50 protein-coding genes, 1 tRNA gene and 3 pseudogenes (2 of these 54 cut by a window edge) are annotated in these 56,338 nt (G+C 68.3%); 33 read left to right on the forward strand and 21 right to left on the reverse strand.

Features of this window, described 5'->3' with window-relative positions; genetic code table 11:
• A protein-coding gene (locus tag INQ48_12275; protein QRF59942.1) for an MHS family MFS transporter crosses the window boundary here: on the forward strand, nt 1–305 show its end. It extends 1,000 nt beyond the left edge of the window; 305 of the gene's 1,305 nt are visible here — the last part of the coding sequence; the start codon falls outside the window, past its left edge; it ends in the stop codon at nt 303–305.
• Between the two features lie 129 nt (nt 306–434).
• Here INQ48_12275 and INQ48_12280 read toward each other — a convergent pair.
• The 4 genes and pseudogenes from INQ48_12280 to INQ48_12295 all read right to left on the reverse strand — a co-directional run bounded on the left by INQ48_12280 (nt 435) and on the right by INQ48_12295 (nt 3,696).
• Nucleotides 435–2,093 (reverse strand): annotated as a pseudogene (locus INQ48_12280) (hypothetical protein).
• A gap of 229 nt (nt 2,094–2,322) precedes the next feature.
• A complete protein-coding gene (locus INQ48_12285; GenBank protein ID QRF59943.1) occupies nt 2,323–2,703 on the reverse strand; it encodes a hypothetical protein in 381 nt (126 codons plus the stop codon).
• Nucleotides 2,704–2,751: 48 nt separating this feature from the next.
• On the reverse strand, nt 2,752–3,216 hold the full coding sequence (gene soxR, locus INQ48_12290; protein QRF59944.1) for a redox-sensitive transcriptional activator SoxR: 465 nt from the start codon (nt 3,214–3,216) through the stop codon (nt 2,752–2,754).
• Between the two features lie 66 nt (nt 3,217–3,282).
• Entirely contained in the window at nt 3,283–3,696 is a 414-nt protein-coding gene (locus INQ48_12295) for a DoxX family protein (GenBank protein QRF59945.1), read from the reverse strand.
• A 212-nt stretch (nt 3,697–3,908) separates the two neighbouring features.
• Here INQ48_12295 and dusA point away from each other — a divergent pair, with 212 nt between their 5' ends.
• The gene (dusA, locus tag INQ48_12300) at nt 3,909–4,958 is read left to right on the forward strand and encodes a tRNA dihydrouridine(20/20a) synthase DusA (protein QRF59946.1); all 1,050 of its coding nucleotides are present in this window, start codon (nt 3,909–3,911) and stop codon (nt 4,956–4,958) included.
• A 19-nt stretch (nt 4,959–4,977) separates the two neighbouring features.
• Here the strand turns inward: dusA and INQ48_12305 are convergent, their stop codons facing one another.
• Together INQ48_12305 and INQ48_12310 are read right to left on the reverse strand one after the other, a co-directional pair.
• Nucleotides 4,978–5,856 (reverse strand): TauD/TfdA family dioxygenase, encoded by an 879-nt coding sequence (locus INQ48_12305; GenBank protein QRF59947.1) that lies wholly within the window; start codon nt 5,854–5,856, stop codon nt 4,978–4,980.
• Nucleotides 5,857–5,885: 29 nt separating this feature from the next.
• A complete protein-coding gene (locus INQ48_12310) occupies nt 5,886–6,908 on the reverse strand; it encodes a tripartite tricarboxylate transporter substrate binding protein (protein QRF59948.1) in 1,023 nt (340 codons plus the stop codon).
• Between the two features lie 114 nt (nt 6,909–7,022).
• Between INQ48_12310 and INQ48_12315 the strand changes: the two genes are divergently transcribed.
• A complete protein-coding gene (locus INQ48_12315; protein QRF59949.1) occupies nt 7,023–7,808 on the forward strand; it encodes an IclR family transcriptional regulator in 786 nt (261 codons plus the stop codon).
• Between the two features lie 40 nt (nt 7,809–7,848).
• Here INQ48_12315 and INQ48_12320 read toward each other — a convergent pair whose 3' ends face one another.
• Nucleotides 7,849–8,490, reverse strand: coding sequence for a GntR family transcriptional regulator (locus tag INQ48_12320; protein ID QRF59950.1), 642 nt, complete (start codon nt 8,488–8,490; stop codon nt 7,849–7,851).
• Nucleotides 8,491–8,649: 159 nt separating this feature from the next.
• Between INQ48_12320 and scpA the strand changes: the two genes are divergently transcribed.
• From scpA to INQ48_12360, 8 genes are all read left to right on the forward strand, one after another.
• Nucleotides 8,650–10,812: a methylmalonyl-CoA mutase gene (scpA, locus tag INQ48_12325; protein QRF59951.1), complete on the forward strand. Its 2,163-nt coding sequence runs from the start codon at nt 8,650–8,652 to the stop codon at nt 10,810–10,812.
• 11 nt (nt 10,813–10,823) lie between these two features.
• Nucleotides 10,824–11,297 carry a GNAT family N-acetyltransferase gene (locus INQ48_12330; protein ID QRF59952.1) on the forward strand — a complete coding sequence of 158 codons (474 nt, stop codon included), beginning with the start codon at nt 10,824–10,826 and terminating at the stop codon, nt 11,295–11,297.
• Nucleotides 11,291–12,325 (forward strand): methylmalonyl Co-A mutase-associated GTPase MeaB, encoded by a 1,035-nt coding sequence (meaB, locus tag INQ48_12335; protein QRF59953.1) that lies wholly within the window; start codon nt 11,291–11,293, stop codon nt 12,323–12,325. Before INQ48_12330 ends, meaB begins: the two co-directional genes overlap by 7 nt.
• Entirely contained in the window at nt 12,313–13,296 is a 984-nt protein-coding gene (locus tag INQ48_12340) for a hypothetical protein (protein ID QRF59954.1), read from the forward strand. The genes meaB and INQ48_12340 overlap by 13 nt, the downstream gene beginning before the upstream one ends.
• Nucleotides 13,297–13,317: 21 nt before the next feature.
• Nucleotides 13,318–14,862 carry an acyl-CoA carboxylase subunit beta gene (locus INQ48_12345; protein QRF59955.1) on the forward strand — a complete coding sequence of 515 codons (1,545 nt, stop codon included), beginning with the start codon at nt 13,318–13,320 and terminating at the stop codon, nt 14,860–14,862.
• Nucleotides 14,863–14,970: 108 nt separating this feature from the next.
• The gene (locus INQ48_12350) at nt 14,971–17,019 is read left to right on the forward strand and encodes an acetyl/propionyl/methylcrotonyl-CoA carboxylase subunit alpha (GenBank protein QRF59956.1); all 2,049 of its coding nucleotides are present in this window, start codon (nt 14,971–14,973) and stop codon (nt 17,017–17,019) included.
• Nucleotides 17,019–18,056, forward strand: a complete 1,038-nt coding sequence (gene bioB, locus INQ48_12355) for a biotin synthase BioB (GenBank protein ID QRF59957.1) — start codon at nt 17,019–17,021, stop codon at nt 18,054–18,056. The genes INQ48_12350 and bioB overlap by 1 nt, the downstream gene beginning before the upstream one ends.
• Complete coding sequence (locus tag INQ48_12360; protein QRF59958.1) at nt 18,053–18,538, forward strand: VOC family protein; 486 nt, start codon at nt 18,053–18,055, stop codon at nt 18,536–18,538. The genes bioB and INQ48_12360 overlap by 4 nt, the downstream gene beginning before the upstream one ends.
• A gap of 12 nt (nt 18,539–18,550) precedes the next feature.
• Here INQ48_12360 and INQ48_12365 read toward each other — a convergent pair whose 3' ends face one another.
• Nucleotides 18,551–19,048 (reverse strand): Lrp/AsnC family transcriptional regulator, encoded by a 498-nt coding sequence (locus INQ48_12365; GenBank protein QRF59959.1) that lies wholly within the window; start codon nt 19,046–19,048, stop codon nt 18,551–18,553.
• 127 nt (nt 19,049–19,175) lie between these two features.
• Here INQ48_12365 and yedA point away from each other — a divergent pair, with 127 nt between their 5' ends.
• Nucleotides 19,176–20,081: a drug/metabolite exporter YedA gene (gene yedA, locus INQ48_12370; GenBank protein ID QRF59960.1), complete on the forward strand. Its 906-nt coding sequence runs from the start codon at nt 19,176–19,178 to the stop codon at nt 20,079–20,081.
• A gap of 13 nt (nt 20,082–20,094) precedes the next feature.
• On the opposite strand, the gene INQ48_12375 is transcribed toward yedA, so the two are convergent.
• From INQ48_12375 to INQ48_12390, 4 genes are all read right to left on the reverse strand, one after another.
• Nucleotides 20,095–20,733: a LysE family transporter gene (locus INQ48_12375; GenBank protein ID QRF59961.1), complete on the reverse strand. Its 639-nt coding sequence runs from the start codon at nt 20,731–20,733 to the stop codon at nt 20,095–20,097.
• A complete protein-coding gene (locus tag INQ48_12380) occupies nt 20,730–21,362 on the reverse strand; it encodes an RnfABCDGE type electron transport complex subunit B (protein ID QRF59962.1) in 633 nt (210 codons plus the stop codon). The genes INQ48_12375 and INQ48_12380 overlap by 4 nt, the downstream gene beginning before the upstream one ends.
• Before the next feature lie 16 nt (nt 21,363–21,378).
• Nucleotides 21,379–22,836, reverse strand: a complete 1,458-nt coding sequence (locus tag INQ48_12385; protein ID QRF59963.1) for a polyhydroxyalkanoate depolymerase — start codon at nt 22,834–22,836, stop codon at nt 21,379–21,381.
• A gap of 190 nt (nt 22,837–23,026) precedes the next feature.
• Nucleotides 23,027–24,223, reverse strand: a complete 1,197-nt coding sequence (locus INQ48_12390) for an aspartate/tyrosine/aromatic aminotransferase (GenBank protein ID QRF59964.1) — start codon at nt 24,221–24,223, stop codon at nt 23,027–23,029.
• 180 nt (nt 24,224–24,403) lie between these two features.
• Between INQ48_12390 and uvrB the strand changes: the two genes are divergently transcribed.
• The 14 genes from uvrB (at nt 24,404) to INQ48_12460 (ending at nt 35,748) form a co-directional block, all read left to right on the forward strand.
• Nucleotides 24,404–26,449, forward strand: coding sequence for an excinuclease ABC subunit UvrB (gene uvrB, locus INQ48_12395; GenBank protein ID QRF60709.1), 2,046 nt, complete (start codon nt 24,404–24,406; stop codon nt 26,447–26,449).
• Nucleotides 26,450–26,687: 238 nt separating this feature from the next.
• Nucleotides 26,688–27,224, forward strand: a complete 537-nt coding sequence (gene iscR, locus INQ48_12400; GenBank protein ID QRF59965.1) for a Fe-S cluster assembly transcriptional regulator IscR — start codon at nt 26,688–26,690, stop codon at nt 27,222–27,224.
• A 110-nt stretch (nt 27,225–27,334) separates the two neighbouring features.
• Nucleotides 27,335–28,555, forward strand: a complete 1,221-nt coding sequence (locus tag INQ48_12405) for an IscS subfamily cysteine desulfurase (protein QRF59966.1) — start codon at nt 27,335–27,337, stop codon at nt 28,553–28,555.
• Nucleotides 28,556–28,614: 59 nt separating this feature from the next.
• Nucleotides 28,615–29,028, forward strand: a complete 414-nt coding sequence (gene iscU, locus INQ48_12410; protein QRF59967.1) for a Fe-S cluster assembly scaffold IscU — start codon at nt 28,615–28,617, stop codon at nt 29,026–29,028.
• A 1-nt stretch (nt 29,029) separates the two neighbouring features.
• Nucleotides 29,030–29,353 (forward strand): iron-sulfur cluster assembly protein IscA, encoded by a 324-nt coding sequence (gene iscA, locus INQ48_12415; GenBank protein QRF59968.1) that lies wholly within the window; start codon nt 29,030–29,032, stop codon nt 29,351–29,353.
• 63 nt (nt 29,354–29,416) lie between these two features.
• Nucleotides 29,417–29,935, forward strand: coding sequence for a Fe-S protein assembly co-chaperone HscB (hscB, locus tag INQ48_12420; GenBank protein ID QRF59969.1), 519 nt, complete (start codon nt 29,417–29,419; stop codon nt 29,933–29,935).
• A 6-nt stretch (nt 29,936–29,941) separates the two neighbouring features.
• Nucleotides 29,942–31,801 carry a Fe-S protein assembly chaperone HscA gene (gene hscA / locus INQ48_12425; protein QRF59970.1) on the forward strand — a complete coding sequence of 620 codons (1,860 nt, stop codon included), beginning with the start codon at nt 29,942–29,944 and terminating at the stop codon, nt 31,799–31,801.
• 37 nt (nt 31,802–31,838) lie between these two features.
• A complete protein-coding gene (gene fdx / locus INQ48_12430) occupies nt 31,839–32,177 on the forward strand; it encodes an ISC system 2Fe-2S type ferredoxin (GenBank protein ID QRF59971.1) in 339 nt (112 codons plus the stop codon).
• Nucleotides 32,178–32,262: 85 nt separating this feature from the next.
• Nucleotides 32,263–32,970 (forward strand): DNA polymerase III subunit epsilon, encoded by a 708-nt coding sequence (gene dnaQ, locus INQ48_12435; protein ID QRF59972.1) that lies wholly within the window; start codon nt 32,263–32,265, stop codon nt 32,968–32,970.
• A gap of 85 nt (nt 32,971–33,055) precedes the next feature.
• Nucleotides 33,056–33,130: transfer RNA gene (locus INQ48_12440), tRNA-Val, on the forward strand.
• A 160-nt stretch (nt 33,131–33,290) separates the two neighbouring features.
• The gene (locus tag INQ48_12445; GenBank protein QRF59973.1) at nt 33,291–33,419 is read left to right on the forward strand and encodes a stereocilin; all 129 of its coding nucleotides are present in this window, start codon (nt 33,291–33,293) and stop codon (nt 33,417–33,419) included.
• 36 nt (nt 33,420–33,455) lie between these two features.
• Nucleotides 33,456–34,562 carry an NAD(P)/FAD-dependent oxidoreductase gene (locus INQ48_12450; protein QRF59974.1) on the forward strand — a complete coding sequence of 369 codons (1,107 nt, stop codon included), beginning with the start codon at nt 33,456–33,458 and terminating at the stop codon, nt 34,560–34,562.
• Nucleotides 34,563–34,710: 148 nt separating this feature from the next.
• Nucleotides 34,711–35,007, forward strand: coding sequence for a DUF883 family protein (locus tag INQ48_12455; protein QRF59975.1), 297 nt, complete (start codon nt 34,711–34,713; stop codon nt 35,005–35,007).
• Between the two features lie 27 nt (nt 35,008–35,034).
• Entirely contained in the window at nt 35,035–35,748 is a 714-nt protein-coding gene (locus tag INQ48_12460; GenBank protein ID QRF59976.1) for a phage holin family protein, read from the forward strand.
• 44 nt (nt 35,749–35,792) lie between these two features.
• Here INQ48_12460 and INQ48_12465 read toward each other — a convergent pair whose 3' ends face one another.
• Nucleotides 35,793–36,881: a quinone-dependent dihydroorotate dehydrogenase gene (locus INQ48_12465; GenBank protein QRF59977.1), complete on the reverse strand. Its 1,089-nt coding sequence runs from the start codon at nt 36,879–36,881 to the stop codon at nt 35,793–35,795.
• 43 nt (nt 36,882–36,924) lie between these two features.
• Between INQ48_12465 and rpiA the strand changes: the two genes are divergently transcribed.
• Nucleotides 36,925–37,641 (forward strand): ribose-5-phosphate isomerase RpiA, encoded by a 717-nt coding sequence (gene rpiA / locus INQ48_12470; GenBank protein QRF59978.1) that lies wholly within the window; start codon nt 36,925–36,927, stop codon nt 37,639–37,641.
• On the opposite strand, the pseudogene INQ48_12475 reads toward rpiA, so the two are convergent.
• The 5 genes and pseudogenes from INQ48_12475 to INQ48_12495 form a co-directional block, all read right to left on the reverse strand.
• Nucleotides 37,642–38,291: pseudogene (locus INQ48_12475) on the reverse strand (glutaredoxin family protein). It lies immediately after the preceding gene.
• A gap of 30 nt (nt 38,292–38,321) precedes the next feature.
• Nucleotides 38,322–40,379 (reverse strand): M3 family metallopeptidase, encoded by a 2,058-nt coding sequence (locus INQ48_12480; GenBank protein ID QRF59979.1) that lies wholly within the window; start codon nt 40,377–40,379, stop codon nt 38,322–38,324.
• A 5-nt stretch (nt 40,380–40,384) separates the two neighbouring features.
• Nucleotides 40,385–41,236 carry a bifunctional methylenetetrahydrofolate dehydrogenase/methenyltetrahydrofolate cyclohydrolase FolD gene (gene folD / locus INQ48_12485; protein ID QRF59980.1) on the reverse strand — a complete coding sequence of 284 codons (852 nt, stop codon included), beginning with the start codon at nt 41,234–41,236 and terminating at the stop codon, nt 40,385–40,387.
• A gap of 80 nt (nt 41,237–41,316) precedes the next feature.
• Nucleotides 41,317–41,949, reverse strand: coding sequence for a response regulator transcription factor (locus INQ48_12490; protein ID QRF59981.1), 633 nt, complete (start codon nt 41,947–41,949; stop codon nt 41,317–41,319).
• Nucleotides 41,946–44,486 (reverse strand): PAS domain S-box protein, encoded by a 2,541-nt coding sequence (locus INQ48_12495; GenBank protein ID QRF59982.1) that lies wholly within the window; start codon nt 44,484–44,486, stop codon nt 41,946–41,948. Before INQ48_12495 ends, INQ48_12490 begins: the two co-directional genes overlap by 4 nt.
• Before the next feature lie 215 nt (nt 44,487–44,701).
• Between INQ48_12495 and aceE the strand changes: the two genes are divergently transcribed.
• From aceE to lpdA, 4 genes and pseudogenes are all read left to right on the forward strand, one after another.
• Nucleotides 44,702–47,428 carry a pyruvate dehydrogenase (acetyl-transferring), homodimeric type gene (gene aceE, locus INQ48_12500; GenBank protein ID QRF59983.1) on the forward strand — a complete coding sequence of 909 codons (2,727 nt, stop codon included), beginning with the start codon at nt 44,702–44,704 and terminating at the stop codon, nt 47,426–47,428.
• A 49-nt stretch (nt 47,429–47,477) separates the two neighbouring features.
• Nucleotides 47,478–49,165: pseudogene (gene aceF / locus INQ48_12505) on the forward strand (dihydrolipoyllysine-residue acetyltransferase).
• 55 nt (nt 49,166–49,220) lie between these two features.
• Nucleotides 49,221–49,814 carry an MFS transporter gene (locus INQ48_12510; protein QRF59984.1) on the forward strand — a complete coding sequence of 198 codons (594 nt, stop codon included), beginning with the start codon at nt 49,221–49,223 and terminating at the stop codon, nt 49,812–49,814.
• Nucleotides 49,811–51,625, forward strand: coding sequence for a dihydrolipoyl dehydrogenase (gene lpdA / locus INQ48_12515; protein ID QRF59985.1), 1,815 nt, complete (start codon nt 49,811–49,813; stop codon nt 51,623–51,625). Before INQ48_12510 ends, lpdA begins: the two co-directional genes overlap by 4 nt.
• A gap of 105 nt (nt 51,626–51,730) precedes the next feature.
• On the opposite strand, the gene INQ48_12520 is transcribed toward lpdA, so the two are convergent.
• On the reverse strand, nt 51,731–52,312 hold the full coding sequence (locus INQ48_12520; protein ID QRF60710.1) for a C40 family peptidase: 582 nt from the start codon (nt 52,310–52,312) through the stop codon (nt 51,731–51,733).
• 231 nt (nt 52,313–52,543) lie between these two features.
• On the opposite strand from INQ48_12520, the gene INQ48_12525 reads away from it, so the two are divergent.
• Nucleotides 52,544–53,674 carry a PQQ-dependent sugar dehydrogenase gene (locus INQ48_12525; GenBank protein ID QRF59986.1) on the forward strand — a complete coding sequence of 377 codons (1,131 nt, stop codon included), beginning with the start codon at nt 52,544–52,546 and terminating at the stop codon, nt 53,672–53,674.
• Between the two features lie 3 nt (nt 53,675–53,677).
• Here INQ48_12525 and INQ48_12530 read toward each other — a convergent pair whose 3' ends face one another.
• Both INQ48_12530 and INQ48_12535 read right to left on the reverse strand, forming a co-directional pair.
• Entirely contained in the window at nt 53,678–54,469 is a 792-nt protein-coding gene (locus INQ48_12530) for an alpha/beta hydrolase (GenBank protein ID QRF59987.1), read from the reverse strand.
• Between the two features lie 10 nt (nt 54,470–54,479).
• Nucleotides 54,480–56,114, reverse strand: a complete 1,635-nt coding sequence (locus INQ48_12535; GenBank protein ID QRF59988.1) for a 4-hydroxyphenylacetate 3-hydroxylase — start codon at nt 56,112–56,114, stop codon at nt 54,480–54,482.
• 131 nt (nt 56,115–56,245) lie between these two features.
• On the opposite strand from INQ48_12535, the gene INQ48_12540 reads away from it, so the two are divergent.
• Nucleotides 56,246–56,338, forward strand: partial view of a TetR/AcrR family transcriptional regulator gene (locus INQ48_12540; GenBank protein QRF59989.1) — the start only. The gene runs 531 nt beyond the window's last position; 93 of the gene's 624 nt are visible here — the first part of the coding sequence; the start codon lies at nt 56,246–56,248; the stop codon falls past the right edge of the window.

Consider the following 56,338-nt stretch of genomic DNA (forward strand, 5'->3'; position numbering starts at 1 on the left):
GCAGCGGCTCGCTCACGGCCTACACGGCGGCGATGGTGGTGGCGCTCGCGCTCAACTACCCGTTGATGTTCGCGCCGCAATCGAACCTGTATGCGGCGCAGTTCCCGGCCGAGCTGCGCTACTCGGGCATCTCCATCGGCATCCAGATGGCGGCCGCGCTCGGCGGCGGGCTGGCGCCGATCATCGCGGCGACGCTGGTGGCGAAGTACGGCAGCATCGTGCCGGTGGGGGCGTATGTGGCGGTGCTGGGGGCTGTGGCGGCGCTGTCGGCGTGGAAGATGCGGCCGGCGGCGAACGAGGGTTGATTCCTATCTGGACTCCTTCCCCCTTTGGGGGAAGGTCGGGATGGGGGCACCGAGCGGTCGATGTGCGCGGGGCGATGGATGCGCCCGGTGCCCCCACCCCGGCCCTCCCCCAGCGGGGGAGGGAGCAAATCAGGAATGGCCGTCCACGCGCATCTGGAACAGGAAGTACGGCGGGATGCACGCGCCGCGCCCCTCGGGCTGGCCTTCGGCCTGCGCGCAGATGTAGTCGTCGCGGCAGGGCGCGGTGGCCGAGCAGCTGCGCAGGTTGCCGGGGCGCGTGTGCTTCGCAAGGCATTCGCCGAACGGGCGCTTCGCCGCCAGGCACTGGTTGAAATCGCTGAGGATCGCGATGCCGCCGCAGGTGCCGTTCGGGTCCTTGGGATCGCAGGGGCCCGAGCACATGCCGCCCGGGAAGCCGACCGAGGTCTTCTCGCAGACCGAGGCGGCGCCTTCGCAGGCGGTGCGCGGCAGCTTCTCGGCGCGGTCGAGCCAGGGGTTGGCCGAGGCCGTGATGCGCGTGGGTTCGCAGCGCGTGCCGACGATTGCCGGTTCCGGTCGTGTGTTTGCATCGAGCGGCTCGGCGAGCGGCCGGAACGGGTCGGGCTTCGGCGTGGTCAACGCTTCCTGCAGGTAGCGTGCACGCCGCGCGAGTTCGTCCTGCAGATGCGGCGAGTGCGGCACCGCGAGCGCATTGCCGGGCGTGAAGCTGCGCGAGGCGCCGCGGCGATCGACGCCCAGCAGATGGAAGCCCGCGACCGCGCGGCTCTGGTGGCAGCCCATGCAACTGAGGTCGTCGAGCCGGCGCAGCAGGGCGCGTGGCGACTGCAGCGTGCGGCTGCCGGGCACGGCCTGCCATTCGCTTTCGGCGAAGAGCTGTTCGAACGGGCGGTTGGCGAGGCGCTCGAGGCCGCGCGGCGCGACCGAGATGGCCTCGGTGGCGAGGAAGCGCTCGGGAATCCTGAGCGTGGCTTCGTCGAGTGCGCGCAGGTTCTCGGGCTGGCGAAGCCATTGCTCGAGTTCCTGGCGCAGCGGTGCGCTGGCCTTGAGCTTCGCGACGTCGGGCGTGTTCTCGAGCGGGCCCACGTCGTAGCGCTTCGCGCCGGCATTCCAGCGGAAGGCGCGCAGCATGTATTCGGCATGGCCGCCGAGATCGGGCCGCACGGCCGAGGGCCAGCGCACGCTCTGCAGGTTCACCGTGAGTTGCGAGATGCGTGCGGGCGCGAGCCGCTGCGGCGCGAGCGGACCGTCGGCCGACACCAGCCAGCGGCCCAGCGCCTCGTCGGCCATCGCAGCCTGCGGCGGCTGCCAGCGCTTCGCGGCCGAGGCGCAGCCGCCGTCGGCATCGGGCGCGTCGCCGCGCAGCTCGACGTTGACGGTCATCGGCAGCCGCGACTGCATCGCGCTCGTGCGGTAGGCGAGGCGGTACACCAGACGGGTCTCGCCGCAGGCGCCGTCCTGGAACGGGCGGCGGTCCATGCGGTTGGCCACGCCCACCAGTTCGAAGAAGGCATCGGGGCTCGCGAGCCAGCGTGCGTCGAACAGGCGGTGCGGGTACTTGGCGATGCCGACGCCGGCCTGCTTGTCGCGGCGCTGGATGGCCGCGAGGCTGGCGCCGAGGGGACCGGCGATGGAGCGCCACGCATTCGAGCGCATCAGCGCCTGGGTGCTAGCGATGCCGTCGGCGGCCGGCGTTTCGGCCAGCCAGTGCGCGAAGCCCGCGCCGGACTTCTCGGCCGCCTGCAGCGCGGCGGGCTCGGTGACGAGCAGCAGCGGCTCGGCCGCGTGGGCGGTGGCGAAGAGGGAGGCCAGCGCGAGGCCGGCGAGCAGGCGGTGTGGGAGCAGCAGCACGCGGACCATTGTGCCGCGAGGGTCCACCGGATCCCGCCGCGAAAGAACCTCACGAGCCGAGCTTGGCCTGTGCCGAGCTTGTCCAAGGATCGACGCCTCGCGCTGCGCTTCGACAAGCTCAGCGTGAACGGTTTTTTCGGGTTGGAAGCGATACGTGGGCGAGGGCTGATCAGCCGGCGATCAGCGCGGCATCGACCACCCGCACGCGGTGGTCGATGTAGTAGCCGCCGAACTCGGTGTAGCGCAGCACCAGCCGCGCGCAGGCGCTGCAGCGGTAGACGTCGCAGCGGTTGTACGGGAAGTGCGCGACCGAGATCGGCGCCTCGGGCGAGTCGTAGCGCGTGCCGGCCGGGTGGAATTCCTCGAACGTGGGTTCGTAGGTATCGGGGTCGCGTAGCGTGCCGACCTGCTCCATCAGCGCCGCGGGCCAGCGCTCCTCGGTGATGCTTTCCCAGGCCTTGGCGTCCTGCAGGCGGCAGGCGCAGGTGGGGCGTGTGGGCGTGGCGGCTTCGGCGAGCCGGCGGAGGGCGAGGGTATCTAGCAAGGTCATGCGCGCACGGAGTCTAGTGCGCGCGCCATGTCCGAGCGTGGCGCGGGCTCAAGGCGGATCGTCGAGCAGCACAGCCCCCGGCCCCTCGGCGCCCAGCCTGTCGCCGGGATTGCGCAGCGGGCAGTCGGTCATCGACAGGCAGCCGCAGCCGATGCATTCGCCGAGGTCGTCGCGCAGCCGGGTCAGCACGCGGATGCGCGCGTCGAGCTCGTCGCGCCAGTGCGCGGACAGGGCCTTCCACTGCGCGGCGTTGAGGATGCGCCCCTCGGGCAGCCGCGACAGCGAGTCGCGGATGGTCTCGAGCGGAATGCCCGTGCGCTGCGCCACGCGGATCACCGCGATGTGGCGCAGCACCTCGCGCGGATAGCGGCGCTGGTTGCCCTCGCTGCGCCAGCCCTTGATCAGTCCCTTCGATTCGTAGAAGTGCACCGTCGAGACGGCGACGCCGCTGCGCCGGGCGACCTCGCCGACGGTCAGGACCTTGGCGGGCTCGGCGGGATGGTTCTCTGGCATGGCGGAAAGGCTCGGAGTCGGATCGGCGTCTTATAGGCGATATGGGTGATAGAGGCGATGTGGTGCTCAGCCGCCGAGCTGCCGCCGCAGGTGGCTCGCGATCGCCGCCGCGAGCAGCCCGCCGATGATGGAGACATGCTCGAGCGCGAAGTACAGCGACAGCGTGGCGCGCGGCTCGGGCAGCGACCAGAAGCGATGCACGATCGCGATCGTGAGCAGCAGGAACACCGAGAGCGCGCCGGCGCCCAGCCACACGGCGCGGTCGACCAGCAGCAGCAGCGAGCCGGCCAGCAGCACGAAGATGGTGGCGACGTTGAAGGCCCAGGCCGGCTCGAGGCCCGCCGCGCGCATCTCGCCCACCCCGCCCGCGAAGTTCAGCGCCTTGGCAAGGCCCGACGCGGCAAAGACCACGGCGAGAAGTATCCGGGCGGCCAGCCACAGCAGTTGACTTTCCAACACGGCATCGATCCACGACCTCATCAACATAGCTCCTGATTTCGGCGGGACATTCGTTGCCGCCATGGGTTCATCGGTGAAGCCCACGCGGGTATTCGGGTGAGCGCGGCGGACTGTAAAACCTCAACCAAGCTTGAGGTCAAGCGCTGTCGGCACGGAGCGGAATGGCCAGGTGCGCTACGCTCGCGCCCTGCGCGTTCGCGAGCGAGAGAAGCGGCGGCGCCCAAAGACATCGAATGACACCGAACGAGAACCCAGAAAACGCCGGGCCCGGGCCCGATCCAGTGCGAGGCCCTGAAGCGGCCCAGGCACTCGACGCCATGCGCGTGTCTGTCGCGCCCATGATGGACTGGACGGACCGCCATTGCAGGTATCTGCACCGCCTGCTGAGCCGCCACGCGCTGCTCTACACGGAGATGGTGACGACCGGCGCGCTGGTGCATGGCGACGTGCCGCGGCACCTGCGCTTCAACGCCGAGGAGCATCCGCTGGCGCTGCAGCTCGGCGGCAGCGAGCCGGCCGATCTCGCGCATTGCGCGAAGCTCGGCGAGCAATGGGGCTACGACGAGATCAATCTCAACTGCGGCTGTCCGAGCGAGCGCGTGCAGCGCGGCGCCTTCGGTGCCTGCCTGATGAACGAGCCGCGGCTGGTGGCCGACTGCGTGAAGGCGATGGGCGACGCGAGCAGCGTGCCGGTGACGGTGAAGCACCGCATCGGCATCGACAAGATCGAGAGCTACGAGTTCGTGCGCGACTTCGTGGGCCAGGTCAGCGAGGCCGGTTGCAACACCTTCATCGTGCATGCGCGCAATGCCTGGCTCAAGGGCTTGAGCCCGAAGCAGAATCGCGAGATCCCGCCGCTGCGCTACGCGCTGGTGCACCGGCTCAAGCACGACTTTCCGGCGCTGAAGTTCTCGATCAACGGCGGCATCACGCTCAATGCACAGGTGCACGAGCACCTGCGGCTGCTCGACGGGGTGATGGTGGGGCGCGAGGCGTACCACAACCCCTGGTGGCTGGCCGAATGGGACGCGGAGTTCTTCGGCGCGGCACCCTCGGAACGCACGCGCGAGGAGGTCGAGACCCTGATGTGCGACTACATGGTGCGCGAGGCGGCCGAGCACGGCACGCCGTGGTCGAACATCGCGCGCCACATGCTGGGCCTGCGCAACGGGTTGCCGGGCGCGCGCCGCTGGCGGCAGGTGTGGAGCGACCACCGCATGAAGAGCAAGTCGCCGCACGAGGTGATGGCGATCGCGCACGAGCCGGTGGCGCAGGCGGCCTGAGCCGCGCTCCTGCTTCTTTTCAGGCCGCCATCAGCGTGGCCTCGGGCACGTCCTCGATGGTGGTGCGGCGCAGCTCGCGGCGCTCGGCGATGTCGAAGCGCCGGCCGCGGTGCAGGGTGCTGCGGTTGTCCCACATCACGAGGTCGTGCACCTGCCATTCGTGGCGGTAGACGAACTCGCGCTGGGTCGCGTGCTCGAGCAGGTCCGCGAGCCGCATGCGGGCCTCGGCCACGGGCCAGCCGACGATCTCGCGCGCATGCACGCCCACGAACAGCAGCTTGCGCCCCGAGCCCGGATGCGTCTGCACCAGCGGCCAGGTGGCCGGCGGGATGGTCTTCTTCTGCTCGTCCGTGTAGGCCTCGTCGCCCAGCAGGATGCGCGTGTGCAGCGCGTAGTGCTCGGCGCTCAGGCCCTCGAGTTCGGCCTTGTCGCGCTCGGGCAGGGCGTCGTAGGCGGCGCGCAGGTCGGTGAACTCGGTGTTGCCGCCCCAGCTCGGCAGCACCAGCGCATGCAGCATCGAATAGGCGGCGCGCGGGTTCTGGAACGAGCTGTCGCTGTGCCAGAGCTGGTTGGCGAAGTTCGAGAGGTTCTTCGGCGAATCGCGGCGCGCGACGTTGCCTTGCGCGTCGACGTTCGAGATGTCGATCAGGCGCTCGTCCTCGAGCCGCTCGGGGCGCTTGAACACCTTCTTGAGGCCGAGGTCGAGCGGCCCGAAGGCCTTGGCGAAATCGAGTTGCTGCTGGCCCGTGAGCGGCTGGCCGCGCCAGACCAGCACGGCATAGCGGTTCATCGCGGCGTTGATCTGCCTGACCTCGTCGCTCGAGAGCGGCCGGGCGATGTCGATGCCGCGCGCTTCGGCGGCGAAATGCGGATGCAGGGGGGTGAGTGCTAGGGGCATGGGAAGGGTGTCCGGATGGAAAGAGGGGCTCACTCGGGCTGGATGCCCGCGTCGGCGATGACGCGCGCCCAGCGCTTCATCTCCGACTGCACGAAGGCGTCGAACTGCGCGGGCGTGGAGGCGACCACCTCCATGCCCTGTTCCTCGACGCGCTTGCGCATCTCGGGATCGAGCAGCACGCGGCGGGTGTCCGACTGGATCTTCTCGATGACGGCCGGCGGCGTGCCGTGCGGCGCGATGAAGCCGAGCAGCGCGTTGACGTGGAAGCCGGGCAGGGTCTGCGCGACCGTCGGATAGCTGAAGCCGGGCACCGGCTTGTCGCCGAGGGTGGCGATCAGCTTCATGCGGCCGGCCTTCACGAAGGGCAGCACCGAGAGGAAGGGGTCGACCACGAGGTCGATGCGACCGCCCATGAGTTCGGTGTGCGCGGGCGAGCTGCCCTTGAAGGGCGCGTGCAGCATGTCGAAGCCGGCCTCGCGCTTGAGCAGCTCGGCCCCCAGGTGGGTGGTGCTGCCGGCGCCGGGCGTGCCGTAGGTCAGCTTGCCGGGGTTCTTCTTCGCATAGGCGATCAGCTCGGCCAGCGTGTTGAAGGGCGCGTCGGGCCGGGCCACGATGGCCAGTTGCAGGTTGGCGATCTGCGTGATGCCCGCGATGTCCTTGAGCGTGTCGTAGGGCAGGGTCTTGCGCAGCGAAGGGTTCACCGCGAACGAGGAATTCACCATGCCGATGGTCAGCCCGTCGGGCGGGGCCTTGGCGACGAAGTCGGCGCCGATGGCGGTGCCGGCGCCGGGCTTGTAGTCGACGATGACCGGCTGGCCCCAGCTTTCCTGCAGCTTCATGGCGATGAGCCGGCCGACGGTGTCGGTCGGCCCGCCTGGGGCGAACGGGACGATGAGCTTCACCGGTCCCTTGGGGAATGTGGCGGCGGCTGCGGGCGCGGCGGCCTGCGCGAAACCCGGGAGGCTGGCGCCGGCCAGGAGGCCGAGGCCGGTGCAGAGCAGGTCGCGGCGGCGCGGCGACGGCGGGGAGAAGTGGGGGTCTTGTCTCGTCATCTCTTTATTTTGAAACAGTGTTCCGAAATAATGATCCTCCAAAGTTCTCGCGTCAACCCGTTTTTGCTGAAAAATGGCAACAAAGATCCATCAGGGAAGCAAAGGTTTCTAAAAATGAATGACGCGTCTGGCGGCAGGGAAGAGGTGAGCGCGCTCGCCAGGGGACTGGCCCTGCTGAAGGTGATCGGGATGGCGGCGGCGCCCATGGGCAACCGCGAACTGGCGGATGCGACGGGCATTCCCAAGGCGACGGTGTCGCGGCTCACGGCCACCCTGGTCGGGGCGGGCTACCTGCGGCAGTCGCAGGACAGCGAGCGTTTCAGCCTGGGGTCGGCGCTGCTCGACATGAGCAGCCGCTACCTGCGGCACTTCGACCTGCGCACGGTGGCGCGCCCGCATCTCGCGGCGCTGTCGGACTTCTCGGGCGCGAGCGTGCACATGGGCGTGCGCGACGAGCTCGACATGCTGATCATCGATTCGCTGCGCCCGCGCTCGGTGATGATCAGCTCGCGCATCGAGGTCGGCTCGCGCATGACGATCGCCACCTCGGCCGCCGGGCGGGCCTACCTGGCCTCGCTCGCGGCGCCCGAGCAGGAGGCGCTGCTGGCGCAGATCCGGCAGGAAAGCGGCGAGAACTGGCCGCGCATCGAGCCGGGGCTGATCGCCAGCATCGAGGAGTACGCGCGCGTGGGCTACTGCGGCTCGTTCGGCGAATGGCATCCGCACATCCATGCGCTGGGTTTCGCGCTGCGCGGTCCGCGCGGCGAGCGCTATGCGGTGAGCTGCGGCGGCCCGGCCTACCTGCTGCCCAAGGACACCATGCTCGCGCGCGTGGCGCCGCGGCTGCTCGAGACGGCGCAGCGCATCGCGGCCGAGGCGGGCACGGTCGATCTCGATTGAGTGAAGAGAAGCAGGCCGACGCGCGGCCCCGCGGCGAACGCTAGGCCGCCGCTTCCAGCCCGTTGCTGAAGTGCTCGCGCATGCGCGCCATGGCGGCCTCGCCGTCGCGCGCCTCGATCGCGGCCATCACCGCGCGGTGCTCGGCCAGCGATTCCCCGATCCGCCCGGCCTTGAGCAGCGAGTTGTGGCGGTTGAGCTTCATCACCTTGCGCAGGTCGGCCACCATCTGGTCGCGCCACTTGTTGTTGGCGATGGCCAGCAGGCGCATGTGGAAGCGCTCGTTGACCGCGAAGAAATGCTCGCGGTCTTCGGGCGCGGCCGCGGCCTCGAGCTCGGCATGCAGCGCGCGCAGCTCGGCGAGCTGGGCCTCGGTGGCGCGCTCGGCCACCACGCCGGCGGCATCGCTCTCGAGCAATGACAGCAGGTGGTAGACGTCGGCCAGGTCCTGCTCCGACACCTCGGTCACATAGGCGCCACGGCGCACCTTCATCGTCACCAAGCCCTCGGCGGCCAGCACCTTCAGGGCCTCGCGCAGCGGCGTGCGGCTGATGCCGTACTCCTCGGCGAGCTTGAGTTCGTCGATCCAGCTGCCCGGTTCGAGCTCGCGGCGGAAGATCCGCTGGCGCAGCAGCTCGGCCACCTCTTCATAGAGGGCGCGCGGGGTGAGGGTGACGGCGGACATGGGCGGGACTGTACTTCAAAAATCGCGTTTGAATTAATAATTATGGATCGGTTAGACTCGCGGCCGGCCTGCAAATCCCTGCGGACCCCCAGCGATTCCAGCGAATCCTTTTCTCCAGCAGCACACCCCCTGCACGACACACTGCGAAGCGGCGCCTCCATGAGCAGCAAACCCGAACCCTCCTTCAAGCCCGCCACTCTCGAGGCCTGGGCCAAGGCCGCCGCCAAGTCGGCCCCCGGCGGCGACGTCGCCGCGCTGAACTGGATCACGCCCGACGGCATCAGCGTCAAGCCGCTGTACACCGCGGCCGACCTGCAGGACCTGAAGTACACCGACACGCTGCCGGGCTTCGAGCCCTACCTGCGCGGCCCGCAGGCCACGATGTATGCGGTGCGCCCGTGGACCATCCGCCAGTACGCCGGCTTCTCGACCGCCGAGGAATCGAACGCCTTCTACCGCAAGGCGCTGGCCGCCGGCGGGCAGGGCGTGAGCGTGGCCTTCGACCTCGCCACCCACCGCGGCTACGACAGCGACCATCCGCGCGTGACCGGCGACGTGGGCAAGGCCGGCGTTGCGATCGACTCGGTCGAGGACATGAAGATCCTGTTCGACCAGATCCCGCTCGACAAGGTCAGCGTGTCGATGACCATGAACGGCGCGGTGCTGCCGGTGCTCGCGGGCTACGTGGTGGCGGCGGAAGAACAGGGCGTGGCTCAGGACCAGCTCAGTGGAACCATCCAGAACGACATCCTCAAGGAGTTCATGGTCCGCAACACCTACATCTTCCCGCCCGCGCCGAGCATGCGGATCATCGGCGACATCATCGAGTACACGGCGCAGAACATGCCGAAGTTCAACTCGATCTCGATCAGCGGTTATCACATGCAGGAAGCCGGCGCCAACCAGGCGCTGGAGCTGGCCTTCACGCTGGCCGACGGCAAGGAGTACGTGAAGACCGCGCTGGCCAAGGGCCTCGACGTCGACGGCTTCGCCGGGCGTCTGAGCTTCTTCTGGGCCATCGGCATGAACTTCTATCTCGAAGTGGCCAAGATGCGCGCCGCGCGCCTGCTGTGGTGCCGGATCATGAAGGAGTTCGAGCCGAAGAACCCCAAGAGCCTGATGCTGCGCACCCACTGCCAGACCTCGGGCTGGAGCCTGACCGAGCAGGACCCCTACAACAACGTGGTGCGCACCACCATCGAGGCGATGGCCGCGGTGTTCGGCGGCACGCAGAGCCTGCACACCAACGCGCTCGACGAAGCCATCGCGCTGCCGACCGAGTTCAGCGCCCGCATCGCGCGCAACACGCAGCTCATCATCCAGGAAGAGACGCACATCACGAACGTGATCGACCCCTGGGCCGGCAGCTACATGATGGAGAAGCTCACGCAGGACATGGCCGACGCGGCCTGGACCATCATCGAGGAGGTCGAGGCCATGGGCGGCATGACCAAGGCCGTGGACAGCGGCTGGGCCAAGCTCAAGATCGAGGCCGCGGCCGCCGAGAAGCAGGCGCGCATCGACTCGGGCAAGGACGTGATCGTCGGCGTCAACAAGTACAAGCTCAAGAACGAGGACGCGATCGAGAGCCTCTCGATCGACAACGTGAAGGTGCGCGACCAGCAGGTGGCGCGGCTGCAGAAGATCCGCGCCGCGCGCGACGGCGCCAAGGTGCAGGCCGCGCTCGACGCGCTCACCGAGGCGGCCGAAAACGGCAGCGGCAACCTGCTCGCGCTGAGCATCGACGCGGTGCGCCTGCGCGCCACCGTCGGCGAGATCTCCGACGCGCTCGAGAAGTCCTTCGGCCGCCACCGCGCCGACACCCAGAAGGTGACCGGCGTCTACGCCGCCGCCTACGACTCCGCCGAGGGCTGGGAGAACCTCAAGACCGAGATCGACGCCTTCGCCGAGGAGCAGGGCCGCCGTCCGCGCGTGATGATCTCCAAGCTGGGCCAGGACGGCCACGACCGCGGCGCCAAGGTGGTGGCCACGGCCTTCGCCGACCTGGGCTTCGACGTCGACATGGGGCCGCTGTTCCAGACGCCCGAGGAATGCGCGCGCCAGGCGATCGAGAACGACGTGCATGCGGTGGGCGTGAGCACGCTCGCGGCCGGCCACAAGACGCTGGTGCCCGCGATCATCGCGGAGCTGCGCAAGCAGGGCGCGGACGACATCATCGTGTTCGTCGGCGGCGTGATTCCGCGCCAGGACTACGACTTCCTCTACGAGGCCGGCGTGAAGGGCATCTACGGACCGGGCACGCCGATCCCGGCGAGCGCGAAGGACGTGCTGGAGCAGATCCGCGCGGCGGTCGCGGCCTGACGAGAGCGGACGTGGGCGATCTCCTGTCGCGGCTGTCGCTGCAGCCCGTGGAATCCAGCGATTTCGAGGACATGCTGGCGCTGCGCATCGATGCGATGCGTCCGAGCCTCGAGCGTGTCGGCCGCTTCGACCTCGCACGCTCGCGCGAGCGGCTGAGCGCCGGCTTCGTGATCCCGTTCATGCACCACATCGTGCTCGATGGCGACGGGCGCATCGGCTTCGTCACGCTCAAGCCCGAAGGCGCCGATGCGCTGCGGCTCGACCACCTGTACCTGCGCACCGGCTTCCAGGGCGTGGGCATCGGCGAATGGGTGATGCACTGGGCCAAGGCGCAGGCGCGCGCGCAGCAGCGCGACATCAAGCTCACCGCGCTGGTGCGCAGCGATGCCAACCGCTTCTACCTGCGGCACGGCTTCGTGCTCGAGGGCGAGGAGGGCGTCGACCTGCACTACCGCTGGCGCCTGGCCGTGGAGGCCGCGTGCTGAACACGGCCCAGGCGCTGCAAAGCGCGATCGCCGAGACGGACGGCATGGCGCAGCGCCGCGCCATCGCCAAGGCCATCACGCTGCTCGAATCCACCCGTGCCGACCACCGCGCGCAGGCCGACGAACTGCTCACCGCGCTGCTGCCGCGCACCGGCAACTCGTTCCGGCTCGGCATCTCGGGCGTGCCGGGCGTGGGCAAGTCGACCTTCATCGAGACCCTGGGCCTGCTGCTGATCGACAAGGGCCACCGCGTCGCGGTGCTCACCATCGACCCCTCGTCCACCGTCTCGGGCGGCTCCATCCTCGGCGACAAGACGCGCATGGAACGGCTCTCGGTGCACGAGCGCGCCTACATCCGCCCCAGCCCCTCGAGCGGCACGCTCGGCGGCGTGGCCGAGAAGACGCGCGAGGCGATGCTGGTGTGCGAGGCCGCGGGCTACGACGTGGTGATCGTCGAGACCGTGGGCGTGGGCCAGAGCGAGACCGCGGTATCGGGCATGACCGACATGTTCGTGCTGATGCAGCTGCCCAACGCCGGCGACGACCTGCAGGCGATCAAGAAGGGCGTGATGGAGATCGCCGACCTGGTCGTCATCAACAAGGCCGACATCGACAAGGACGCCGCCACGCGCGCGCAGGCGCAGATCACCTCGGCGCTGCGGCTGTTCGGCCAGCATGGCCATCCCGACCATGCGCGCCATGACGAGAGCTTCTGGCATCCGCAGGCGATCCAGCTCAGCGCATTGCTCGGGCAGGGCGTCGAGGCGTTCTGGACCCAGGTCGAGCACTTTCGCGCGCTGCAGGCTGCCAACGGCCGGCTCATGGGCCGCCGCCAGCAGCAGGCCAAGTCGTGGATGTGGGAGCGCATCGAAGCGGGCCTGCGCCATGCCTTCCGCCATCACCCGCGCGTGAAGGAGGAGCTGCCGGCGCTGCTCGGCCAGGTGGGCGCGCTCGAGCTGGCGCCGTCGACCGCGGCGCGCCGCCTGCTCGGCCTCTATGCAGGCGACGAGAGCGCATGGGCCCACTGAACGACCACGGCTTCGCGCGCGGTTTCGACACCGCGGCGGGCAGCTTTGCCTGGGGCACGACCTTCGAGCAGCTGGAGGCGCGCGGGCTGCGACCCGTGCATGCGACCGCCGCCGGCGTCAACGTCTGGCATGTGGCGGGCGCGGACGTGCTCGGGCTGCGCAGCAGCCGCATGGAACTCATGGTGCCGCGGCCCGGGCGTCCGGTGATGCAGGTGTGGCACCGGCTGGACCTGCCCGCGGGCGAGTCGCACGTCGACTTCGCGCTGCGCGCGCATGCACGACTGGTTGAACGGCTCGGCATGCCGAACCATGGCGACGCGCGGCCCGCGCGCTTCAAGGAAGAAAACTCCTGGAGCGTGGCCGTCAACGCCGAGTGGCGCCTGGGGAGCGTGCGCGTGGGCGTCTCGTGGTACGGCGCGCCGCGCGACGACGAGGCGGCCGTGAAGACCAGCGGCATCCTGTTCGTCGATTGGGATGACGAGGTTGCCGCCGCCGCGCCGTGGGCCGAGGCCTGGCAGCGCGAGCAGCTGGCGCTCGATGCCATGCTGCGCGGCGCGCATGCGGTGGCGAGGCTCGAGGCCGGCCCCGCGCGCGACTACGCGCGGAGTGCGTCGCAGCGCGTGCTGCGCATGCCCGCGCTGCACTTCACCTTGCCCGGCTTCGCGCTGCTGCAGGGCGAGGGCGCCGCCAACCATCGGTTGGTGCTGTGGTCCTCGGCCTCCGGCGATGCCTGGGGCGTCTCCGATCTCCACGACACCGTCGTCTGCCGCCGCGGCGAAAGCCTCGCGGCGCAATGGGTGCAGGTGCTGCCGGCCAAGGGCGGCGGCAGCACCGATCTCTCGTTCGGCCCGCTCGCCAACACCTCGCCCTATCGCCCGCGCGAGCGGTGCGGCGCGATCGCGCAATTCATGGACATCCTGGCCACCATGCCGGGGGCATCGTTCCAGTACAGCGAAACCTATGACTGCTGATTTTTCAAAGAGGCTTTTCTCATGCAAGAACTGATCGACGAACTCGAAAAGCGCCGTGCGCAGGCCCGCCTGGGCGGTGGACAAAAGCGCATCGACGCGCAGCACGCCAAGGGCAAGCTCACGGCGCGCGAACGCCTCGAGCTGCTGCTGGACGACGGCACCTTCGAGGAATGGGACATGTTCGTCGAGCACCGCTCGACCGACTTCGGCATGGCCGACAACAAGATCCCGGGCGACGGCGTGGTCACGGGCTACGGCATGATCAACGGCCGCCTGGTGTTCGTCTTCAGCCAGGACTTCACCGTCTTCGGCGGCGCGCTCAGCGAAGCGCATGCCGAGAAGATCTGCAAGGTGATGGACCAGGCGATGAAGGTCGGCGCCCCGGTGATCGGCCTCAACGACTCGGGCGGCGCGCGCATCCAGGAAGGCGTGGCCTCGCTCGGCGGCTATGCCGACGTGTTCCAGCGCAACGTGATGGCCTCGGGCGTGGTGCCGCAGATCAGCATGATCATGGGCCCGTGCGCGGGCGGCGCGGTGTATTCGCCCGCCATGACCGACTTCATCTTCATGGTGAAGGATTCGAGCTACATGTTCGTCACCGGCCCCGAGGTGGTGAAGACCGTGACGCACGAGAGCGTGACGGCCGAGGAACTGGGCGGCGCCGTGACCCACACCACGCGCAGCGGCGTGGCCGACATGGCGTTCGAGAACGACGTCGAGGCGCTGATGATGCTGCGCCGCCTCTACAACTACCTGCCGCTGAACAACCGCGAGAAGCCGCCGGTGCGCCTGGGCAACAACGGCCAGGGCGATCCGGCCGACCGTCCCGACTATTCGCTCGACACGCTGGTGCCCGAGAATGCGAACAAGCCCTACGACATGAAGGAGCTGATCTTCAAGGTCGCGGACGATGGCGACTTCTTCGAGCTGCAGCCGGACTACGCGAAGAACATCGTGATCGGCTTCGCGCGCATGGAAGGCCAGACCGTGGGCATCGTCGCCAACCAGCCGCTGGTGCTGGCGGGCTGCCTCGACATCAAGAGCAGCATCAAGGCCGCGCGCTTCGTGCGCTTCTGCGATGCCTTCAACATCCCGGTCGTGACCTTCGTCGACGTGCCCGGCTTCATGCCCGGCACCGGCCAGGAGTACGGCGGCATCATCAAGCATGGCGCCAAGCTGCTCTACGCCTATGCCGAGTGCACGGTGCCGAAGATCACCGTCATCACGCGCAAGGCCTACGGCGGCGCCTACGACGTGATGGCTTCGAAGCACCTGCGCGGCGACGTCAACCTGGCCTGGCCGCGCGCCGAGATCGCGGTGATAGGTGCCAAGGGCGCGGTCGAGATCATCTTCCGCGAGGACAAGAACGATCCGGCCAAGCTCGCGGCGCGCGAGGCCGAGTACAAGGCCCGCTTCGCCAACCCCTACGTGGCGAGCGCGCGCGGCTACATCGACGACGTGATCCTGCCGCACGAGACGCGCAAGCGCATCTGCCGCTCGCTGGTGATGCTGCGCGAGAAGAAGCTCGAGAACCCGTGGCGCAAGCACGGCAACATTCCGCTCTGAACGATCAACGTCATCACCCACCGTTCGTCCTGAGCCTGTCGAAGGACTGACCCCGGCTTCGACAAGCTCAGCCCGAACGGTGTTGGGGATGCAAAGGAAAGACAAAAAATGTTCAAGAAGATCCTGATTGCGAACCGCGGCGAGATTGCCTGCCGTGTGATCCAGACCGCCAAGAAGATGGGCATCCTCACGGTCGCCGTCTATTCCGACGCCGACAAGGAAGCCCGCCACGTCGAACTGGCCGACGAGGCCGTGCACATCGGCGCCGCGCCCAGCCGCGAGAGCTACCTGCTGGCCGACCGCATCATCGAGGCCTGCAAGAAGACCGGCGCCGAGGCCGTGCATCCGGGCTACGGCTTCCTGTCCGAGAACGAAAGCTTCGCGAAGAGGGTCGAGGAAGAGGGCATCGCCTTCATCGGCCCCAAGCACTACTCGATCGCGGCCATGGGCGACAAGATCGCCTCGAAGAAGCTCGCCAACGAGGCCAAGGTCAACACCATCCCGGGCTGGAACGACGCCATCGAGACCGCCGAGCGCGCGGTCGAGATCGCGAAGGACATCGGCTACCCGGTGATGATCAAGGCCTCGGCCGGCGGCGGCGGCAAGGGCCTGCGCGTGGCCTTCAACGACAAGGAAGCCTTCGAGGGCTTCACCTCCTGCCGCAACGAGGCGCGCAACAGCTTCGGCGACGACCGCGTGTTCATCGAGAAGTTCGTCGAGGAGCCGCGCCACATCGAGATCCAGGTGCTCGGCGATTCGCACGGCCACGTGATCTACCTCAACGAGCGCGAATGCTCGATCCAGCGCCGGCACCAGAAGGTGATCGAGGAGGCGCCGTCGCCCTTCATCAGCGATGCCACGCGCAAGGCGATGGGCGAGCAGGCGGTGGCGCTGGCCAAGGCCGTGAACTACCAGAGCGCGGGCACGGTGGAGTTCGTGGTCGGCAAGGACCAGAGCTTCTACTTCCTCGAGATGAACACCCGGCTGCAGGTGGAGCATCCGGTGACCGAGTGCATCACCGGCCTCGACCTGGTGGAGCTGATGATCCGCGTGGCGGCCGGCGAGGCACTGCCGCTGACGCAGGAGCAGGTCAAGCGCGACGGCTGGGCGATCGAGTGCCGCATCAACGCCGAGGACCCGTTCCGCAACTTCCTGCCCTCGACCGGCCGGCTGGTGAAGTTCCAGCCGCCGGCCGAGACCATGTTCGCGAGCGACACCGAGCACCTGCAGGGCGTGCGCGTGGACACCGGCGTGTACGAGGGCGGCGAGATCCCGATGTACTACGACTCGATGATCGCCAAGCTGATCGTGCACGGCAAGGACCGCAACCACGCGATCGCACGCATGCGCGAGGCGCTCAACGGCTTCGTGATCCGCGGCATCAGCAGCAACATCCCGTTCCAGGCCGCGCTGCTGGCGCATCCGAAGTTCGTGGCCGGCGACTTCAACACCGGCTTCATCGCCGAGAACTACGGCAAGGGCTTCCATGCCGAGGACGTGCCGCACAGCGAGCCCGATTTCCTGGTCGCGCTGGCGGCCTACGTGCACCGCCGCTACCGCGCGCGCGCCTCGGGCATCAGCGGCCAGCTCGAAGGCCATGGCGTGAAGGTGGGCGAGCAGTTCGTGGTGGTGGAGCTCGGCGCCCAGGGCGAGCATGTGCACCACCCGGTGACCGTGAGCGACTTCCACGGCAAGACCGGCGCGAGCGCGGTCACGGTCGGCGGCAAGACCTACAAGATCGACAGCAGCCTCGCGCTGGGCGCGGTGCGCGTGCAGGGCATCGTCAACGACAAGCACTTCACCGCGCAGGTGGAGCGCGGCGCCGGCAAGAATCCGCTGGCGCTGCGGGTGTCGAACGATGGCCGCCAGATCGAGGCCATGGTGCTGTCGCCGCTGGGCGCGCGCCTGCTCGCACTGATGCCGCACAAGGCGCCGCCGGACCTCAGCAAGTTCCTGATGTCGCCGATGCCGGGGCTGCTGGTCGAGGTGGCGGTGCAGCCGGGCCAGCAGGTGCAGGCCGGCGAGAAGCTCGCGGTGATCGAGGCGATGAAGATGGAGAACGTGCTGTTCGCCGCGCAGGACGGCGTGGTCGGCAAGATCTCCGCGGCCAAGGGCGAGTCGCTCGCGGTCGACCAGATCATCCTGGAGTTCAACTGATGGGGGCCAGCGACCTGCAGGCCGTGGTGCTGCACCGGCCCGCGAAGCCGGTGGCGACGCCGGCGCCCGAAGGCCGCTGGTCGATCGAGGCGATCCAGGCGCTGCTCGACAAGCCGCTGATGGAGCTGCTGTTCGAGGCCCAGACGGTGCATCGCCAGCACTTTCCCGCGGGCGACATCGAGCTGGCCACGCTGCTGTCGGTGAAGACCGGCGGCTGCCCCGAGAACTGCGGCTACTGCCCGCAGTCGGCCGAATTCGACACCGGCGTGAAGGCGCAGAAGCTGATGGAGGTCGACGAGGTGCTGCGCGCCGCGCAGGCCGCCAAGGACGCGGGCGCCACGCGCTTCTGCATGGGCGCGGCCTGGCGCGCGCCCAAGGACCGCGACGTCGAGAAGGTGGCGGTGCTGGTCGAGGCGGTGAAGGGCCTGGGCCTGCAGACCTGCGCCACGCTCGGCATGCTCGAGCCGCACCATGCGCGGCAGCTCAAGGCCGCGGGCCTCGACTACTACAACCACAACCTCGACACCGCGCCCGAGTACTACACCGACATCGTCGACACCCGCAGCTACCAGGACCGGCTCGACACGCTGGCCCATGTGCGCGGCGCCGGCATCAGCGTGTGCTGCGGCGGCATCGTGGGCATGGGCGAGGCGCCGGTGCACCGCGCGGGACTGATCGCGCAGCTGGCCAATCTCGATCCGTACCCGGAGTCGGTGCCGATCAACAGCCTGGTGCGCGTGCCCGGCACGCCGCTGGCCGACTCGGAACCGATCGATCCCTTCGACTTCGTGCGCATGATCGCGGTCGCGCGCATCACCATGCCGACCGCGCGCGTGCGCCTGTCGGCCGGCCGTCAGCAGATGGGCGAGGCGGTGCAGGCGCTGTGCTTCATGGCCGGCGCGAATTCGATCTTCTACGGCGACAAGCTGCTGGTCACGGGCAATCCCGACGTCGAGGCCGACGTGCAGCTGTTGCGCAAGCTGGGGCTGCGCTCGCACCGCGCCTCGACCGAAACGAACCCGGAGTCCTGCCAATGAGCGCCATCCAACGTCCCTTCCGCGTGCTGGGCATCCAGCAGATCGCGATCGGCGGTCCCGACAAGACCCGGCTGCAGAAGCTCTGGGTCGACATGCTGGGGCTCGAGGTCACGGGCACCTTCCGAAGCGAGCGCGAGAACGTCGACGAGGACATCTGCGCGATCGGCACCGGCCCGTTCAAGGTCGAGGTCGACCTGATGCAGCCGCTCGATCCCGAAAAGAAGCCCGCGGTGCACGCCACGCCGCTCAACCACGTGGGCCTGTGGATCGACGACCTGCCGACGGCCGTCGAATGGCTGACGTCGCAGGGCGTGCGCTTCGCGCCCGGCGGCATCCGCAAGGGCGCGGCGGGCTTCGACATCTGCTTTTTGCATCCGAAGGCGAACGACGAGTTCCCGATCGCGGGCGAGGGCGTGCTGATCGAGATGGTGCAGGCGCCGCCCGAGGTGGTGAAGGCCTTCGACGCGCTCGCCGGGCGCTGAGCCCGGGCGCCCTCAGGCGTTCACGACCTTCCTGATCGGCGGCTTCACGTCCGAGCGGTGCGGCGGCAGCATCGGCTGGTGCTCGCGCGCCGGGTTCAGGATGATCGAGGTCGCGGTCTCGGTGAGGATGCAGAACTTGGTGACCACCGCGTCGAGGTGGCTCACGTCGATCACCGCGATCTCGAGGATCCAGCTGTCCTCGCCGGTCACGTTGTAGGCGTTCACGCATTCGGGCGTGTCCTGCACCAGCTTCACGACGCGGTCGTAGTCGGCGCGGCCGACGCGGATCATCGCGCGGATGCCGTAGCCCAGCTTGCCGAGGTTGACGGTGGCGCGGTAGCCGCTGATCACGCCCGCGGCCTCGAGCTTCTTCACGCGCTCGGTCACCGCCGGTTGGCTCAGGTGCACGCGGCGACCGAGCTCGGCCATGGTGAGGCGCGCGTCCTTCTGCAGCTCGGCCAGGATGCGGGTGTCGTGGGCATCGAGCGTGGGGTTCAAGGTGGATTCCATCGAAGTCCTTCAAATCGACGGCCGCGAGCCGCCAGAACCGTGATTTGCGCATGGAAGCGCGGCGGCGGCCTTCATACCATGGAGCGGCTCAGGTCCACAACGGGCCATAACAACAGACACCCTCGACATGCTCTCGCTCGCCACTTCCACGCCGTCCGCGCGCGGCGGACTGCCGCCGATCATCTGGCTCTGCCTCGCCGCCACCTGGCTGGTCTGGGGCTCGACCTACCTCGCGATCAAGTACGCGCTGATCAGCTTCCCGCCTTTCCTGCAGATGGGCTCGCGCTTCCTGTTCGCGGGCCTGCTGCTCGCGGCCTGGATGCGCTGGCGCGGCGCGCCCTGGCCGAACCGGCTGCAGTGGCGCAACGCGCTGGTGGTCGGCACGCTGATGCTCGGCGGCGGCATGGGTGGCACCGCGCATGCCGAAGTCTCGGTGGGCTCGGGCCTGGTGGTGGCCTTCATCGCGGTGGTGCCGCTGATCATCGCGCTGCTCAACCTGATCTGGGGCATCGTGCCGACCAAGCTCGAGGCGATCGGCATCGCGCTGGGCCTGGTCGGCGTGCTGATGCTGACCCAGGGCAGCGGCTTCCAGGCCTCGCCGGCGGGGCTGGCCGCGATCAGCATCGCCTGCGTCTGCTGGTCGGCCGGCAGCGTGCTGAGCCAGCGCGCGCTGCCGCTCGCACCGGGCGCGATGGGCTTCGCGAGCGAGATGATCTGCGGCGGCGTGGTGCTGCTGGTGCTGGCCGCCGTCTCGGGCGAGAGCCTCGCCTGGCCGCCCGCGCCGCAGGCCACGGCCGCCTGGTTCTACCTGGTGGTGTTCGGCTCGCTGATCGCCTTCAACGCCTACATGCTGCTGCTGGCGCGCGCGCCGGCCGCGCTGGCGGCCAGCTACACCTTCGTCAATCCAGTGATCGCGATGCTGCTGGGCGTGTGGATCGCGGGCGAGACGGTCACGCGCTTCGAGTGGTACGCGGTGACGGTGATCCTGGCGGGCGTGCTGATGCTGCTGCTCAAGCGCTCGGCCAGGAACTGAGCGGGCCCGTGGCTCAGGCGCCCGGGCGGCGCCACACAGCGAGCGTGGCGGCCAGCAGCCACATGCCCACGGCGCAGCCGCGGTTCAGCGCCTTGAGGCCGCGCCTGGAGAGCCAGCGCACGGCCTGCGTGCCGGCGCCGGCATAGGCCAGCATCACGCAGGTGTCGAGCAGCACGAAGATGCCGCCCAGCAGCAGGTACTGCGGGCCCTGCGGCCGCGCGATGTCGACGAACTGCGGCAGGAAGGCCGCGAAGAACAGCAGCGACTTGGGATTCGACAGCGCCACCGCGAGGCTGCGCAGCAGCGCGATGCGGCCATGCAGCCGGCTCTCGGGCGAGGACTTCGCGAGCGCGGCGCCGAGGTCGGTGGCGTCGCTGCGCCAGAGCTTGATGCCCAGCCACACGAGGTAGGCCACGCCGGCCACGCGGATCGCGTTGAACAGCCATTCCGAGGCCGCCAGCAGCGAGCCCAGGCCGAGTGCGACGACGGCGATCACGATGCTGCTGCCGAGCGAGGCGCCAACGATGCCCCAGCTCGCGCGGCGCATGCCGCCGTCGATGCCGTTCGACAGCGCGAGCAGCATGGTCGGGCCCGGGATCACGGCGAGCGCGAGGGAGGCGAGCACGAAGACGAGCAGGGTGTCGAGGTTCATGGCTTGGGCGTGGAGGGACGTTGGGCGGCAGCGCGGGCGCGCGCGAGCGCGGCCTCGACCACCGAGCGCTTGCGGGCCTCGGCGCTGGGCGCCGCGACCTCGGCTTCGGGGCGCTTCTTGCCCTGGCGCGCATCGGTGGGCCGGTGCTGGCCGTGCAGGGCATAGCGCGCGCGGGCATGGGCCGCCTGCGCGGGCGACCAGGCCTGCCAGCCGGTGCGGCCCGGCGTGGCGTCCTCGAGCGAGATGCAGTCGACCGGGCAGACCGGGATGCAGAGTTCGCAGCCCGTGCAGTGCGCGTCGATCACGGTGTGCATGCGCTTGTTGATGCCGAGGATGGCGTCGGTCGGGCAGGCATCGAGGCACAGCGTGCAGCCGATGCACCAGGCCTCGTCGATCACCGCCAGCCGGCGCGGGCCCTCGGTGCCGAAGGCAGGGTCGAGCGCCTGCACGGGGCGGCCGGTGAGCCGCGCGAGCCGCTCGACGCCCTCGGCGCCGCCGGGCGGGCACTGGTTGATCTCGGCCTCGGCGCCGGCCACGGCCTGCGCATAGCCCTCGCAGTCCGGATAGCCGCAACGGGTGCACTGCGTCTGGGGCAGTGCGTCGTGGATGCGTGCGGCCAGTCCGTTCACGGGAGGGAGAGGGCGCTCAGCGCGCCGCGGCGCGGGTCTTGCGCGCCACGGTCTTCTTCGGGGCGGGCGCGCGCTTCGCGGCTGCCGGTGCGGCCTTCTTGGCCGCGACGGCCTTCTTCGCGGGTGCCGTGGCGGTGGTGGCAGCCAGCTTGCGGCCGGGCTTGACCTGGTCTTCCGCCGCCAGGCTCTCGCGCGCGCCGGCGCGGCTTTGCGGCTGGTCGTTGGCGGCGATGAACTTTTGCATCTTGGGGTAGACCAGCTCGCGCCAGCGGCGGCCGCTGAAGATGCCGTAGTGGCCCGCGCCCTTGACCTCGTAGTGCTCGCGCTTCGCATCGTCGATGCCGGTGCACAGCTCGTGCGCGGCCTCGGTCTGGCCCGAGCCCGAGATGTCGTCGAGCTCGCCCTCGACCGTGAGCAGCGCGGTGGCGCGGATGTCCTGCGGGCGCACGCGCTCGACCTCGCCCGTGGGGCTCTTCACGTCCCAGGTGCCGTTGACCAGGTCGAATTCCTGGAACACGGTGCGGATCGTCTCGAGGTAGTAATCGGCATCCATGTCGAGCACGGCGTTGTACTCGTCGTAGAACTTGCGGTGCGCCTCGGCGCTCGCGTCGTCGCCCTTGATCAGGTCCTTGAAGTAGTCGTAGTGGCTGCTCGCGTGGCGGTCGGGGTTCATCGCGACGAAACCCGTGTGCTGCAGGAAGCCCGGGTAGACGCGCCGGCCCGCGCCCGGGAAGCCCTGGGGCACGCGGTAGATCACGTTGTTCTCGAACCACTCGAAGCTCTTGTTCATCGCGAGGTTGTTGACCGCCGTGGGCGACTTGCGGGCGTCGATCGGGCCGCCCATCATCGTCATGGTGAGCGGCAGCGCCTCGCCGCGGCTGGCCATCAGCGACACGGCGGCCAGCACCGGCACCGTGGGCTGGCACACGCTGACCACGTGGCAGTTGCCGTACTCGGCCTGCAGGCGGCGGATGAACTCCTGCACGTAGTTGATGTAGTCGTCGAGGTGGAACTCGCCGTCCGACAGCGGCACCAGGCGTGCGTTCTTCCAATCGGTGATGTAGACCTTGTGGCCCTGCAGCAGGGTGCGCACCGTGTCGCGCAGCAGGGTGGCGTAGTGGCCCGACAGCGGCGCCACCACCAGCACCACGGGCTGGCTCTTGAGCGTCTTGAGGATGTCCGGCTCGTCGGTGAAGCGCTTGAAGCGCCGCAGCTGGCAGAAGGGCTTTTCCAGCTCGATCACTTCCTGGATCACGACGTCGTCGCCGTCGACCTTGACCGACTTGATGTTGAACTCGGGCTTCTCGTAGTCCTTGCCGAGGCGGTAGAGCAGGTCGTAGCTCGCCGCCATGCGCTGCGCTCCGGGCAGCTGGCTCCAGACGGCGCCGGGGCTGTAGAGCTTGGAGGCGGCCTGGGCGAAGTCCGCGAACGGTTCCATGAGGGAACGCTGGGCTTCGTAGAGTTGGTAGAGCATCGCTGTGTCGAGTTGGAATGTTGCGGTGCAATATATCAGCGCATTTCGACACGCGCAGGGGGCCTAACCCTAGGCCCGGGAAGGCCCTCGGAGATGGCCGCGGGCTTGCGTGAACAAGTTGTGTCGCGCAGGTGACTCGAGCGAATCACCGCGCGGCCACGACCGCTTCATGCGCCCGCGGCGCCCGGTCTCAGATGACCTTGGCGATCGACGCGCAGACGTGCTCGATGTTCTTGCTGTTGAGCGCGGCCACGCACATGCGGCCGGTGTCGGTGCCGTAGACGCCGAACTCGTTGCGCAGGCGCACCATCTGGTCCTTGGTCAGGCCCGAGTAGCTGAACATGCCGATCTGGGTGGTGATGAAGCTCATGTCTTCCTTCACGCCGGCGGCCTTGAGGCCGTCGACCAGCTTCTGGCGCATGGCCTTGATGCGCACGCGCATCTCGCCCAGTTCCTTCTCCCACAGGGCGCGCAGCTCGGGGTTGCCGAGCACCGCGGCCACCACGGCGCCGCCGTGCGTGGGCGGGTTGCTGTAGTTGGTGCGGATGGCGATCTTCAGCTGCGACAGCACGCGCGCGGCTTCTTCCTTGTTCTCGCACAGCACCGACAGGGCGCCCACGCGCTCGCCGTAGAGGCTGAAGCTCTTGGAGAACGAGGTCGAGACGAAGAAGGTCAGGCCGGCGGCGACGAACTTGGCGACGGCCGCGCCGTCTTCCTGCAGGCCGTAGCCGAAGCCCTGGTAGGCCATGTCGAGGAAGGGCACCAGGCCCTTGGCCTTGACGGCGGCCACGACCTGGTCCCACTGCGCGGGCGTGATGTCGTAGCCGGTCGGATTGTGGCAGCAGGCGTGCAGCACGACCACGGTGCCGGCCGGAGCGGCGTTGAGCGCGGCCAGCATGCCGTCGAAGTCGATGCCGCGCTTGGCGGCATCGTAGTAGGGGTAGCTCTCGACCTCGAAGCCGGCGTTGGTGAACAGCGCGCGGTGGTTTTCCCAGCTCGGGTCGCTGATCAGCACCTTGGCGGCGGGGTTGAGCTTCTTGAGGAAGTCGGCGCCGACCTTGAGGCCGCCGGTGCCGCCGATGGCCTGGATCGTGGCGACGCGGCCCGAGGTGACGGGTTCGCTGTCGGCGCCGAAGACCAGCACCTTCACGGCGTTGTCGTACGCAGCGATGCCGTCGATGGGCAGATAACCACGCGCCGTGGGCGCTTTCATCATGTTCTGCTCGGCCGCCTGCACGCACTGCAGCAGGGGCAGCTTGCCGTTGTCGTCGTAGTAGACGCCGACGCCGAGATTGACCTTGTTGGGGTTGGTGTCGGCGGCAAATTGCTCGTTGAGGCCGAGGATCGGATCGCGCGGTGCCATCTCGACCGCGGTGAACATAGACATGGAAAGGTCCTTTGGGATGAAAGCTTCGCTGGCAACCGCTCGAGGCTATAAGCTTTGCGGTTGCCTTGAATTTTACCGGCGCCACGCCACCTGACGGGTACAGCCATGCCAGAGACCAACGAAGCCATAGCAGACTCGAACAACGCCGACCCCGTGGGGCCGGCTCCCCAGGGCGAATTCATCAGCTTCCCGGGCTCGCCTTTCGAGCTGTACCAGCCCTATCCGCCGGCCGGCGACCAGCCGAAGGCCATCGACCAGCTGGTCGAGGGCGTGAGCGACGGCGAGGTGTTCCAGACCCTGCTGGGCGTGACCGGCTCGGGCAAGACCTTCACCATGGCCAACGTGATCGCCCGCACCGGGCGCCCGGCCATCGTGTTCGCGCCCAACAAGACCCTGGCGGCGCAGCTCTACAGCGAATTCCGCGAGTTCTTCCCGAAGAACGCCGTCGAGTACTTCGTCAGCTATTACGACTACTACCAGCCCGAGGCCTACGTGCCGCAGCGCGACCTGTTCATCGAGAAGGACTCCTCGATCAACGAGCACATCGAGCAGATGCGGCTGTCCGCCACCAAGAGCGTGCTGGAGCGGCGCGACACCGTGATCGTGGCCACCGTGAGCGCGATCTACGGCATCGGCACGCCCGAGGACTACATGGAGATGCGGCTGATCGCGCGCGTGGGCGACAAGGTCGGCCAGCGCGACCTGATCGCTCAGCTGATCCGCATGCAGTACACGCGCAACGAGCAGGACTTCGCGCGCGGCACCTTCCGCGTGCGCGGCGACACCATCGACGTGTTCCCGGCCGAACACAGCGAGCTCGCGATCCGCTTCGAGCTGTTCGACGACGAGATCGAGTCGCTGCAGCTGTTCGACCCGCTGACCGGGCGCATCCGCCAGAAGGTGCCGCGCTTCACCGTCTACCCCTCGAGCCACTACGTGACGCCGCGCGACAAGGTGCTGGCGGCGGTGGAAACCATCAAGATCGAGCTCGACGGAAGGCTCAAGGAACTCGTGGCCGCGGGCAAGCTGGTGGAGGCCCAGCGGCTCGAGCAGCGCACCCGCTTCGACCTCGAGATGCTGGCCGAGATCGGCCACTGCAAGGGCATCGAGAACTACACGCGCCACCTCTCGGGCGCGGCGCCCGGCGACCCGCCGCCCACGCTGACCGACTACCTGCCGAAGGACGCCCTGATGTTCCTCGACGAGAGCCATCAGATGATCGGCCAGCTCGGCGGCATGTACAACGGCGACCGGGCGCGCAAGACCACGCTGGTCGAGTACGGCTTCCGGCTGCCGAGCGCGCTCGACAACCGGCCGCTCAAGCTCGAGGAATTCGAGAAGCGCATGCGCCAGTGCATCTTCGTATCGGCCACGCCGGCCGACTACGAGAAGCAGCACGCCGGGCAGGTGGTCGAGCAGCTGGTGCGCCCCACGGGCCTGATCGATCCCGAGGTGGAGGTCCGGCCGGCCACCCACCAGGTCGACGACGTGCTGCAGGAGATCCACGTGCGCGTGGAGAAGAACGAGCGCGTGCTGATCACCACCCTGACCAAGCGCATGGCCGAGCAGCTCACCGACTACCTGGGCGACAACGGCGTGAAGGTGCGCTACCTGCACAGCGACGTCGACACGGTAGAGCGGGTGGAGATCCTGCGCGACCTGCGCCTGGGCGCCTTCGACGTGCTGGTGGGCATCAACCTGCTGCGCGAGGGGCTCGACATTCCCGAGGTCTCGCTGGTGGCGATCCTCGATGCCGACAAGGAAGGCTTCCTGCGCGCCGAGCGCTCGCTGATCCAGACCATCGGCCGGGCGGCGCGCAACCTGAACGGCAAGGCCATCCTGTATGCCGACCGGATGACCGAATCGATGAAGCGCGCCATCGGCGAGACCGAGCGCCGGCGCGCGCGCCAGGTCGCCCACAACGAAGCGAACGGCATCACGCCGCGCAGCATCGTGAAGCAGGTGCGCGACCTGATCGACGGCGTCTACAGCGAGAAGACCGGCAAGGAGATGGCCAAGCTGGACCTGGAACGCGCCAAGGTCGAGGACATGACCGAGAAGGACATCGCGCGCGAGATCAAGCGGCTCGAGAAGCAGATGCTGGAGCACGCGCGCAACCTCGAGTTCGAGAAGGCGGCGCGGGTGCGCGACCAGTTGGCGCTGCTGCGCGAGCAGGCCTTCGGTGCCGCGGGCGGCGACAACATCGCCGTGATGCCGGCCAAGTAGGCCGAAGGCCTTCGGTAGCCGCTCCCCCGATCGCCCGGAATCGGGTTTACCCGAGCAAAGTTCGGGGCCTTCTGATATACTTGAGCGAAACACTCAACAAAAAAGAAACTTCGCGATGAAGGACCGACTCACACCCACTGGCTCACCAGTGTCAAGAGTCGGGCAGGGCGGAGACGAGATCACCGTGGCTCCCGGGCAACGGTGTCATTTCAACGGTAAGCGCTAAAAGGAGCTTGCGATGCGTCTCACTACCAAAGGCCGTTTTGCGGTCACAGCCATGATCGATCTGGCGCTGCGCCAGAACACCGGTCCGGTCACGCTGGCCGCGATCAGCCAGCGGCAGCAGATTTCGCTGTCGTACCTCGAGCAACTTTTCGGCAAGCTGCGCCGTCACGAACTCGTCGAATCCACCCGGGGTCCGGGCGGTGGCTACAGCCTCGGCCGCAAGGCTGCCGACATCACCGTGGCCGACATCATCGTGTCGGTCGACGAACCGATCGACGCCACCCAGTGCGGCGGCAAGGAAAACTGCCTCGGCGAACAGGGCCGCTGCATGACCCACGAACTCTGGGCCTCGCTGAACCAGCGCATGGTCGAGTTCCTCGATTCGGTCACCTTGCAGAAGCTGGTCGACGACCAGATCGCCAAGGGCGTGCAGATCGAGAACAAGCCCGTCGTCAAGCGCGCCATTTCCGCGCAGCCGGTGGTCAAGCCGATCCGCGTCAATGCACCGAATTCGGTGTTTGCCCTCGGCAACGTCTTCGCCAAGTCCTGAGGACCGCGACGCAGACGCTTCGAGACGAGACCGACGCGGCGCCCACGCCGGGCGCCGCCAGCGAACTAACAGCGACCAAGAACAACCCCCCACGCCAGCACGAGCCAGCCATGGACGTAACTCCTCATTTCCCGATCTATCTCGACTACGGCGCCACCACGCCGGTCGACCCGCGTGTGGTCGACGCCATGATTCCCTGGTTGCGTGAGCACTTCGGCAACCCGGCGTCGCGCAGCCACGCCTGGGGCTGGGAAGCGGAAGAAGCGGTCGAGAAGGCCCGCGGCTACGTGGCCGAGCTGATCGGTGCCGATCCGCGCGAGATCGTCTGGACCTCGGGCGCCACCGAGTCGAACAACCTCGCGCTCAAGGGCGCGGCGCAGTTCTACAAGGGCAAGGGCAAGCACCTGATCACGGTGAAGACCGAGCACAAGGCCGTGCTCGACACCATGCGCGAACTTGAGCGCCAGGGCTTCGAGGTCACCTACCTCGACGTGCAGGAAGACGGCCTGCTCGACCTCGAGAAGTTCAAGGCCGCGATCCGCCCCGACACGATTCTCGCGAGCGTCATGTTCGTGAACAACGAAATCGGCGTGGTGCAGGACGTGGTGGCGCTCGGCAACATCTGCCGCGAGAAGGGCGTGATCTTCCACGTCGACGCCGCGCAGGCCACCGGCAAGGTCGAGATCGACATCGCCAAGCTGCCGATCGACCTGATGAGCCTGGCGTCGCACAAGACCTACGGCCCCAAGGGCATCGGCGCGCTGTACGTGCGTCGCAAGCCGCGCGTGCGGCTCGAGGCCCAGATGCACGGTGGCGGCCACGAGCGCGGCATGCGTTCGGGCACGCTGCCCACGCACCAGATCGTGGGCATGGGCGAGGCCTTCCGCATCGCCAAGCTCGAGATTAAGGAAGACATCGCCAAGGCCGCGCGGCTGCAGAAGCGCCTGCTCGACGGCCTGAAGGACGTGGAACAGGTCTTCATCAACGGCGACCTCGAGCACCGCGTGCCTCACAATTTGAACATGAGCTTCAACTACGTCGAAGGCGAGTCGCTGATCATGGGCATCAAGGGCCTGGCGGTGTCGTCGGGTTCGGCCTGCACCTCGGCCAGCCTCGAGCCCAGCTACGTGCTGCGCGCCCTGGGCCGCAGCGACGAACTGGCCCACAGCAGCCTGCGCATGACCATCGGCCGTTTCACGACCGAGGAAGAGATCGACTACGCCGTCTCGACCATCAAGCACAACGTGGCCAAGCTGCGCGAATTGAGCCCCCTGTGGGAAATGTTCCAGGACGGCGTCGACATCAGCACGATCCAGTGGTCGGCGCACTGAGGCAGTGACGCGAGACCGCTCCGAAGCTCCACGATTGAACACAGTTTGAGAGGTACACCATGGCATATTCTTCCAAGGTCATCGACCACTACGAAAACCCGCGCAACGTCGGCTCCTTCGAAAAGGGCGACGATTCGGTCGGCACCGGCATGGTCGGTGCACCGGCCTGCGGCGACGTGATGAAGCTGCAGATCAAGGTCAACCCCGAAACCGGCGTGATCGAAGACGCGCGCTTCAAGACCTACGGCTGCGGCTCGGCGATCGCCTCGTCGTCGCTCGTGACCGAATGGGTCAAGGGCAAGACGCTCGACGAAGCCGCCGCGCTCAAGAACGCGCAGATCGCCGAGGAACTGGCGCTGCCGCCGGTCAAGATCCACTGCTCGATCCTCGCCGAGGACGCGATCAAGGCGGCCGTGAGCGACTACAAGGCCAAGCACGGCGCGAAGAGCGCCGAAGCCGCGGCAGTGCACTGAGATGGCCGTCACGCTGACAGAAGCCGCCGCGCGCCATGTGAATCGCTACCTCGGCAAGCGAGGCAAGGGCGTGGGCGTGCGGCTGGGCGTGAAGACCACGGGCTGCTCGGGCCTGGCCTACAAGCTCGAGTACGTGGACGAGCTGACGCCCGAAGACGTGGTGTTCGAGGACCAAGGCGTGAAGGTGCTGGTGGACCCGAAGAGCCTGGCCTACATCGACGGCACGCAGCTGGACTTCGTGCGCGAGGGCCTCAACGAGGGCTTCAAGTTCAACAACCCGAACGAACGCGACCGCTGCGGTTGCGGGGAAAGCTTCCGCATCTGATGCGCAGTCGCTGACCGCGACAACAGCCGCCACCATGTCATGTGCTGGCGGTTTTTTCTTGCCATGAACCTGAACGACACCGACTTCGAGCTGTTCGCCGTCCCCGCGACTTTCGCGCAGGACCGCGCGGCGCTGGACGCGCGCTGGAAAGAGCTGCAGCGCGAAGCCCATCCCGACCGCTTCGCCGCGCAGGGCGCGGCGGCGCAGCGCGTGGCCATGCAATGGTCGGTGCGCATCAACGAGGCCTACCAGCGGCTCAAGGATCCGGTGCGGCGCGCGAGCTACCTCTGCGAGCTCCATGGCGCCGCGGTCAATGCCGAGAACAACACGGCGATGCCGTCCGACTTCCTGATGCAGCAGATGGAGTGGCGCGAGGCGCTCGACGAGGTCGAGGACATCGCCGCGCTCGACAAGCTGCAAGACGAGGTCGACGCGGGCCGTGCCCGCGCGCTCTCGTCGCTCGACTGGCTGATCGACGAGAAGGGCGACTACCCCGCCGCCGCGCAGCAGGTGAGAGCCCTCATGTTCATTGAGCGCTTCGGCCACGACGTCGAAGCCAAATCGGATCAGTTGGGACAATAAAGCCCTATGGCTCTTCTTCAGATTTCCGAACCCGGCCAGGCCCCTGATCCGCATCAGCGCCGCATCGCCGTCGGCATCGACCTCGGCACCACGCATTCGCTGGTGGCCTCGGTGCGCAACGGCGTGGCCGAATGCCTGCCCGACGACCAGGGCCGCGTGCTGCTGCCTTCGGTGGTGCGCTACCTCGACAAGGAGCGCCGCCAGATCGGTTTCGACGCGGTCGCCGCGCGCGCACAGGACCCCTCGAACACCATCACCTCGGTCAAGCGGCTCATGGGCCGCGGGCTGGCCGACGTGACCCACCGCGAAGCGATGTCCTATGCCATCGGCGGTGGCGACGGCGGCATGGTGCAGGTGCACACGGCGGCCGGCGACAAGTCGCCGGTCGAGATCAGCGCCGAGATCCTCGCGACGCTGCGCTACCGCGCCGAGGACACCTTCGACGACGAGCTCTACGGCGCGGTCATCACCGTGCCGGCCTACTTCGACGAGGGCCAGCGCCAGGCCACGAAGGACGCGGCGCAGCTGGCCGGCCTCAACGTGCTGCGGCTGATCAGCGAGCCCACCGCGGCCGCCATCGCCTACGGCCTCGACAACGCGAGCGAGGGCGTCTACGCGGTCTACGACCTCGGCGGCGGCACCTTCGACATCTCCATCCTGCGGCTCACGCAGGGCGTGTTCGAGGTCATCGCGACCGGCGGCGACTCGGCGCTCGGCGGCGACGATTACGACCATGCGCTGGCCGACTTCGTGCTGGCGCAAAGCGGTGTTCACACCGCGAGCGAAACCGACAAGGCCGCGGTGCTGGTGGCGGCGCGTGCCGCCAAGGAAGCGCTGACCGATGCCGACACCGTGACCTTCGCCGCCGACGTGGGCGGCCAGCCGATTCGCTTCGCGCTGCAGCGCGCGCAGTTCGACGCGGCCACCAAGACACTCACCGACCGCACCCTGGCCGCCGTGCGCAAGGCGCTGCGCGATGCCAGGCTCAAGGCAGACGACCTGCAGGGCATCGTGCTGGTGGGCGGATCGACGCGCATGCCGCAGGTCCGCGAGGCGGTCGCCGAATTCTTCGGCCGCGAGCCGCTGGTCAATCTGAACCCCGACGAGGTCGTCGCGCTCGGCGCCGCGATCCAGGCGAACCAGCTGGCCGGCAACAACGGCGCGGGCGAACTGCTGCTGCTCGACGTGATTCCGCTGTCGCTGGGTCTCGAGACCATGGGCGGGCTGGTCGAGCGCATCGTTCCGCGCAACCAGACCATCCCGACCGCGATGGCGCAGGACTTCACCACCTACCAGGACGGCCAGACCGCGCTGGCGCTGCACGTGGTGCAGGGCGAGCGCGACCTGGTGGCCGATTGCCGCAGCCTCGCGCGCTTCACCTTGCGCGGCATTCCGCCGATGACTGCGGGCGCCGCGCGCATCCGCGTGACCTTCACGGTCGACGCCGACGGCCTGCTGAGCGTGAGCGCCAAGGAGCAGGCCAGTGGCGTGGAAGCCAGCGTCACCGTCAAGCCTTCCTACGGGCTGTCGGACGACCAGATCGCGACCATGCTCCAGGAGAGCTTTTCGACCGCGCAGCAGGACATGCAGGCGCGCGCGCTGGTCGAGGCCCGCGTCGATGCCGAGCGCATGCTGCTCGCGACGAAGAGCGCGCTCGATGCCGACGGCGACCTGCTCGACGCCGAGGAGCGCGCGGCCATCGATGCGTCGATGGACGCGCTGCGCCTGGGTGCCCAGGGCAGCGACGCGGCCGCGATCGAGGCCGCGACCAAGGCGCTGGCCGAGATCACCGAACCCTTCGCCGCGCAGCGCATGAATGCCGGCATCGCCCGCGCGCTCTCGGGGCGCAAGGTCGAATCGCTCTAAGACAGAACACCGCACAGAACGACAACGCAGGCGCTGCATGCCCACGATCAAGATTTATCCGCATCCCGAATACTGCCCGCAGGGCGCCGAGATCACCGCGCCCGCGGGCACCTCGATCTGCGAGGCTCTGCTCGACAACGACATCAACATCGAACACGCGTGCGAGATGAGCTGCGCCTGCACGACCTGCCACGTGATCGTGCGCGTGGGCGGCGGTTCGCTCAACGAAGCCGAGGAGGGCGAGGAAGACCTGCTCGACCGCGCCTGGGGCCTGGAGCCGCAATCGCGCCTGAGTTGCCAGGCGATCCTGGCGCAGGAGAATGTGACGATCGAGATTCCGAAGTACTCGATCAACCACGCGAAGGAAAACCACTGATGAGCGCAGCGCCGGGCCGCCCCAAGCAAGCTCGTGCCCCCTCGGGGGGCGGCGAGGACACGAAGTGCCGAGACTGGGGGCGCGCATGAGCCGCTTGATCGTTCTCGATACTGAAACGACGGGCCTGTCGGCCGAGAACGGCGACCGCGTCATCGAGCTCGGTTGCGTGGAGCTGTTCAACCGCAAGCTCACCGGCAACGACCTGCACATCTACTTCAACCCCGAGCGCGAGAGCCACGAGGACGCGCTCAAGGTGCACGGCCTGACAACCGACTTCCTGCGCGACAAGCCGAAGTTCGCAACCCTGGCCAATGACATCGTCGAGTACCTGCGCGGCGCCGAGCTGATCATCCACAACGCGGCCTTCGACGTGGGCTTCCTCAACAAGGAATTCGAGCGCGCCGGCCTGCCGCCGCTCAAGACCTTCGTGAGCGAGGTGACCGACACGCTGGCCATGGCCAAGCAGGTGTACCCGGGCAAGCGCAACTCGCTCGACGCGCTGTGCGACCGCTTCGGCGTCGACCGCTCGAACCGGACCTTCCACGGCGCCAAGCTCGACGCCCAGTTGCTGGCCGACGTCTACATCAATCTCACGCGCGGCCAGGACGCGCTGCTGATCGACGTGGCCACCGCCGAGCCCGAAGTCGGCACCACGGTGATCGCCATCGATTTGAGCCGCATCGAGCTGCCGGTGCTGGTCGCGACCGAGCACGAACTCGCCGAGCATGACGCCGTGTTGTCCCAACTCGACAAATCGAGCAACGGTCGCACGCTCTTTCGCCAAAACGCTTGAAAAGCTGTGGCATAATCTAAGGCTTCGCAGAACGCGATTCATCCAGGCGCTGAAGCCCATCGAAGAGATCGGGCAGAGGCGTCAGGGGCGGTTAGCTCAGGGGTAGAGCACAGCATTCACACTGCTGGGGTCGGAGGTTCGAAGCCTCCACCGCCCACCAATTTCCAGGTTCCATTTTTCTTCTCCGTCGGTGCATCGGCCCGACGGGATTGCCGTTCGCGTGTCGGTGCGCGCCGACGACAGGTGCCGTCGTGTGCCGCTGGTGGTGCGGGCCTTCGCGCCTAGAACCGAGGCACGACTTCAACCCAGGAGAACAGATCATGGCGACCGCACCCGATCTTCCGACACCGATCACGCCCACGCCGGGCCTGCCCGTGGAGCCCGACGAGGGGCCGAACAAGGCGCCCGACGAGCCCACCGATCCCGAGCCGCCACCGACCGCGACCTGATCTTCACGGGCGCGGCGCTCGCGCTAAGCTCGCCGCATGGACGATCTCGATTGCGCCGTCATCGGCGGTGGTGTGGTGGGTCTGGCCGTGGCGCGCGCACTCGCGCTCGCGGGCCGTGAAGTGATGGTGCTCGAGGCCGAAGGCGCCATCGGCACCGGCACCAGTTCGCGCAACAGCGAAGTCATCCATGCGGGGATCTACTACCCGCAAGGCTCGTTGAAGGCGAAGCTCTGCGTCGAAGGCAAGCAATTGCTCTACGCGTATGCCGAGGCGCGCGGCGTGCCGCACCGGCGTTGCGGCAAATTGATCGTCGCGACTTCCGCCGAGCAGGTGGCGCAGCTCGAGGCGATCCGTCTCAGGGCCGCGGCCAACGGCGTCGACGACCTCGAAACGATCTCGGCAGCGCAGGCTGTCGCGCTCGAACCGCAACTGCGCTGCATGGCCGCGCTGGTTTCGCCGAGCACCGGCATCGTCGACAGCCATGCGCTGATGCTGAGCCTGCTCGGCGATCTCGAGAACGCCGGCGGCATGCTGGCATTGAAGTCGGCCGTGACGCGCGCCGACCTGGAAGCGGGCGGCATCGTGCTGACCGCACAGGACGGCACGCGGTTGCGCTGCCGCAGCGTGGTCAACGCGGCCGGGTTGAGCGCGCCCGATCTGGCACGCCACTTCGGAGGACTCGCCACCGAGGCCGTGCCCACTGCCTGGTTCGCGAAGGGCAACTACTTCACCCTGTCGGGCCGCGCACCCTTCGGTCGGCTGGTCTATCCGGTGCCCGAGCCCGGCGGCCTCGGCGTGCACCTGACGATCGACCTCGGCGGGCAGGCCAAGTTCGGACCCGACGTGCAATGGGTGAATTCGCCCGACGACCTGGTGGTGGACGCCGCGCGCGGCGAGGCCTTCTATGCCGAGGTGCGCAAGTACTGGCCCGCGCTGCCCGATGGCGCGCTGATCCCGGGCTACGCGGGCATGCGGCCGAAGATCTCCGGCCCCGGCGATCCCGCGGCCGACTTCCGCATCGACGGGCCGCGCGCGCATGGCGTGCGAGGCCTCGTCAACCTGTTCGGCATCGAGTCGCCGGGGCTCACGAGCAGCCTCGCGATCGGCCGCCATGTGGTGGATCTGCTCGCGACCGAGGACTGAGTCCCGAGCCGATCGCGAACGATCTCTTGCAGAACTCTTTGTGGATGCAGTCCTCCGTGGGCAATGGAGCCTGTAACATGACAGCACGCCATTTGTAGGCGTGAAGCCGCCGGCGCGTTGCCGGTGTCATCACGGAGGAAGGTTTCCAATGAGTGCATCCAAGAATCTCGAGGCGGCAGCCGAGGACATCGCGAGCGACGTGCGTGGCGTGCTCGCCAGCAAGGACCTGGATTCGGTTCCCCACATCAAGGCGCTGCGCCAGCGCATCGACACCAAGCTCGCGATCGCTCGCGAGCTCGCCGCCGAGAAGAGCCGCCTCGCCGCCAAGAAGGCTCGCGAAGCCGCCTCGGCCACCAACGCCTATGCCCACGACGAACCCTGGCAGATCGCCGCTGGCGCGCTGGCCGTCGGTGTGCTGGTGGGCCTGCTGCTTGGTCGCCGCTGATCGAGCCGTGACCGCGGAGGGCCGCCGGTGAGGTTGCTCTCTCTTCTCGGACTGGACCGGCGCCTGCGCCGGCTGCGCATTGCCGCGGCCGAAGGCGCGATGGCCGCCGAAGACCGTGTGCAGCTGCTGCGCATGGCCTGGGAGGAGGAGAAGCAGCGGCTCAAGCTGGTGCTGGTCCTCGCGATCGTGCTCTTGGGCCTGACGACGATCGCCGTCGCGCTGCTGTCGGTGGCCGTCGTGGTCCATTTCTGGGACACGCCGCAGCGCACCACCGCCGCCTGGTCGGTGGCCGCGCTCTGGATCGTGCTGTGGCTCGCGGCCGCCTGGGGTCTGTGGACCCAGCTGCGCGGTGCCTCGAACAGCTTCACGCCGACCCGCGAGGAACTGGCGCGCGACTGGACCTGGGTGCAGGAGCGCTTCGGGCTCGGCGACGAGGCCGGCGAAGAGGACGATCCGGCGTCGCGCCGTCCGGCCACGCGCGAGGAACTGATCGAGCGCATCGAGCGCCAGCGCCTGCGCATCGCGACCTTGCAGGGTGGCGGCACCGCCGCCGCGCCAGACGAGGAGCGGCCGGCACCGCCGCCGCCCGACGAAACGCCTACCGCCACGGCGTTGCGCATCGCGCGCGAGCATCCGGTGGCCACGGGCGTTGCCGTTGCTGCGGCGCTGGTGGTGGTTCGCCCGAAGCGCCTGCTGCGCTGGGCGACCTTCGTCGCGCCGATCCTCTGGCGCATGCGCTGAAACGGCCGGCGAGCCGCGCTCGCCCGCCTTCCCACCGAAAAAGCTCAGGCGCTGCCGCGATCCCGCTGCAGTGCCTGTGCCGTTTCATGGACCAGCGCCGGGCCGCGGTAGATCAGGCCGGTGTAGATCTGCACCACGTCCGCGCCCGCCGCGATCTTGGCCCTGGCGTCGGCCGCACCGAGGATGCCGCCCACGCCGACGATCGGGAAGTCCTTGCCCAACGCGGCGCGCAGCTGCGCGATCACGCGATTGCTCGATTCGCGCACCGGCGCGCCCGACAGGCCGCCGGCTTCCTTCGCATACCGCAGCCCCTCGACCGCGTCGCGCGCCAGCGTGGTGTTGGTGGCGATCACGCCGTCCATGCCATGGCGGCGCAGCGTGGCGGCGATCACCGCCACCTGCGCCTCGTCGAGGTCGGGCGCGATCTTCACGAACAGCGGCACGCGGCGCGGCGCGCCACCGAGGGGCTGGCGCGCCAGCGTCTCGCGCCGCTCGGCCACGGCGCCCAGCAGCGCGTCGAGCGCCTCGTCGCTCTGCAGGCTGCGCAGGTTGGCGGTGTTGGGGCTCGAGATGTTGATCGTCACGTAGTCGGCATGCGGGTACACGCCGTCGAGGCAGGCGATGTAGTCGTCCATCGCGCGCTCGATCGGCGTGGCGGCGTTCTTGCCGATGTTCAGGCCCAGCAGCATCGGCGCCTTGGCGCTGGCCGCGTTGCGGCGGAAACGTGCCTTCTGCACGTTGGCCAGGAAGGCGTCGAGTCCGTCGTTGTTGAAGCCGAGCCGGTTGATCAGCGCCTGGCGCTCGGGCAGGCGAAAGATGCGCGGACGCGGATTGCCGGGCTGGCCTTTGGGCGTGACGGTGCCGACCTCGACGAAGCCGAAGCCCATGGTGGCGAAGGCGTCGATGCAGCGCGCGTTCTTGTCGAGACCGGCGGCGAGGCCGACACGGTTGGGGAAGCGCAGGCCGGCCAGGGTGACGGGATCGTCGACGCGCGGCGCCGCATAGGCGCAGGCCAGCGGCGTGTTCTGCGTACGCGCGAGCCCGTCGAGCGTCAGTTCATGGGCATGCTCCGGGTCGAAACCGAACAGGAAGGGGCGGGCCAGGCCGTAGAGCGAGGAGGGCAGCAGGGACATCGTCGGATAATTCGGGGCTTCAATGAGCCCAGGATTCTCCGCGATGACCGCACCCCTTCCTTCTTCCTCCGCCGCAGCCACCCCCATCTCCCAGGACGAACTCAAGGCCCAGGTGGGCCGCGCCGCCCTGGCCTACGTGGTGAAGGGCGAGATCGTGGGCGTGGGCACCGGCTCGACGGTCAACAAGTTCATCGACGCGCTGGCCACGATCAAGGACCAGATCCGCGGCGCGGTCTCGAGCTCGCTCGCCTCCACCGAGCGCCTGCAGGCGCTGGGCATTCCGGTGTTCGACAGCAACGAGGTCGAGGAACTGGGGGTCTACATCGACGGCGCCGACGAGATCGATCACCGCGGCTTCATGGTCAAGGGCGGCGGTGCCGCGCTCACGCGCGAGAAGATCGTCGCGGCCCAGTCGCGCCGCTTCGTCTGCATCGCCGATGCCTCGAAGCTGGTCGACACGCTCGGTGCCTTCCCGCTGCCGGTCGAGGTGATCCCGATGGCGGCGCGCCGCGTGATGCGGCAGTTCGCGGCGCTGGGCGGCCTGGCCCAGGTGCGCGAGAAGGACGGCCTGCCGCTGGTCACCGACAACGGCCAGCACATCGTCGACGTGACGGGTCTGAAGATCGCCGATCCGCTGGCCTTCGAATCCGAGGTGAGCCAGTGGCCCGGCGTGGTCACCGTGGGCGTGTTCGCGCACCAGAAGGCGAACGTGTGCCTGCTTGGCACGCCCGAAGGCGTGCGCACGCTGGACTTCGCCTGATCAGAACTTGATGCCGGCCGGGTTTTCCGGCGTCGGGCCGCTCGGCGGTGCCGCGGGCAGCGGCTGCGCGTCGGGCGCCGCGCGGGCGGCGGCGGTGGGTGGGCGCCGGTGCGCGCGTGACCTGCGACCATCGGCTGCGCCGGCGGAGGGCGGTAGCCGCTCGGCAGGCCGTTGCTCCGGGGATAGCCGGCCGCGTCGAGGTACTGCCCCCATTGCGTGTCGGAGAAGCCGGGCAGTTGCTGCGCGCCGATGGTCAACAGCGGCAGCGAGTTCTGGCCGCTGAGCTTCTGCAGTGCCTCCACGTCCTGGTTGCTGTTCACCGTGCGTTCCTGGAACGGGATGCCGCGCGTGACGAGCAGCGTGCGCGCCATCGAACAGGGGCCGCATTCGTCGCCGCTGTAGAGCGTGACGGGATAGCGCTGCGCGATCTGGCGCAGCTCGTAGGGCAGGCCCGCGTTGGCGCCCGCGCCGGGCGCCGGCTGCGCATTGACGGCCGGTTCGGTGCTGGCGGTGGGCGCGCGGTCCGAGAAGGTGACCCGGCCGTTCTTGTCGACCTGCCGGTAGACCGGTTGCGCCATCGCGCCCGCGATGGCGAGCAGGAGGACGAAACCGGTCAGGCGAGCTGGTGAGAATTTGTAAATCGGGCGCATGGCCCGAGTATCTCAAGCTTCAGCGCCGCATCAAGCCGGCTGCGGCTCGGCCATGCCCTGGTGTCGCAGCAGCGCATCAAGCTGGGGTTCGCGGCCGCGGAAGGCCTTGAACGACTCCATCGCGCTGCGGCTGCCGCCGGCCTCGAGGATGGCCTGTCGGTACTTGCGGCCGGTCTCGATGCTCGGTTCGCCGTTGGCGCCCACGGTTTCCTCGAAGGCCGCGTAGGCGTCGGCGCTCAGCACCTCGGCCCACTTGTAGCTGTAGTAGCCGGCCGCATAGCCGCCCGAGAAGATGTGGCTGAAGGTGTTCGGCGTGCGGCTGAAGGGCGGCGAGGGCATCACGGCCACCTCGGCGCGCACCTGGGCCAGCAGCGCGAGCACGTCGCCGGGCTTCGCGGCCGCGGCGTGGTACTCGGTGTGCAGCAGCATGTCGAACAGCGAGAACTCGATCTGGCGCAGCGTCTGCAGGCCGCTCTGGAAGTTCTTGGCGGCGGTCATCTTGTCGAACAGCGCGCGCGGCAGCGGCGCGCCGGTGTCGACGTGGGCCGTCATGTGGCTCAGCACGTCCCACTCCCAGCAGAAGTTCTCCATGAACTGGCTCGGCAGTTCGACTGCGTCCCATTCGACGCCGCTGATGCCCGACACGTCGCGCTCGTTCACCTGCGTGAGCATGTGGTGCAGGCCATGGCCGAACTCGTGGAACAGGGTGGTCACGTCGTCGTGCGTGAGCAGCGGCGGCTTGCCGCCCACGCCCTCGGCGAAATTGCAGACCAGTTGCGCGATCGGCGTCTGCAGGCGGCCGTCGTCGGGCCGCAGCCAGCGCGCGCGCACGTCGTCCATCCAGGCGCCGCCGCGCTTGGCGGCGCGCGCGGAGGGGTCGAGGTAGAACTGGCCGACCTTCTGGCCGGCGCGCTCGATGCGGTAGAACTCGACGCTCGGATGCCAGGTCGGCGCGCTGTCGCGGCGGATCGAGACCTCGAACAGCGTCTCGACGATCTTGAACAGGCCCGCCATCACCTTTGGCGCCGGGAAGTACTGCTTGACCTCCTGCTCGCTGAAGGCGTAGCGCGCCTCCTTGAGCTTCTCGCCGATGTAGCTCCAGTCCCAGGGCTGCGGATCGGCCAGGCCCAGTTGCGTGGATGCGAAGGCGCGCAGGTCGGCGAGGTCGCGCTCGCCGTAGGGGCGGGCCTTGGCCGCGAGGTCGCGCAGGAACTTCACCACCTGCTCGGGCGATTCGGCCATCTTCGGCACCACCGAGAGCTCGCCGAAGTTGCGGTAGCCCAGCAGCTTGGCCTCTTCCTCGCGCAGCGCGAGGATCTCGCCGATCAGCGACGTGTTGTCGAAGGCCGGGTCGCCGAGTTCGCTGGCGCGCGTGACGTAGGCGCGGTAGAGCGTCTCGCGCAGCGCGCTGCTCTTGGCGAACTGCATCACCGGCAGGTAGCAGGGCATCTTGAGCGTGAGCTTGTAGCCGTCCTTGGCCTCGGCTTCGGCCGCGGCGCGCGCGGCATTGACCACGTCTTCCGGTACGCCCTCGAGCTCGCCGAACTGCGCGTAGTAGGCGAAGGCATCGGTCGCGTCGAGCGCGTTCTCGCTGAACTTCTGGCTCAGCTCGGCCTGGCGTTCCTGGATCTCGGCGAAGCGCTGCTTGGCCTCGCCCTGCAGCTCGGCGCCGCCGAGCACGAAGTTGCGCACCGCGTTGAGATGCGCCTGGCGCTGCTCGGCGTCGAGCGTGGCGACATCGATCGCCTTGTACTTCGCGTACAGGCGCTCGTCGGAGCCCAGGCGGGTCCAGAACGCGGTGACGCGCGGCATCGCCTCGTTGTAGGCGGCGCGCAGCTCGGGCGTGTCGGCCACGGCATTGAGATGGCCGACCGCGCTCCAGGCGCGGCTGAAGCGTTCCGAGGCCACGTCGAGCACCTTGGAGATCGCGCTCCAGCTGGCGGGGAAGTCGGGTGCCGTCACCGTCTGCAGCGCGGTCTCGGCCTCGGCGAGCAGCACGTCGACCGCGGGGGCGACGTGTTCGGGCCGGATGCGGTCGAACAGCGGGAGGTCGGTGAAATCGAGGAGGGGGTTGTTCGAGGTGGCCATGGTGTTCACTTGGCGGCGCGTTCGGCCGCTTCAAGGGTGTTGGCGAGCAGCATGGCGCGCGTCATCGGGCCGACGCCGCCGGGCACCGGGGTGATCCAGCCGGCGACTTCCTTCACGCCGTCGAAGTCGACGTCGCCCGCGAGCTTGCCGTCGGCCTTGCGGTTCATGCCGACATCGATGACCACCGCGCCGGGCTTGACCATGTCGGCCGTGAGGAGGTTGAGCTTGCCGACGGCCGCGACGATCACGTCGGCCTGGCGCGTGATGGCGCCCAGGTCCTGCGTGGCGCTGTGGCAGATGGTCACGGTGGCGCTCTTGGCCAGCAGCATCATGGCCATCGGCTTGCCGACGATGTTGCTGCGGCCGATCACCACCGCGTGCTTGCCGCGCAGGTCGTAGCCGATGGATTCGAGCATCTTCATGCAGCCGAAGGGCGTGCAGGGCCAGAAGCCCGGCGCGCCGGTCATCAGCGCGCCGGCGCTGGCGACGTGGAAGCCGTCGACGTCCTTCGCGGGCGAGATGGTCTCGATGACCTTCTGGCTGTCCATGTGCTTGGGCAGCGGCAGCTGCACCAGGATGCCGTGCACCGCCGGGTCGTCGTTGAGCACGCGGATGCGCGCGAGCAGGTCGGCCTCGCTCAGGTCGGCCGGGTGGGTCTCGAGCGTGGCCGAGAGGCCGGTCTGCGTGCTGTCGTTGACCTTGTGCTTGGTATAGACCTGGCTGGCCGGGTCCTCGCCCACGAGGATGATGGAAAGGGCCGGGTTCACGCCGCGGGCCTTGAGCGCCGCGGTGCGGCCGGCGACTTCGGCGCGGATGGTTTTGGCGAGGGCGTTGCCGTCGATCAGTTGGGCGGTCATCGGTTTCGATTTTCCAAGTAAAAACGCCCGCTTGCGCAGGCGTGGGGGTCATGCATCGCTATCGGAGAGATAGCCGGCGTCTAGGCCTTGGCAGCGGGCGCCGCCTGTCCGAGCGCGATCTTCAGCAGATCGGCCACGGTGTTGGCGTTGAGCTTCTCCATGATGTTGGCGCGATGCGCCTCGACCGTCTTGATGCTGATGCCGAGGTCGTCGGCGATCTGCTTGTTGAGCCGGCCGGCGACGATGCGCTCGAGCACCTGCGCCTCGCGGCCCGTGAGCTTGGACAGCAGCGCGTCGCGGCTGGCCGACTGCTGGTGCTGCGTGAAGGCGCCACGCGCATGTTCGAGCATGCGCTCGACCAGCGCGACGAGCTCCTCGTCGTTGAAGGGCTTCTGGATGAAATCCATCGCGCCCTTCTTCATGCTGTCGACGGCCATCGGCACGTCGCCGTGGCCGGTGATGACCACGATCGGCAGCGGCGAGCGGCGCTCGATCAACCGGTCCTGCAGCTCCAGGCCCGTCATGCCACCCATGCGGATGTCGACGATCAGGCAGGCCACCTCGCGGGGGTCGTAGCGGGAGAGGAAGGACTCGGCGGAATCGAAACAGCGGACCCGGTAGTCCTTGCCTTCGAGCAGCCATTGGAGCGAATCGCGTACCGCTTCGTCGTCATCGACGACATACACAGTGCCCTTTTTCGGAATCAAACTCATGCAGGTACCTTTACCTCGTCACTTGCTAGGGAACTGATAGCGTCCAACACCGGAATCCAGAAGGAGAAACGGCATCCGATCACATCCGGGCCATTGTAGATGTTCTCCGCCTGCATCCGGCCGCGGTGCGACTCGACGATGGTGCGGCACAGGTTCAGCCCGATGCCCATGCCCTCGGGCTTGGTCGAGAAGAAGGCCTCGTAGAGCCGGTCCATGACCTCGGGCGCGAGGCCCTTGCCGGTGTCCTGCACCGAGAACTCGATCGCGTTGTGGCCCTCGATCACCTTCGGCAGCACGCGCAGTTCGACGCTGCGCCGCGCCAGCGGGCGCTCGGCGAGGTCGATCGACTCGGCCGCGTTCTTCAGCAGGTTGACCATCACCTGCTCGATCAGGATCGGGTCGACGCGCACCATCGGCAGCCGCGCCGCCACGTAGTGGTTCAGGCGCACGTTGCGCCGGCGCAGCTCGATGCCGGCCAGTTCGACCGCCTCGCTGACCATGGTCGCCACGTCGGCCGGCGTGCGGTTGGGTTCGCTGCGTTTCACGAAGGAGCGGATGCGCTGGATGATCTGGCCCGCGCGCTGGGCCTGCTTCGAGGTCTTCTCGAGCGCGGCCAGCAGCGCGTCGTTGTCGATCGACTGGCTCTTGATGCGCGACATCATCCCGTTGCAGTAGTTGCTGATCGCGGTCAGCGGCTGGTTCAGCTCGTGCGCCACGCTCGAGGCCATCTCGCCCATGGTGATCAGCCGGCTCGCCGACTGCGCGCGGTCGGCCTGCGCGGCCGCCTGTTCCTCGGCATCGCGGCGCGGCGTGATGTCGGTGGCGATCACCAGCTGCGCCAGGCGGCCGTCGACCCAGGTCAGGTAGCGCGAGCGCACCTCGAGCCACTTGCCGAGCTCGGGCACGAAGATCTCGTTGTTGGCCGCCTGCGCGGCGGTCAGCGTGTCGATCGGCAGGCCGGCGTAGGGGTCGACGTCGTCCAGGCCCTCGTCGTGCGCGTTCGAGGCCGGCACGCCGGCCTGCGCCACCATGCCCAGGTGGCCGACGGTGTCGGAGCCGAACCACAGGCGGTAGAGCTTGTTGGCGAACAGCAGCTCCTCGCTGCCGATCGGCGCCACCGACACCGCGGCGTCGAGCGCCTCGAGCACGGTGGTGAAGCGTTCGTAGGAAGCCGACAGCTGCTCGCGGATGCGGGTGGGCTCGGTGATGTCGGTCATCGAGGTCATCCAGCCGGTCTGGTGGCCGCGCGCGTCGATCAGCGGCGACACGTACAGCCGCGCGTCGAACACGCTGCCGTTCTTGCGCTTCACCCGCACCTGGAAGCCGCCGGGCAGGGCGCGGCCGTGCAGTTCCTCCTCGAGCCGCTCGTTCATGACCTCGCGGTCGGATTCGAGCCAGTAGGGGAAGGGCGGCGTCTGGCCGACCAGCTCCTCCTCGGCCCAGCCGGTCATGGCGCAGAAAGCGGCGTTGACGTAGGTGATGCGGCCCTGCAGGTCGAGCACCCGCATGCCGGTCAGCATCGAGTTCTCCATCGCGCGGCGGAAGTTGGTCTCGGCCACCAGCCGCTGCTGCGCCTGCAGCCTGCGGCGCGTGTGGCGCCAGGTGCCGATCAGCATCCAGCTGGTGAGCACGCTGAGCGCGCAGACCAGCCAGAACAGCCCGTTGCCGACCACGCCCTGCGAGGTGCGATAGGCCTGGGCGCGCAGCACCAGCGCGTTGCCCACGGGCGAGACCGGCACCTCGTATTCGTTGGTGCGTTCGCTCCAGGGCAGGAGGCGCGCGCCGGTCTCGCGCAGGTTGGCGGTGTTGCCCGCGATCACCTTGCCCTTGGCGTCGAGCAGCGACACCGCATAGCGCGCCTGCACCTCGGACGGCATGCCGTAGCGCAGCAGGCCGTCGACCGAGAACTCGCCGAGCACCACGCCCGCGAACAGGCCCTGGTCGAACAGCGGGATGTGCAGCTGCAGCATGGCCGGCGGATCGCCGCCGGCCGCGGGCTGGGAGAACACCGGCTGGCGCAGCTCGCGCGCCAGCGCGTAGTTGCTCTCGATGTCGCCGGGGCGCAGCACGTCGCCGATCAGGTGCTGCTGCGCCGGATGCACGCTGGGCGCGGCATAGCCGGCCTTGAAGCGGCGGCGGTCGTCGATCCAGGTGATGGTCTGCAGCTCGGGGAACTGGCTCACCAGCGATTCGGCGCGGCTGGTGAACTCGATCGGGTCGATCTCGCGGTTGGAGGCATCGCGCGCGATGCGCATCAGCTGCTCCTGGCGCTCCAGCAGCCGCAGCCGCATGCGCTGCTGGGCGTACTCGACGTCGCGGCGCACCGACTCCTGCTCGCGCTCGACCTCCTCGGTGCGCAGATACCAGAAGGCGGTGACGATCGCCGCGAGGAACAGCAGCACGGCGGCCATCGGGGCCAGCATCGCGACGGCGTCCTGCAGCACCGGGGTCTGGCGGCGCCACCAGCGGCGCCACCACGACAGCGGCGAGGCGTTGACGGCACTGCGGGCCACGGCCAGCGGAGAGGAAAAAGGCATTGGGGGAGTTTATTAGGTGGCGAGCTTCCCAAGGCCCGGGTTATCGACGGTGGCACTGGTCCCGGCACGGTCTAGGGGCAGTTGAAATTCGTCAGAATGTCACATTAAGAAATCTATACGCACTATTTGAAATCGCAGTATTTCTGTGCGACACTCCGCGCGCTCACACGCAGAGCGCCTAAATTACGCCCACAGCCCCAAAAGGAGAGACAAGCATGTCGGCAAATCCCGAGAAGCACTTCGGCCCGGCCGCGAACGACGCGGATTCCCAGGAAACGCGCGAGTGGATGGACGCCTTGTCCGCCGTGATCCAGAGCGAGGGCCCCGAGCGTGCGCACTTCCTGCTCGAACAGCTCCTGGAGCACGCCCGCCAGAACACGGTCGACATGCCGTTCTCGGCCAACACGGGCTACGTCAACACCATCGAACCCTCGCAGGAAGCCCGCAGCCCCGGCAACCTCGAGATCGAACAGCGCCTGCGCGCCTACATGCGCTGGAACGCGATGGCGATGGTGGTCAAGGCCAACCGCCACCACCCGCCCGAAGGCGGCGACCTCGGCGGCCACATCGGCTCCTTCGCCTCGCTGGCCAGCATGTTCGGCGCCGGCTTCAACCACTTCTGGCACGCCGAGAGCGAGAACCACGGCGGCGACCTGCTCTACATCCAGGGCCACGTCTCGCCCGGCATCTACGCCCGCGCCTACCTCGAAGGCCGCCTGACCGAGGAGCAGCTGCTCAACTTCCGCCAGGAAGTCGACGGCAAGGGCCTGTCGAGCTATCCGCATCCCAAGCTGATGCCCGAGTTCTGGCAGTTCCCGACGGTGTCGATGGGCCTGGGGCCGCTGATGGCGATCTACCAGGCGCGCTTCCTCAAGTACCTGCATGCCCGCGGCATCGCCAACACCGAGAACCGCAAGGTCTGGGTCTTCTGCGGCGACGGCGAGATGGACGAGGTCGAATCGCTGGGCGCCATCGGCCTGGCGGCGCGCGAGAACCTCGACAACCTGATCTTCGTCATCAACTGCAACCTGCAGCGCCTCGACGGCCCGGTGCGCGGCAACGGCAAGATCATCCAGGAGCTCGAGGGCGAGTTCCGCGGCGCCAACTGGAACGTGGTCAAGCTGATCTGGGGCAAGGGCTGGGACGCGCTGCTCGAGAAGGACCATGACGGCGCGCTGCGCAAGATCATGATGGAGTGCAACGACGGCGACTACCAGTCGTTCAAGGCCAACGACGGTGCCTACGTGCGCAAGAACTTCTTCGGCCGCGATCCGCGCACCCTGAAGATGGTCGAGCACCTGAGCGACGACGAGGTCTGGAACCTGCAGCGCGGCGGCCACGACTCGCAGAAGGTCTACGCGGCCTTCCACGCGGCGCAGAACCACCAGGGCCAGCCCACCGTGCTGCTCGTCAAGACCGTCAAGGGCTTCGGCATGGGCAAGATCGGCGAGGGCAAGAACACGGTCCACCAGACCAAGAAGCTCAACGACGACGACATCCGCGCCTTCCGCGATCGCTTCAACATCCCGATCCCCGACAGCCAGATCGCCGAGCTGCCGTTCTACAAGCCGGCCGACGACACGCCGGAAATGAAGTACCTGCACGAGCGCCGCAAGGCCCTGGGCGGCTACCTGCCGCACCGCCGCGTGAAGGCCGAGGAGAGCTTCACCGTGCCCGCGCTCGAGACCTTCAAGGCGGTGCTCGAGCCCACGGCCGAAGGCCGCGAGATCTCGACCACGCAGGCCTACGTGCGCTTCCTCACGCAGCTGCTGCGCGACCAGGCCCTGGGCCCGCGCGTGGTGCCGATCCTCGTGGACGAGGCGCGCACCTTCGGCATGGAAGGCCTGTTCCGCCAGGTCGGCATCTACAACCCGCACGGTCAGCAGTACACCCCGGTCGACAAGGACCAGGTCATGTACTACAAGGAAGACAAGGCCGGCCAAATCCTGCAGGAAGGCATCAACGAGGCCGGCGGCATGTCGAGCTGGATCGCGGCGGCCACGTCGTACAGCACGAACAACCGCATCATGGTGCCGTTCTACGTGTACTACTCGATGTTCGGCTTCCAGCGCATCGGCGACCTGGCCTGGGCGGCCGGCGACATGCAGGCGCGCGGCTTCCTGCTCGGCGGCACCTCGGGGCGCACCACGCTGAACGGCGAAGGCCTGCAGCACGAGGATGGCCACAGCCACATCCTGGCCAACACCATCCCGAACTGCGTGAGCTACGACCCGACCTTCGCGCACGAAGTCGGCGTGATCCTGCACCATGGCTTGAAGCGCATGGTCGAGAAGCAGGACAACGTCTACTACTACATCACGCTGCTCAACGAGAACTACCCGATGCCCGGCCTGCAGCCCGGCACCGAGGAACAGATCATCAAGGGCATGTACCTGTGCCGGCAGGCGCCGGCGGTCAAGGCCGCCAAGGGCAAGGAAGCCCCCACGGTGCAGCTGCTGGGCTCCGGCACCATCCTGCGCGAGAGCTTCGCGGCGCAGGAACTGCTCGAGAAGGACTGGGGCGTGAGCGCCGGCGTCTGGAGCTGCCCGAGCTTCAACGAGCTGACGCGCGACGGCCAGGACGCCGACCGCTGGAACCTGCTGCACCCGACCGAGGAAGCGCGCGTGCCCTTCGTGGCGCAGCAGCTCGGCGGCAGCACGGGCCCGGTGGTCGCGTCGACCGACTACATGAAGGCCTACGCCGAGCAGATCCGCCCCTTCATCCCCAAGGGCCGCAACTACAAGGTGCTGGGCACCGACGGCTTCGGCCGCAGCGACTTCCGCAGCAAGCTGCGCGAGCACTTCGAGGTCAACCGCCACTACATCGTCGTCGCCGCGCTCAAGGCCCTGGCCGAGGACGGCGCGCTGCCGGCCGCCAAGGTGGCCGAGGCGATCAAGAAGTACGGCATCAATGCCGACAAGGTGAACCCGCTCTACGCGTAATCACGATTCCCCATAACCAGGACGCGCCTTCCGGCGGGAGACAAACGATATGGCAGCAGTGGAAGTCAAGGTACCCGACATCGGCGATTTCGATGAAGTCGCTGTGATCGAGGTGCTGGTGAAAGTGGGCGACACGGTCAAGCCCGAGCAGTCGCTCATCACCGTGGAGTCGGACAAGGCCTCGATGGAGATTCCGTCGTCGTCCGCCGGCGTGGTCAAGGAACTCAAGGTCGAGGTCGGCAGCAAGGTGAAGCAAGGTTCGGTGGTGCTGGTGCTCGAGGCCGAAGGGGCCGGCCAGGCCGCCGCGCCGGCGCCCGCGGCCAGTGCTCCGGCACCGCGGCCAGCGCGCCGGCACCGGCCGCCGCGGCGCCCGCACCCGCTCCGGCGGCTGCACCGGCGGCCGCCGCGGGCCCGGTCGACGTGAAGGTGCCCGACATCGGCGACTTCAAGGACGTCGCGGTGATCGAAGTGCTGGTCAAGCCCGGCGACACCATCAAGGTCGAGCAGTCGCTGATCACGGTCGAATCGGACAAGGCCTCGATGGAGATCCCGTCGTCGGCCGCCGGCACGCTCAAGGAACTCAAGGTCAAGGTCGGCGACGTCGTCAACATCGGCGACCTGATCGCGGTGATCGAAGGCGCCGCGCCCGCTGCGGGTGCGGCACCCGCGCCGGCACCGGCCCCCGCTGCCGCAGCGGCGGCACCCGCCACGGCGTCGGCCTCCGCGCCCGCACCGGCTGCGGCCGCTCCCGCGCCGGCTGCCGCCGCGCCGCACGATCCGACCAAGAGCCCGTCGGCCGGCCTGCCGCATGCTTCGCCCTCGGTGCGCAAGTTCGCGCGCGAGCTCGGCGTGCCGCTCGAGGAGGTCAAGGGTTCCGGTCCCAAGGGCCGCATCACGCAGGAAGACGTCCAGGGCTTCACCAAGGCCGTGATGAGTGGCCAGGCCACCACCAAGGCTTCCGCCGCGGCCAAGCCCGCGGGCGGTGGCGGTGCCGACGGCGCCGCGCTGGGTCTCTTGCCCTGGCCGAAGGTCGACTTCACGAAGTTCGGCACGGTCGAGCGCAAGGACCTGTCGCGCATCAAGAAGATCAGCGGCGCGAACCTGCACCGCAACTGGGTGATGATCCCGCACGTCACGAACAACGACGATGCCGACATCACCGAGCTCGAAGCCTTCCGCGTTGCCACCAACAAGGAGAACGAGAAGTCGGGCGTGAAGGTCACGATGCTGGCCTTCGTGATCAAGGCGGTGGTCTCGGCGCTCAAGAAGTTCCCCGAGTTCAACACCAGCCTCGACGGAGACACGCTGGTCTACAAGCAGTACTTCCACATCGGCTTCGCGGCCGACACGCCCAACGGCCTCGTGGTGCCGGTGCTGCGCGATGCCGACAAGAAGGGCATCCTGCAGATCAGCCAGGAGATGGGCGAGCTCGCCAAGAAGGCGCGCGACGGCAAGCTCGGCGCGGCCGACATGCAGGGCGGCTGCTTCTCGATCAGCTCGCTCGGCGGCATCGGCGGCACGCACTTCACGCCGATCATCAACGCCCCCGAAGTGGCCATCCTCGGCCTCTCGAAGAGCGCGATGAAGCCGGTGTGGGACGGCAAGCAGTTCGTGCCGCGCCTCACGCTGCCGCTGTCGCTGTCGTACGACCACCGCGTCATCGACGGTGCCTCGGCGGCGCGTTTCAACGCCTACCTGGGCCAGGTGCTCGCCGACTTCCGCCGCGTGCTGCTATGAGCGCCCAGGCTGCTTCGGCGGCCTCGGCGCCCCTGGCGAACCGGCGCGAGGCCCCATGACCACGGTCGTGGCCGTCCGCAAGAACGGCCAGGTCGCCATGGCGGCCGACGCGCTCGTGACCTTCGGGGACACGCGGCTCACGCACCGGCAGGAGGCGAACCAGAAGATCTTCTCGATCGAGGACGCCGCCGGCCACAGCCTGTTCGCGATGGCCGGCGCCGCGGCGCACTTCCTGGTGCTGCAGCATGCGCTGGCCGCGCAGCCGCGCGAGTCGCTGCTGTTCGGCAGCAAGCACGAGGTGTTCCGCACCTTCACGATGCTGCATCCGGTGCTCAAGAGCTCGTTCTTCATGGAGACCAAGGAAGACGATCACGAGCCCTACGAGTCGAGCCAGTTCACGATGCTGCTGGCCAACGCGAGCGGGATCTACGGCATCTACAGCTACCGCGAGGTGTTCGAGTTCAAGCAGTTCTGGAGCATCGGCTCGGGACGCAGCTTCGCGCTCGGCGCCATGCATGCGGTGTACGACCAGAAGTCGCGCTCGGCGCGCGACGTGGCGGAGGCGGGGATCGCCGCCGCCTGCGAATTCGATCGCAATTCGGCCGGACCGGTCGACTCTCTCACACTCAAACTGAAAGTGTCCAAATGAGCGAACAACAAATCAAGGTGCCCGACATCGGCGACTTCGACGAAGTGGCGGTGATCGAGGTGCTGGTGAAGGTGGGCGACACGGTGAAGGCCGAGCAATCGCTGATCACGGTCGAATCGGACAAGGCCTCGATGGAGATCCCGTCGTCCGCGGCCGGCGTGGTGAAGTCGCTGGCGGTGAAGGTGGGCGACAAGGTCAAGGAAGGCTCGGTGGTGCTGACGCTGGAGGCGGATGCCGCCGCCGCGCCTGCGCCCGCTGCTGCCGCCCCGGCGCCTGCAGCAGCGGCGCCCGCGCCCAAGGCTGCCGCGCCCGCACCGGTCGCCGCGCCCGCGGCCTCGAACTACGGCGGCAAGGTCGACGTCGAATGCGATGTCATCGTGCTGGGCGCCGGCCCCGGCGGCTACTCGGCCGCCTTCCGCGCCGCCGACCTCGGCCTGAAGGTCGTGCTGATCGAGCGCTACGCCACCCTCGGCGGCGTCTGCCTCAACGTCGGCTGCATCCCCTCGAAGGCGCTGCTGCACGTGGCCTCGGTGATGGACGAGGTCAAGCACTTCGCCGACCTCGGCGTGAGCTTCGCCGCGCCCACGGTCGACCGCGCCAAGCTGCTGGGCCACAAGAACAAGGTGGTGGGCAAGCTCACGAGCGGCCTCACCGCCATGGCCAAGATGCGCAAGGTCACGGTGCTGCGCGGCGTGGGCAACTTCGTCGACCCGCATCACATCGAGGTCGAGGAGACCTCGGGCACCGGCTGGGACACCACCGGCAGCAAGCAGACCGTGAAGTTCCGCAGCGCCATCATCGCCGCCGGCTCGCAGGCCGTGAGCCTGCCCTTCATGCCGAAGGACCCGCGCGTGGTCGACTCCACCGGCGCGCTCGAGCTCGGCACCGATCCCAAGCGCATGCTGATCCTGGGCGGCGGCATCATCGGCCTCGAGATGGGCACGGTCTATTCCTCGCTGGGCGCGCGCCTCGACGTGGTCGAGATGCTCGACGGCCTGATGCAGGGCGCCGACCGCGACCTGGTGAAGGTCTGGCAGAAAATGAACGCGCCGCGCTTCGACAACCTCATGCTCAAGACCAGGACGGTCGGCGCCGAGGCCACGAAGGAGGGCATCAAGGTCACCTTCGAGGGCGAGAACGCGCCCAAGGAACCGCAGGTCTACGACCTGGTGCTGCAGGCCGTGGGCCGCAGCCCCAACGGCAAGAAGATCGGGGCCGAGAAGGCCGGCGTGGCCGTGGGCGATCGCGGCTTCATCCCGGTCGACATCCAGATGCGCACCAACGTGCCGCACATCTTCGCCATCGGCGACATCGTCGGCCAGCCGATGCTGGCCCACAAGGCGGTGCACGAGGCGCACGTGGCGGCCGAGGTGATCGCGGGCGAGCTCAAGGGCGACAAGGAACTGGCGAGCGCGGCCTTCAATGCCCGCGTGATCCCGAGCGTGGCCTACACCGACCCCGAGGTGGCGTGGGTGGGGCTGACCGAGGACCAGGCGAAGGCCGAGGGCATCAAGGTCAAGAAGGGCCACTTCCCGTGGACCGCCTCGGGCCGCGCGATCGCCAACGGCCGCGACGAGGGCTTCACCAAGCTGCTGTTCGACGCCGAGACGCACCGCATCCTCGGCGGTGGCATCGTGGGCACCCATGCCGGCGACATGATCGGCGAGATCGCGCTGGCCATCGAGATGGGCGCCGACGAGATCGACATCGGCAAGACCATCCATCCGCACCCGACGCTGGGCGAGAGCATCGGCATGGCGGCGGAAGTGGCGCACGGGACCTGCACCGACCTGCCGCCGCAGAAGCGCTGAAGGATCGGGGGCCGCGTTGCGGCCTTCGCCCCAAACAAAAAATCCCGCGGCTGCGGGATTTTTTTCGTCCTGGCCCCTGTGCGAAACGGGCCGAAGAAGGGGAATTCAGTCGCCGGTGCGGGCCGAAGCCGCGGCGGCGCGGATCTCGTCGTTCGATCCGCCGCCGAGCACGCGGCGGGCGCCGTCGAAGCGGCGGCTCCAGTAGCTGCCGTTCATGTCTTCCACGCGCACCTGGGCGCCCGAGCGCGGCGAGTGGATGAACTTGCCTTCGCCGACATAGATGCCGACATGGCTGAAGGCGCGGCGCATGGTGTTGAAGAACACGAGGTCGCCGGGCTTGAGTTCGCTGCGGTCGATCTTCTCGGTGGCGGCAGCCTGTTCTTCGGCGCGGCGCGGCAGCATGTGGCCGACCGTCTGGTTGTACATGGCGCGCACGAAGCCGCTGCAATCGAAGCCGGTGTCCTCGGAATTACCGCCGCGGCGGTACGGAACACCGAGGAAGCCGATGGCGGTCATCACGAGGTCGGAGGTGCGCTCGGTGACAGTCTGGCGGACTTGCCTCAGTTGCCCCACCAGGCCTTTTTCGGCCAGCAGTTGGCCGACTTCGTCGGTCCGGTCCGGTGGTTGGGGAGCTGCGTGGGCAGCGACGGCAATCAGGAGGGACGCGGGTAGGACGAAAAAACGCATGGCGCGTAGGATATTGATGACGGCTGGCGCTGTCAATTTGAGATGAATTAGAGATTGTGCCGCCAACCCGTTGATTTACTTGGAAATTTTGAATCATCGGACAACTAAAATGTAACGGTTGACCGGTGATGCCGGATAAGCAGTTCGGCCTCCAAGACCCTTCGAAGTCGACAACTGTCTTCATGTGGGTTTGAAAAACCGCCAAGATCATTCGTTTTGCGGGGAAAACACATGAAATCGCTCTCGAAGCCCTCCCGGCGCGTTGTCGGCCGTGTTGTCGTCATGTCGGGTTTGATCTTTGGCGCGGCCGCCATGGCGCAAGGGCGATCTGAGACGGTGGCTTCGGGGCTCGAGAGTCCCTGGGGCGTGGGCTTCCTGCCGGGCGACCGTTTCGTGGTCACCGAGAAGCCGGGGCGCATGCGCATCGTCGCGAAGGACGGCAAGATGGGCGCGCCGCTGGCGGGCCTGCCGGCCATTGCGGCCGGCGGGCAGGGCGGTCTGCTCGACGTGCTCGTCGACGCGGACTTCCGCAGCAACCGCACGCTGTACTTCTGCTTCTCGGAGCCCGATGCCGGCGGCAGCGCCAACAGCACGGCGCTCGCGCGGGCGCGGCTGTCGTCCGACGACACGCGGCTCGAGAACCTGCAGATCGTCTTCAGCCAGAAACCCAAGGTCGCGAGCCGCGCCCACTTCGGCTGCCGCATCGTCGACGGCGGCGACGGCACGCTCTACCTCACGCTCGGCGACCGCTTCAGCCGCAAGGAGGACGCCCAGAAGCTCGACAACCATCTCGGCAAGATCGTGCGCATCGGCAAGGACGGCAGCGTGCCGAAGGACAACCCCTTCGTCGGCCGGCCCGGCGCGCTGCCCGAGATCTGGAGCTACGGCCACCGCAACGGACAGGGCGCCACGCTCGGCCCCGACGGCCGTCTGTGGATGACCGAGCACGGCCCGCAGGGCGGCGACGAGATCAACATCGCGCAGGCCGGACGCAACCACGGCTGGCCCGTGATCACCTACGGCGAGAACTACGGCGGCGGCAAGATCGGCGACGGCATCACGGCCAAGGAAGGCATGGAGCAGCCGCTGCACTACTGGGTGCCCTCGATCGCGACCTCGGGCATGGCCTTTCTCACCAGCGACCGCTACGGCGCCGCGTGGAAGGGCAACCTGTTCGTCGGCTCGCTCAAGTTCGGCTACCTCGACCGCATCGAGCTCAAGAACGGCAAGGTGGTGGCCGAGCACAAGCTGCTCGAGGACGGACGCGCGCGCATCCGCGACGTGAAGCAGGGGCCCGACGGCCTGCTCTACGTGCTGACCGACGAGTCGAACGGCAAGCTGCTGCGGCTGCGGCCGAACTGAGATTCAGCCGGGGCAGCCGGGCAGCGACAGCGTCGGCAGCAGCCGCTGCCACAGGCGCCGCCATTCGGGCCAGTCGTGGCCGCCCTCGGTGGTGACAACGCGTTCGGCCGGCAGCACGCCCGCCAGCAGCCGGTGGCTGAAGGCGAAGCGGTCGTCGAGCCCGTAGCCCAGGTACAGCGGCGGCCGCGCGCCCGCCGTCTGCGTGTGGCCCGCGTAGCCGCGCAGCCATTGCCACAACTGGGTTTCGTTCGGCGTGCGCGGAATGCCGGCGCCGCTGTCGAGCGGCCCGTTCCATTTCGCGAGTCCGCCCGCGTTGGCGATGTCGGTGCTCAGCGTGCGTTCGCCCAGATAGGGCGCGATCGCCACCACGCCGGCCAGTTCGCCCGGATGCGTCTGCGCAAAGAGCAGGCCGCCGAAGCCGCCGAGCGAGATGCCGACGATCCAGATCTGGCGGTAGCCCTGGCGCCGCGCGGGTGCGATCACGTCGGCCTCCAGCCGCTCGAGCACGCTCCTGTCGTTGTAGTAGCCCAGGTGCGCGTCGACCAGCATCACGTCGACCGCGAGCCGGTTCGCGCGCACCGCCTCGACGAAGCCCTCGCGCTCGAACTCATCGGGCGTCGAATGGACGCCCGGCAGCATCACGAGCAGGGTGTCGGCCTGGCGCGTGCAGCGCTGGGTCTCGAGCACGGTCGCCAGCGGCACCGTGCTCTTGCGCACGCCGCCGCAACCGGCCAGCAGCAGCGCGGCACCGACACCGAGGGCCGCGAGGCAGAGCCGCTTCGTCAGGACTTTCATCCCGCCGAGTCTAGGCGGCGCGATGAGGCTTGGGCAGTTCGACCATCACCGGCTGTCCGGGCGTGGTGCAGCCCGTGTCGCAGCACTTGCCGGGCTGGCGGTTGCGCGTGATCGCGCGCTGCGGATCGTGCGGCGCGGCCGCGGGCGAGCCGTCGGCCGCGATGCCGCGCTCGAGCAGCCGCTCGACCAGCTCCACCTTCGAGCCCACCGGGTAGTGGCGCCAGATCTCCTGCTTCATCGCCGCCGGCGAGCCGCCGCCATGCAGGCTGATCACGCTGTACCAGCCGCCCTGATAGCCGGCCGTCAGGTCCTCGATGAAGCGGGCCGCCTCGATGCGCTGTTCGTAGGGCACGGCCGGATTGGCGCGCAGCACGTCGGACAGCCGCGCCGCGGTCTCGGGGTTGTGGTCCTCGTCGGGGCCGGGCAGGGTGACGATCAGGCCGCCGCTCACGGTGTGGGCGATGCGGTGCATGTCGTAGATCTTGGTCGCCAGCAGCAGCTTGCCGATGTTGCTGAACACCGGGTCGGGCATGAAGACCGGGCAGTGTTCGTCGGCCTTGCCGTAGACGCTGGCGGCCACGCCGCAGGCGAAGAAGCCCTCGGTGATGCTGATGAGCTCGACCATCTGCTCGCGCAGGTGGCTTTCCTTGCCCGGGTCGAAGCCGTTGGCCTCGCACATCAGCGCGCCGGCGCCGATCAGCAGATCGCCGAAGCCGGCGCGCGCGCCGATGCAGCTGTGGCGGTGGTGGGTGGCGTAGCTGTAGGTGAGGTGGCCCGAATGTTCCCAGCTGCCGTCGGAGCCGTCGTAGAACACGCGCTCCCACGGCACCAGCACGCGGTCGAAGATGCACACGCCGGTGCTCTGGCCGTACTTGCGGCTGAACAGGGCGTCGCCGTGCTCCAGCTTCTCGCCGGGCCGGCCGGCCGGTCGCGCCACGATGGTCAGGCCCGGCGCGTCCAGCGGCACCGCGCAGCAGACGGCGAAGTCTGCATCCTCGCGGCCCATGTTGCGGCAGGGCATGACCAGCAGCTCGTGCACGTAGGGCGCGCCGGTCACGATGGCCTTGGTGCCCGAGATCACGATGCCGCGCGCGTTGCGCTCCACCACGTGCACGTAGCTGTCGACGTTGGCCTGCTCGTGCGGCCGGCGGCTGCGGTCGCCTTTGGCGTCGGTCATGGCCACGCCCAGCGTCAGGTCCTGGTCCTGGACGCGGTGCAGGTATTCATGAAAGCGCGCCGTGTGCTCGCCGCCGCCGCGCGCGTCGTCGATGCGCGCCGACACCTGGGCGATCGCGTTGAGCGCGTCGTGCGTGAGGTAGCGCTGCGCGCAGCCGGTTTCCTGGCACACCAGCCGCACCGCCTCGAGCTTGTTGAGCAGGTCGCCGGCGCTGGTGTTGATGTGCGAGAGCCGGTTCACGCGCTTGCCGCTGGTGTGCTGCACCGCGGTCATCAGCGGCTCGTACTGCGCCTTCAGCGCATGGTCGTAGGTCAGGGCGATGGCGTTGATGCCGGGGCGAAACGCGGGTTCGTCGGCCACGCTCTCGACCCGCCGGCCGTCGACGTAGACGACGGGCTTGTAGCGGCGCAGCGATTCGCGGTAGTCGGCGCCGGACATCAGCGCGGCCGAGGGGAGCGGGGCGTTCATCGTGGGTGTCTCCGGTGGTTGTCGTGCGGGCCGGATCGGGCCGGCTTCTCCAAATTTAAACACTGTTCAAAAAATTGATCAACCGTTAAGAAAAATGAGCAACGCTTAAAAGAAGGGCTACAGTCCAGCCCATGCAGGCCAAGCTCCAACGACGACAGACCCTGAGCGACGCGCGCCGAGCGCTGGTGCTCGACGCGGCGCGGGCCGTGTTCTCCGAGGCCGGC

It is taken from the genome of Variovorax paradoxus (assembly GCA_016806145.1).
GTDB lineage: Bacteria > Pseudomonadota > Gammaproteobacteria > Burkholderiales > Burkholderiaceae_C > Variovorax.

Coding starts and splice junctions, on each gene's coding strand:
- INQ48_12285 (QRF59943.1), bottom strand. CDS start 2,703: ATGACCTTGCTAGATACCCTCGCCCTCCGCCGGCTCGCCGAAGCCGCC.
- soxR (QRF59944.1), bottom strand. CDS start 3,216: ATGCCAGAGAACCATCCCGCCGAGCCCGCCAAGGTCCTGACCGTCGGC.
- INQ48_12295 (QRF59945.1), bottom strand. CDS start 3,696: ATGAGGTCGTGGATCGATGCCGTGTTGGAAAGTCAACTGCTGTGGCTG.
- dusA (QRF59946.1), top strand. CDS start 3,909: ATGACACCGAACGAGAACCCAGAAAACGCCGGGCCCGGGCCCGATCCA.
- INQ48_12305 (QRF59947.1), bottom strand. CDS start 5,856: ATGCCCCTAGCACTCACCCCCCTGCATCCGCATTTCGCCGCCGAAGCG.
- INQ48_12310 (QRF59948.1), bottom strand. CDS start 6,908: ATGACGAGACAAGACCCCCACTTCTCCCCGCCGTCGCCGCGCCGCCGC.
- INQ48_12315 (QRF59949.1), top strand. CDS start 7,023: ATGAATGACGCGTCTGGCGGCAGGGAAGAGGTGAGCGCGCTCGCCAGG.
- INQ48_12320 (QRF59950.1), bottom strand. CDS start 8,490: ATGTCCGCCGTCACCCTCACCCCGCGCGCCCTCTATGAAGAGGTGGCC.
- scpA (QRF59951.1), top strand. CDS start 8,650: ATGAGCAGCAAACCCGAACCCTCCTTCAAGCCCGCCACTCTCGAGGCC.
- INQ48_12340 (QRF59954.1), top strand. CDS start 12,313: ATGGGCCCACTGAACGACCACGGCTTCGCGCGCGGTTTCGACACCGCG.
- INQ48_12345 (QRF59955.1), top strand. CDS start 13,318: ATGCAAGAACTGATCGACGAACTCGAAAAGCGCCGTGCGCAGGCCCGC.
- INQ48_12350 (QRF59956.1), top strand. CDS start 14,971: ATGTTCAAGAAGATCCTGATTGCGAACCGCGGCGAGATTGCCTGCCGT.
- bioB (QRF59957.1), top strand. CDS start 17,019: ATGGGGGCCAGCGACCTGCAGGCCGTGGTGCTGCACCGGCCCGCGAAG.
- INQ48_12360 (QRF59958.1), top strand. CDS start 18,053: ATGAGCGCCATCCAACGTCCCTTCCGCGTGCTGGGCATCCAGCAGATC.
- INQ48_12365 (QRF59959.1), bottom strand. CDS start 19,048: ATGGAATCCACCTTGAACCCCACGCTCGATGCCCACGACACCCGCATC.
- yedA (QRF59960.1), top strand. CDS start 19,176: ATGCTCTCGCTCGCCACTTCCACGCCGTCCGCGCGCGGCGGACTGCCG.
- INQ48_12375 (QRF59961.1), bottom strand. CDS start 20,733: ATGAACCTCGACACCCTGCTCGTCTTCGTGCTCGCCTCCCTCGCGCTC.
- INQ48_12385 (QRF59963.1), bottom strand. CDS start 22,836: ATGCTCTACCAACTCTACGAAGCCCAGCGTTCCCTCATGGAACCGTTC.
- INQ48_12390 (QRF59964.1), bottom strand. CDS start 24,223: ATGTCTATGTTCACCGCGGTCGAGATGGCACCGCGCGATCCGATCCTC.
- iscR (QRF59965.1), top strand. CDS start 26,688: ATGCGTCTCACTACCAAAGGCCGTTTTGCGGTCACAGCCATGATCGAT.
- INQ48_12405 (QRF59966.1), top strand. CDS start 27,335: ATGGACGTAACTCCTCATTTCCCGATCTATCTCGACTACGGCGCCACC.
- iscU (QRF59967.1), top strand. CDS start 28,615: ATGGCATATTCTTCCAAGGTCATCGACCACTACGAAAACCCGCGCAAC.
- iscA (QRF59968.1), top strand. CDS start 29,030: ATGGCCGTCACGCTGACAGAAGCCGCCGCGCGCCATGTGAATCGCTAC.
- hscB (QRF59969.1), top strand. CDS start 29,417: ATGAACCTGAACGACACCGACTTCGAGCTGTTCGCCGTCCCCGCGACT.
- hscA (QRF59970.1), top strand. CDS start 29,942: ATGGCTCTTCTTCAGATTTCCGAACCCGGCCAGGCCCCTGATCCGCAT.
- fdx (QRF59971.1), top strand. CDS start 31,839: ATGCCCACGATCAAGATTTATCCGCATCCCGAATACTGCCCGCAGGGC.
- dnaQ (QRF59972.1), top strand. CDS start 32,263: ATGAGCCGCTTGATCGTTCTCGATACTGAAACGACGGGCCTGTCGGCC.
- INQ48_12445 (QRF59973.1), top strand. CDS start 33,291: ATGGCGACCGCACCCGATCTTCCGACACCGATCACGCCCACGCCGGGC.
- INQ48_12450 (QRF59974.1), top strand. CDS start 33,456: ATGGACGATCTCGATTGCGCCGTCATCGGCGGTGGTGTGGTGGGTCTG.
- INQ48_12455 (QRF59975.1), top strand. CDS start 34,711: ATGAGTGCATCCAAGAATCTCGAGGCGGCAGCCGAGGACATCGCGAGC.
- INQ48_12465 (QRF59977.1), bottom strand. CDS start 36,881: ATGTCCCTGCTGCCCTCCTCGCTCTACGGCCTGGCCCGCCCCTTCCTG.
- rpiA (QRF59978.1), top strand. CDS start 36,925: ATGACCGCACCCCTTCCTTCTTCCTCCGCCGCAGCCACCCCCATCTCC.
- INQ48_12480 (QRF59979.1), bottom strand. CDS start 40,379: ATGGCCACCTCGAACAACCCCCTCCTCGATTTCACCGACCTCCCGCTG.
- folD (QRF59980.1), bottom strand. CDS start 41,236: ATGACCGCCCAACTGATCGACGGCAACGCCCTCGCCAAAACCATCCGC.
- INQ48_12490 (QRF59981.1), bottom strand. CDS start 41,949: ATGAGTTTGATTCCGAAAAAGGGCACTGTGTATGTCGTCGATGACGAC.
- INQ48_12495 (QRF59982.1), bottom strand. CDS start 44,486: ATGCCTTTTTCCTCTCCGCTGGCCGTGGCCCGCAGTGCCGTCAACGCC.
- aceE (QRF59983.1), top strand. CDS start 44,702: ATGTCGGCAAATCCCGAGAAGCACTTCGGCCCGGCCGCGAACGACGCG.
- INQ48_12510 (QRF59984.1), top strand. CDS start 49,221: ATGACCACGGTCGTGGCCGTCCGCAAGAACGGCCAGGTCGCCATGGCG.
- lpdA (QRF59985.1), top strand. CDS start 49,811: ATGAGCGAACAACAAATCAAGGTGCCCGACATCGGCGACTTCGACGAA.
- INQ48_12520 (QRF60710.1), bottom strand. CDS start 52,312: ATGCGTTTTTTCGTCCTACCCGCGTCCCTCCTGATTGCCGTCGCTGCC.
- INQ48_12525 (QRF59986.1), top strand. CDS start 52,544: ATGAAATCGCTCTCGAAGCCCTCCCGGCGCGTTGTCGGCCGTGTTGTC.
- INQ48_12530 (QRF59987.1), bottom strand. CDS start 54,469: ATGAAAGTCCTGACGAAGCGGCTCTGCCTCGCGGCCCTCGGTGTCGGT.
- INQ48_12535 (QRF59988.1), bottom strand. CDS start 56,114: ATGAACGCCCCGCTCCCCTCGGCCGCGCTGATGTCCGGCGCCGACTAC.